The sequence below is a fragment of the Psychrobacillus sp. OK032 genome, assembly GCF_900111345.1.
In the GTDB taxonomy this organism is placed as follows: domain Bacteria; phylum Bacillota; class Bacilli; order Bacillales_A; family Planococcaceae; genus Psychrobacillus.
In genome coordinates this window covers 115,344-172,777 of record NZ_FOGY01000002.1, presented here as the reverse complement: position 1 = coordinate 172,777, position 57,434 = coordinate 115,344, and the positions used below count along the sequence as shown (strand labels likewise).

At 36.2% G+C, this 57,434-nt stretch carries 64 protein-coding genes, 1 pseudogene and 1 riboswitch (1 of these 66 only partly in view); of the genes and pseudogenes, 49 read left to right on the top strand and 16 right to left on the bottom strand.

The features are described from left to right. Positions 1–961 precede the first annotated feature (961 nt). The 8 genes and pseudogenes from BMZ04_RS04455 to BMZ04_RS22230 all read left to right on the top strand — a co-directional run bounded on the left by BMZ04_RS04455 (position 962) and on the right by BMZ04_RS22230 (position 7,197). Positions 962–2,152, top strand: coding sequence for an acyl-CoA dehydrogenase family protein (locus tag BMZ04_RS04455; RefSeq protein WP_093265937.1), 1,191 nt, complete (start codon positions 962–964; stop codon positions 2,150–2,152). Between the two features lie 4 nt (positions 2,153–2,156). Then, positions 2,157–2,930 (top strand): enoyl-CoA hydratase/isomerase family protein, encoded by a 774-nt coding sequence (locus BMZ04_RS04450; protein WP_093265934.1) that lies wholly within the window; start codon positions 2,157–2,159, stop codon positions 2,928–2,930. 62 nt (positions 2,931–2,992) lie between these two features. Further along, positions 2,993–4,183, top strand: a complete 1,191-nt coding sequence (locus BMZ04_RS04445) for a CaiB/BaiF CoA transferase family protein (RefSeq protein WP_093265931.1) — start codon at positions 2,993–2,995, stop codon at positions 4,181–4,183. Between the two features lie 17 nt (positions 4,184–4,200). Further along, positions 4,201–5,337, top strand: a complete 1,137-nt coding sequence (locus tag BMZ04_RS04440; protein WP_093265929.1) for a thiolase family protein — start codon at positions 4,201–4,203, stop codon at positions 5,335–5,337. A 5-nt stretch (positions 5,338–5,342) separates the two neighbouring features. After that, entirely contained in the window at positions 5,343–5,759 is a 417-nt protein-coding gene (locus BMZ04_RS04435) for a Zn-ribbon domain-containing OB-fold protein (RefSeq protein WP_218145515.1), read from the top strand. 633 nt (positions 5,760–6,392) lie between these two features. Continuing rightward, positions 6,393–6,572, top strand: coding sequence for an aspartyl-phosphate phosphatase Spo0E family protein (locus BMZ04_RS04430; RefSeq protein ID WP_093265927.1), 180 nt, complete (start codon positions 6,393–6,395; stop codon positions 6,570–6,572). A gap of 10 nt (positions 6,573–6,582) precedes the next feature. Further along, a pseudogene (locus BMZ04_RS22705) lies at positions 6,583–6,710 on the top strand (PaaI family thioesterase); the annotation flags it as partial. 319 nt (positions 6,711–7,029) lie between these two features. Next, the gene (locus tag BMZ04_RS22230; RefSeq protein WP_177184323.1) at positions 7,030–7,197 is read left to right on the top strand and encodes a hypothetical protein; all 168 of its coding nucleotides are present in this window, start codon (positions 7,030–7,032) and stop codon (positions 7,195–7,197) included. Between the two features lie 259 nt (positions 7,198–7,456). Here the strand turns inward: BMZ04_RS22230 and BMZ04_RS04420 are convergent, their stop codons facing one another. Further along, positions 7,457–8,437 carry a 4-hydroxy-3-methylbut-2-enyl diphosphate reductase gene (locus BMZ04_RS04420; protein ID WP_093265925.1) on the bottom strand — a complete coding sequence of 327 codons (981 nt, stop codon included), beginning with the start codon at positions 8,435–8,437 and terminating at the stop codon, positions 7,457–7,459. A 192-nt stretch (positions 8,438–8,629) separates the two neighbouring features. Continuing rightward, positions 8,630–9,319, bottom strand: a complete 690-nt coding sequence (vrrA, locus tag BMZ04_RS04415) for a VrrA/YqfQ family protein (RefSeq protein WP_093265923.1) — start codon at positions 9,317–9,319, stop codon at positions 8,630–8,632. A gap of 104 nt (positions 9,320–9,423) precedes the next feature. Between vrrA and BMZ04_RS04410 the strand changes: the two genes are divergently transcribed. Beyond that, positions 9,424–10,722, top strand: a complete 1,299-nt coding sequence (locus BMZ04_RS04410; RefSeq protein WP_093265920.1) for a DEAD/DEAH box helicase — start codon at positions 9,424–9,426, stop codon at positions 10,720–10,722. 13 nt (positions 10,723–10,735) lie between these two features. After that, positions 10,736–11,620, top strand: a complete 885-nt coding sequence (locus BMZ04_RS04405; protein WP_093265917.1) for a deoxyribonuclease IV — start codon at positions 10,736–10,738, stop codon at positions 11,618–11,620. 19 nt (positions 11,621–11,639) lie between these two features. Here the strand turns inward: BMZ04_RS04405 and BMZ04_RS04400 are convergent, their stop codons facing one another. Continuing rightward, positions 11,640–11,900 (bottom strand): hypothetical protein, encoded by a 261-nt coding sequence (locus BMZ04_RS04400; protein WP_093265915.1) that lies wholly within the window; start codon positions 11,898–11,900, stop codon positions 11,640–11,642. A 105-nt stretch (positions 11,901–12,005) separates the two neighbouring features. Here BMZ04_RS04400 and BMZ04_RS04395 point away from each other — a divergent pair, with 105 nt between their 5' ends. The 3 genes from BMZ04_RS04395 to BMZ04_RS04385 are packed head-to-tail and all read left to right on the top strand — an operon-like array spanning position 12,006 to position 14,025. After that, positions 12,006–12,773 (top strand): metal ABC transporter ATP-binding protein, encoded by a 768-nt coding sequence (locus BMZ04_RS04395; protein ID WP_093265912.1) that lies wholly within the window; start codon positions 12,006–12,008, stop codon positions 12,771–12,773. Next, positions 12,770–13,618: a metal ABC transporter permease gene (locus BMZ04_RS04390; RefSeq protein ID WP_093265909.1), complete on the top strand. Its 849-nt coding sequence runs from the start codon at positions 12,770–12,772 to the stop codon at positions 13,616–13,618. The genes BMZ04_RS04395 and BMZ04_RS04390 overlap by 4 nt, the downstream gene beginning before the upstream one ends. Next, positions 13,615–14,025: a Fur family transcriptional regulator gene (locus BMZ04_RS04385; RefSeq protein ID WP_093265906.1), complete on the top strand. Its 411-nt coding sequence runs from the start codon at positions 13,615–13,617 to the stop codon at positions 14,023–14,025. The genes BMZ04_RS04390 and BMZ04_RS04385 overlap by 4 nt, the downstream gene beginning before the upstream one ends. A gap of 241 nt (positions 14,026–14,266) precedes the next feature. Here BMZ04_RS04385 and BMZ04_RS04380 read toward each other — a convergent pair whose 3' ends face one another. Continuing rightward, complete coding sequence (locus BMZ04_RS04380; RefSeq protein ID WP_093265904.1) at positions 14,267–14,440, bottom strand: YjcZ family sporulation protein; 174 nt, start codon at positions 14,438–14,440, stop codon at positions 14,267–14,269. A 254-nt stretch (positions 14,441–14,694) separates the two neighbouring features. On the opposite strand from BMZ04_RS04380, the gene BMZ04_RS04375 reads away from it, so the two are divergent. After that, positions 14,695–15,429 carry a polysaccharide deacetylase family protein gene (locus tag BMZ04_RS04375; RefSeq protein ID WP_093265901.1) on the top strand — a complete coding sequence of 245 codons (735 nt, stop codon included), beginning with the start codon at positions 14,695–14,697 and terminating at the stop codon, positions 15,427–15,429. A 278-nt stretch (positions 15,430–15,707) separates the two neighbouring features. Here the strand turns inward: BMZ04_RS04375 and BMZ04_RS04370 are convergent, their stop codons facing one another. The 4 genes from BMZ04_RS04370 to BMZ04_RS04355 all read right to left on the bottom strand — a co-directional run bounded on the left by BMZ04_RS04370 (position 15,708) and on the right by BMZ04_RS04355 (position 18,988). Continuing rightward, positions 15,708–16,283 carry a 5' nucleotidase, NT5C type gene (locus BMZ04_RS04370; RefSeq protein ID WP_093265899.1) on the bottom strand — a complete coding sequence of 192 codons (576 nt, stop codon included), beginning with the start codon at positions 16,281–16,283 and terminating at the stop codon, positions 15,708–15,710. A gap of 12 nt (positions 16,284–16,295) precedes the next feature. After that, the gene (gene ispG, locus BMZ04_RS04365; protein ID WP_177184354.1) at positions 16,296–17,393 is read right to left on the bottom strand and encodes a flavodoxin-dependent (E)-4-hydroxy-3-methylbut-2-enyl-diphosphate synthase; all 1,098 of its coding nucleotides are present in this window, start codon (positions 17,391–17,393) and stop codon (positions 16,296–16,298) included. A gap of 99 nt (positions 17,394–17,492) precedes the next feature. After that, positions 17,493–17,816: a hypothetical protein gene (locus tag BMZ04_RS04360; RefSeq protein ID WP_093265894.1), complete on the bottom strand. Its 324-nt coding sequence runs from the start codon at positions 17,814–17,816 to the stop codon at positions 17,493–17,495. Between the two features lie 656 nt (positions 17,817–18,472). Further along, the gene (locus BMZ04_RS04355) at positions 18,473–18,988 is read right to left on the bottom strand and encodes a DUF1189 family protein (protein WP_093265892.1); all 516 of its coding nucleotides are present in this window, start codon (positions 18,986–18,988) and stop codon (positions 18,473–18,475) included. Positions 18,989–19,167: 179 nt separating this feature from the next. Here BMZ04_RS04355 and BMZ04_RS04350 point away from each other — a divergent pair, with 179 nt between their 5' ends. From BMZ04_RS04350 to phoU, 9 genes are all read left to right on the top strand, one after another. Further along, complete coding sequence (locus tag BMZ04_RS04350; RefSeq protein ID WP_093265889.1) at positions 19,168–20,799, top strand: Na/Pi cotransporter family protein; 1,632 nt, start codon at positions 19,168–19,170, stop codon at positions 20,797–20,799. Next, the gene (locus tag BMZ04_RS04345) at positions 20,799–21,278 is read left to right on the top strand and encodes a DUF456 domain-containing protein (RefSeq protein WP_093267127.1); all 480 of its coding nucleotides are present in this window, start codon (positions 20,799–20,801) and stop codon (positions 21,276–21,278) included. Before BMZ04_RS04350 ends, BMZ04_RS04345 begins: the two co-directional genes overlap by 1 nt. Before the next feature lie 115 nt (positions 21,279–21,393). Further along, positions 21,394–22,002 carry a superoxide dismutase gene (locus BMZ04_RS04340; protein ID WP_093265886.1) on the top strand — a complete coding sequence of 203 codons (609 nt, stop codon included), beginning with the start codon at positions 21,394–21,396 and terminating at the stop codon, positions 22,000–22,002. Positions 22,003–22,098: 96 nt separating this feature from the next. Beyond that, positions 22,099–24,333, top strand: a complete 2,235-nt coding sequence (locus BMZ04_RS04335) for a peptidoglycan D,D-transpeptidase FtsI family protein (protein ID WP_093265883.1) — start codon at positions 22,099–22,101, stop codon at positions 24,331–24,333. A 180-nt stretch (positions 24,334–24,513) separates the two neighbouring features. Continuing rightward, positions 24,514–25,488 (top strand): PstS family phosphate ABC transporter substrate-binding protein, encoded by a 975-nt coding sequence (locus BMZ04_RS04330; RefSeq protein ID WP_093265880.1) that lies wholly within the window; start codon positions 24,514–24,516, stop codon positions 25,486–25,488. An 85-nt stretch (positions 25,489–25,573) separates the two neighbouring features. Further along, a complete protein-coding gene (gene pstC, locus BMZ04_RS04325) occupies positions 25,574–26,521 on the top strand; it encodes a phosphate ABC transporter permease subunit PstC (protein WP_093265877.1) in 948 nt (315 codons plus the stop codon). A 1-nt stretch (position 26,522) separates the two neighbouring features. Further along, positions 26,523–27,401, top strand: coding sequence for a phosphate ABC transporter permease PstA (gene pstA, locus BMZ04_RS04320; protein ID WP_093265874.1), 879 nt, complete (start codon positions 26,523–26,525; stop codon positions 27,399–27,401). 20 nt (positions 27,402–27,421) lie between these two features. After that, positions 27,422–28,222 (top strand): phosphate ABC transporter ATP-binding protein PstB, encoded by an 801-nt coding sequence (pstB, locus tag BMZ04_RS04315; RefSeq protein ID WP_093265872.1) that lies wholly within the window; start codon positions 27,422–27,424, stop codon positions 28,220–28,222. 19 nt (positions 28,223–28,241) lie between these two features. Beyond that, positions 28,242–28,901 (top strand): phosphate signaling complex protein PhoU, encoded by a 660-nt coding sequence (gene phoU / locus BMZ04_RS04310; protein ID WP_093265869.1) that lies wholly within the window; start codon positions 28,242–28,244, stop codon positions 28,899–28,901. Between the two features lie 162 nt (positions 28,902–29,063). Here phoU and BMZ04_RS04305 read toward each other — a convergent pair whose 3' ends face one another. After that, on the bottom strand, positions 29,064–29,525 hold the full coding sequence (locus tag BMZ04_RS04305; RefSeq protein ID WP_093265866.1) for an endolytic transglycosylase MltG: 462 nt from the start codon (positions 29,523–29,525) through the stop codon (positions 29,064–29,066). Then, entirely contained in the window at positions 29,522–29,872 is a 351-nt protein-coding gene (locus BMZ04_RS04300; RefSeq protein ID WP_093265863.1) for a hypothetical protein, read from the bottom strand. Before BMZ04_RS04300 ends, BMZ04_RS04305 begins: the two co-directional genes overlap by 4 nt. 175 nt (positions 29,873–30,047) lie before the next feature. Between BMZ04_RS04300 and rpmG the strand changes: the two genes are divergently transcribed. The 5 genes from rpmG (at position 30,048) to BMZ04_RS04275 (ending at position 34,396) form a co-directional block, all read left to right on the top strand. Further along, positions 30,048–30,197, top strand: coding sequence for a 50S ribosomal protein L33 (gene rpmG / locus BMZ04_RS04295; RefSeq protein ID WP_093265860.1), 150 nt, complete (start codon positions 30,048–30,050; stop codon positions 30,195–30,197). Between the two features lie 59 nt (positions 30,198–30,256). Further along, a complete protein-coding gene (locus BMZ04_RS04290; RefSeq protein WP_255367796.1) occupies positions 30,257–30,859 on the top strand; it encodes a 5-formyltetrahydrofolate cyclo-ligase in 603 nt (200 codons plus the stop codon). Continuing rightward, positions 30,843–31,037 carry a YqgQ family protein gene (locus BMZ04_RS04285; RefSeq protein WP_093265857.1) on the top strand — a complete coding sequence of 65 codons (195 nt, stop codon included), beginning with the start codon at positions 30,843–30,845 and terminating at the stop codon, positions 31,035–31,037. Before BMZ04_RS04290 ends, BMZ04_RS04285 begins: the two co-directional genes overlap by 17 nt. A 225-nt stretch (positions 31,038–31,262) precedes the next feature. After that, complete coding sequence (locus tag BMZ04_RS04280) at positions 31,263–33,167, top strand: LTA synthase family protein (RefSeq protein ID WP_093265855.1); 1,905 nt, start codon at positions 31,263–31,265, stop codon at positions 33,165–33,167. Between the two features lie 116 nt (positions 33,168–33,283). Continuing rightward, positions 33,284–34,396 (top strand): YqgU-like beta propeller domain-containing protein, encoded by a 1,113-nt coding sequence (locus BMZ04_RS04275; RefSeq protein WP_093265852.1) that lies wholly within the window; start codon positions 33,284–33,286, stop codon positions 34,394–34,396. A 47-nt stretch (positions 34,397–34,443) separates the two neighbouring features. Here BMZ04_RS04275 and BMZ04_RS04270 read toward each other — a convergent pair whose 3' ends face one another. Beyond that, positions 34,444–34,623: a DUF2759 domain-containing protein gene (locus BMZ04_RS04270; RefSeq protein WP_093265849.1), complete on the bottom strand. Its 180-nt coding sequence runs from the start codon at positions 34,621–34,623 to the stop codon at positions 34,444–34,446. Positions 34,624–34,776: 153 nt separating this feature from the next. Here BMZ04_RS04270 and BMZ04_RS04265 point away from each other — a divergent pair, with 153 nt between their 5' ends. Beyond that, positions 34,777–35,415 (top strand): MBL fold metallo-hydrolase, encoded by a 639-nt coding sequence (locus tag BMZ04_RS04265; RefSeq protein ID WP_093265846.1) that lies wholly within the window; start codon positions 34,777–34,779, stop codon positions 35,413–35,415. Between the two features lie 383 nt (positions 35,416–35,798). Here the strand turns inward: BMZ04_RS04265 and BMZ04_RS04260 are convergent, their stop codons facing one another. Further along, on the bottom strand, positions 35,799–36,041 hold the full coding sequence (locus tag BMZ04_RS04260; RefSeq protein WP_093265843.1) for a DUF2626 family protein: 243 nt from the start codon (positions 36,039–36,041) through the stop codon (positions 35,799–35,801). Between the two features lie 140 nt (positions 36,042–36,181). Then, positions 36,182–36,862: a helix-turn-helix transcriptional regulator gene (locus tag BMZ04_RS04255; RefSeq protein ID WP_093265840.1), complete on the bottom strand. Its 681-nt coding sequence runs from the start codon at positions 36,860–36,862 to the stop codon at positions 36,182–36,184. Positions 36,863–37,142: 280 nt separating this feature from the next. Between BMZ04_RS04255 and comGA the strand changes: the two genes are divergently transcribed. The 11 genes from comGA to gcvPB all read left to right on the top strand — a co-directional run bounded on the left by comGA (position 37,143) and on the right by gcvPB (position 45,731). Further along, positions 37,143–38,159, top strand: a complete 1,017-nt coding sequence (gene comGA / locus BMZ04_RS04250) for a competence type IV pilus ATPase ComGA (RefSeq protein WP_093265837.1) — start codon at positions 37,143–37,145, stop codon at positions 38,157–38,159. After that, a complete protein-coding gene (gene comGB, locus BMZ04_RS04245) occupies positions 38,140–39,204 on the top strand; it encodes a competence type IV pilus assembly protein ComGB (protein WP_093265834.1) in 1,065 nt (354 codons plus the stop codon). Before comGA ends, comGB begins: the two co-directional genes overlap by 20 nt. 11 nt (positions 39,205–39,215) lie before the next feature. Then, positions 39,216–39,554 carry a competence type IV pilus major pilin ComGC gene (gene comGC, locus BMZ04_RS04240; protein WP_093265831.1) on the top strand — a complete coding sequence of 113 codons (339 nt, stop codon included), beginning with the start codon at positions 39,216–39,218 and terminating at the stop codon, positions 39,552–39,554. Next, on the top strand, positions 39,541–39,993 hold the full coding sequence (gene comGD, locus BMZ04_RS04235) for a competence type IV pilus minor pilin ComGD (protein WP_093265828.1): 453 nt from the start codon (positions 39,541–39,543) through the stop codon (positions 39,991–39,993). The genes comGC and comGD overlap by 14 nt, the downstream gene beginning before the upstream one ends. Continuing rightward, entirely contained in the window at positions 39,983–40,291 is a 309-nt protein-coding gene (gene comGE, locus BMZ04_RS04230; protein ID WP_093265826.1) for a competence type IV pilus minor pilin ComGE, read from the top strand. The genes comGD and comGE overlap by 11 nt, the downstream gene beginning before the upstream one ends. Next, a complete protein-coding gene (gene comGF, locus BMZ04_RS04225) occupies positions 40,270–40,725 on the top strand; it encodes a competence type IV pilus minor pilin ComGF (RefSeq protein ID WP_093265823.1) in 456 nt (151 codons plus the stop codon). The genes comGE and comGF overlap by 22 nt, the downstream gene beginning before the upstream one ends. Further along, positions 40,703–40,909 (top strand): hypothetical protein, encoded by a 207-nt coding sequence (locus BMZ04_RS04220; RefSeq protein ID WP_093265820.1) that lies wholly within the window; start codon positions 40,703–40,705, stop codon positions 40,907–40,909. Before comGF ends, BMZ04_RS04220 begins: the two co-directional genes overlap by 23 nt. Before the next feature lie 14 nt (positions 40,910–40,923). Beyond that, positions 40,924–41,436, top strand: coding sequence for a shikimate kinase (locus tag BMZ04_RS04215; protein WP_093265817.1), 513 nt, complete (start codon positions 40,924–40,926; stop codon positions 41,434–41,436). Positions 41,437–41,553: 117 nt separating this feature from the next. After that, a riboswitch (glycine riboswitch) is annotated at positions 41,554–41,648 on the top strand. Between the two features lie 156 nt (positions 41,649–41,804). Next, positions 41,805–42,908, top strand: a complete 1,104-nt coding sequence (gene gcvT, locus BMZ04_RS04210) for a glycine cleavage system aminomethyltransferase GcvT (protein ID WP_369802623.1) — start codon at positions 41,805–41,807, stop codon at positions 42,906–42,908. A gap of 23 nt (positions 42,909–42,931) precedes the next feature. Continuing rightward, positions 42,932–44,278: an aminomethyl-transferring glycine dehydrogenase subunit GcvPA gene (gene gcvPA, locus BMZ04_RS04205; protein ID WP_093265812.1), complete on the top strand. Its 1,347-nt coding sequence runs from the start codon at positions 42,932–42,934 to the stop codon at positions 44,276–44,278. After that, complete coding sequence (gene gcvPB, locus BMZ04_RS04200) at positions 44,271–45,731, top strand: aminomethyl-transferring glycine dehydrogenase subunit GcvPB (RefSeq protein ID WP_093265809.1); 1,461 nt, start codon at positions 44,271–44,273, stop codon at positions 45,729–45,731. Before gcvPA ends, gcvPB begins: the two co-directional genes overlap by 8 nt. 33 nt (positions 45,732–45,764) lie before the next feature. Here gcvPB and BMZ04_RS04195 read toward each other — a convergent pair whose 3' ends face one another. From BMZ04_RS04195 to BMZ04_RS04185, 3 genes are all read right to left on the bottom strand, one after another. Next, complete coding sequence (locus BMZ04_RS04195) at positions 45,765–46,316, bottom strand: hypothetical protein (RefSeq protein WP_093265806.1); 552 nt, start codon at positions 46,314–46,316, stop codon at positions 45,765–45,767. A 149-nt stretch (positions 46,317–46,465) separates the two neighbouring features. Next, positions 46,466–47,734, bottom strand: coding sequence for an AAA family ATPase (locus tag BMZ04_RS04190; protein WP_093265803.1), 1,269 nt, complete (start codon positions 47,732–47,734; stop codon positions 46,466–46,468). A 115-nt stretch (positions 47,735–47,849) separates the two neighbouring features. After that, positions 47,850–48,209 carry a rhodanese-like domain-containing protein gene (locus BMZ04_RS04185; protein ID WP_369802632.1) on the bottom strand — a complete coding sequence of 120 codons (360 nt, stop codon included), beginning with the start codon at positions 48,207–48,209 and terminating at the stop codon, positions 47,850–47,852. A 126-nt stretch (positions 48,210–48,335) separates the two neighbouring features. On the opposite strand from BMZ04_RS04185, the gene BMZ04_RS04180 reads away from it, so the two are divergent. The 9 genes from BMZ04_RS04180 to BMZ04_RS04140 form a co-directional block, all read left to right on the top strand. Then, positions 48,336–49,172 (top strand): lipoate--protein ligase family protein, encoded by an 837-nt coding sequence (locus BMZ04_RS04180; RefSeq protein ID WP_093265797.1) that lies wholly within the window; start codon positions 48,336–48,338, stop codon positions 49,170–49,172. A gap of 156 nt (positions 49,173–49,328) precedes the next feature. Beyond that, positions 49,329–51,896: a vitamin B12-dependent ribonucleotide reductase gene (locus BMZ04_RS04175; protein ID WP_093265795.1), complete on the top strand. Its 2,568-nt coding sequence runs from the start codon at positions 49,329–49,331 to the stop codon at positions 51,894–51,896. A gap of 824 nt (positions 51,897–52,720) precedes the next feature. Beyond that, positions 52,721–53,143: a hypothetical protein gene (locus tag BMZ04_RS04170; RefSeq protein ID WP_093265792.1), complete on the top strand. Its 423-nt coding sequence runs from the start codon at positions 52,721–52,723 to the stop codon at positions 53,141–53,143. A gap of 70 nt (positions 53,144–53,213) precedes the next feature. Then, entirely contained in the window at positions 53,214–54,278 is a 1,065-nt protein-coding gene (locus BMZ04_RS04165; RefSeq protein ID WP_093265789.1) for a M24 family metallopeptidase, read from the top strand. A 16-nt stretch (positions 54,279–54,294) separates the two neighbouring features. Next, positions 54,295–54,852, top strand: coding sequence for an elongation factor P (gene efp, locus BMZ04_RS04160; RefSeq protein ID WP_093265788.1), 558 nt, complete (start codon positions 54,295–54,297; stop codon positions 54,850–54,852). 572 nt (positions 54,853–55,424) lie between these two features. Next, positions 55,425–55,634 (top strand): SpoIIIAC/SpoIIIAD family protein, encoded by a 210-nt coding sequence (locus BMZ04_RS04155; protein ID WP_093265786.1) that lies wholly within the window; start codon positions 55,425–55,427, stop codon positions 55,632–55,634. 3 nt (positions 55,635–55,637) lie between these two features. After that, the gene (locus tag BMZ04_RS04150) at positions 55,638–56,021 is read left to right on the top strand and encodes a hypothetical protein (protein ID WP_093265784.1); all 384 of its coding nucleotides are present in this window, start codon (positions 55,638–55,640) and stop codon (positions 56,019–56,021) included. 27 nt (positions 56,022–56,048) lie between these two features. Beyond that, positions 56,049–56,951, top strand: coding sequence for a stage III sporulation protein AE (locus tag BMZ04_RS04145; protein WP_218145514.1), 903 nt, complete (start codon positions 56,049–56,051; stop codon positions 56,949–56,951). 291 nt (positions 56,952–57,242) lie between these two features. After that, positions 57,243–57,434, top strand: partial view of a hypothetical protein gene (locus tag BMZ04_RS04140; protein WP_143128269.1) — the 5' portion only. Its footprint extends 153 nt past the window's final position; 192 of the gene's 345 nt are visible here — the first part of the coding sequence; it begins with the start codon at positions 57,243–57,245; its stop codon lies beyond the right edge, outside the window.

Genomic DNA, 57,434 nt, shown 5'->3' with positions numbered 1-57,434 from the left:
ACGGTTATATTCTTCGACGATTTGAATAACCTGCGCGTTTGTTGTGCGTATATTATTGATTTCGGTCGAGATAGAACGTTTTGAGTGGTGGGGAACTATTAGTAGGAGTATCTTTACGGTATATTCCCATGGATAGTTTCTCTTTTTTTATTGCATCTTGGGAAGGCATAGGATGTTTAGATATCGCCTTGCTCATTATGTCTTGATCTAGCTAACTATAGATTTAAAGATATTATGTTACCCCCTTAAATAGCGCCTCTCTATTTATAATTTAACCGTTCTTTTTCACTTCTACTAAATAGCTCACTCTTGTTCCTATAGAAAAACACCTCCACGTTGTTAATTAAGGGTATTCGATTCCTTTTTCAACGAAAGGTGTTTTAATTTTTCTCTTTTTTGATATTTCTAATGGGCAAGATGGTCTTTAGTTTTTTTATTATGACTAAAAACAATTACGATCTTTTCCAGTCGTATAATTTCATAAATTCGAATGCCATATTGCAATGTCCGATTAGGCTATATTATAACTGAAAGTTTTGTTATAAAAAATATATTTTTAGAAAATTTAGAATTGACACATTACTGTGTTTTAGTTATTATAAAAATAGGTACAGTGTTCTGATTTTAATAAAGTGAAAAGGAGAGGGGAATGTAGAGTAAAATTCATTCAATAAATATACTTTATTAGTATTTTTTATTGCTTTCATTAGGAGAATAAAAGAATTAATAATGCTATGTCCGAACAAAATAAATAACTTGAAAGGGGATAATATTACATTTTGAATTACGTTTACAGATTTTAATAAATTTTAATAGAAAGTATTATGCAGAAGTAGATTGTGGATTTATATTCCGTTCAAAAGTGAAAAAGCATTGCTGCATATCTTATGAATTGGAATCAAATTAATATAATACATCTTTTATTAATTTAACATTCAGATATTAAAGAGGAGGAAATGGAATGAAAAATGGATCTGTTTTATCACACGAGAAGAATAGTGGATTTGCTTTGTCAGATGAAATGGTAATGCTTCGTGATAGCGTTAGAAAATTTATAAAAAAGGAGATTATTCCAAGGGAACAATTAATTGAATTGGATGCACCTTATTTTCCGAATGATATGCTGCAAGAAGTACAAAAGCTGGGAAGAGAACTTGGACTTTGGTATGTTGAAGTGCCGGAAGAATACGGTGGTGCTAATCTAAGTGTTTTTGCACAGGCCATTGTCGCTGAAGAAGCATCACAACACAAGATGGGTGCCTATAATGCTGCTGGAGGAGCATTTGGTTATCAATTACCAAATGTCATTTTTAAAGGAACTCATGAACAAATTGAAAAGTATGCAGTTCCTACTATTAAAAAGGGACGCGCTGCTTTTGTTGCTATTACAGAGCCTAGCGGCGGAGCAGATCCTGCCCGGGCGATTCAAACTAGAGCAGTAAAAAAAGGAGATAAATGGATTTTAAATGGGAGTAAAATTTTTATTTCCGCAATTGAACTTTCGGATTGGGGAGTCGTATACGCGAGAACTTCAGAAGGAAGAGGTGGGATTACCGCATTTATTGTAGATATTAATACACCAGGATTTACCTATAACCCTATTCCCGTCATTCGTTCTTGGGCTCCAAAAGAATTAGTTTTTGATAATTGTGAGATTCCTCTTGAAAACCAATTAGGGGAAGAAGGTCAAGGTTTCAAGTTAGCGGAGCATTGGCTTACAACAAATAGAGTGTCTTATTCAGCCGGTTGTATTGGAGTCGCTGTTGCAGCTTTAGAGTTAGCTAAAGAATACGCAAAACAAAGAGTAACTTTTAAAACGGCATTAGCAGATAAACAGGCCATTCAATGGATGATTGCTGATTCCGAAGTGGAGCTTAGAGCAGCCAGATGGTTGACTTGGGACGCAGCCTGGAAAGCCGACAGAGGAGAAAACTTCAAGCATGAAGCTTCAATTGCAAAAGTATATGCAACAGAAGCCGCTAACCGAGTGGTGGATCGATGTGTACAAATATTTGGAGGAATGGGTGTAAGTCAGGAATTTCCATTTGAACGCTGGTTCAGAGAATTAAGGATTAAGAGAATCGGAGAAGGACCTTCAGAGGTTCACCGTATGGTAATTGCAAGAAATCTATTAATGGAAGGTAGGAAATAATATAATGGGTATAATTTTTGAAGTGAAAAATAGAATTGCAACGATCACCATCAACCGTCCAGAAGTAATGAATGCGATGGATCCTGAAACTTATAAAGAACTGTCTGATGCTTGGATTGAAGTTAGAGATAATCCTGACATCTGGGCTGCTATCGTTACTGGTGCAGGTGAGAAAGCGTTTACAGCAGGGGCAGATTTAAAGAAGACCATCACGCAAAGACCTGAAAAATCGGATTTATTTCTTACACAAAAAGAACAGTTGTTAAACCGAGGTCTAGAGGTTTGGAAGCCAATCATCTCAGCAGTTAACGGCTACTGCCTTGGCGGAGGAGTTACCCTTTTATTGGCAACAGATATAAGAATTGCAACCCCAAGCGCTACGTTTGGCCTTTCAGAGGTAAAACGTGGAATACTTCCAGGTAATGGAGGTACTCAAAGAACTTTAAGACAATTACCATATCCAATTGCAATGGACATCTTATTAACTGGAAGAAACTTTTCTGCTGAAGAAGCATTAAAATATGGACTGATCAATGAAATTGTTCCTCAAGAAGAGTTAATGAATCGTGCACTTGAATATGCCGAGCGTATTATTGAAAATGCTCCACTTGCCGTCAGCGCAATTAAAGAGTTGGCGGTAAAATCACAATATCTTTCAATTCAGGATGGCTTAAGAATGGAGCAAATACTTCAAAGTCATTTACTGGGAACGGAGGATGCGATTGAAGGTCCGAAAGCATTCGCAGAAAAGCGTAAACCTCAGTTTACAGGAAAATAGATTTTACTGTTTAAGGGAATTTCAGGTCTAATGAAGATAATAAACACATAGGAGCTGAATTTATGGAAAGGCCATTAGAGGGTGTTAGGATTTTAGATTTGGGACAAATCTATAATGCACCATATTGTACGCTTCTCTTAGGCTATTTAGGGGCTGAAGTGATTAAACTTGAGCCGATAAATGGTGGAGAGCTTCTTAGAAAAAGAGTAGCAAAAGAAGGGGCTCAGTTTCCATTCTTAATGCTAAATAATAATAAAAAATGCATTACTCTTGATCTAAAACATGAAAAAGGGAAAGAGCTATTCTTTGAACTTGTAAAAAATGTAGATGTTGTCATTGAAAACTTTTCTACCGGTGTTATGGATCGTCTCGGGTTTTCCTATGAAAACCTACAGGCTGTGAATCCATCTATAATTCATGCTTCTGGTACGGGATTCGGGTCAAAGGGACCATATAAAGATTTACCTGCAATGGATTTAACCATCCAGGCTCTCTCAGGAGCGATGAGTATTACAGGATTTGAAGATAAGCCGCCTGTCAAAACAGGACCAGCCATAGCTGACTTCTTTGGAGGAATCCATTTATTTGGTGGAGTTATGACTGCTTTATTTAAGAAAGAGAGAACGGGGACGGGAGACCGTGTAGAAGTTTCGATGTTCGATGCAATTTATCCGTCCCTTGCATCAAGTTTAGGATATTACTTTGGGAACAAAGAGCAACCGCCACGAACTGGAAACCGGCATAGCGGTCTTGCAGAAGCTCCCTATAATGTATATCCAACATTAGATGGAAATATTGCGATATTTTGTGTAAATGATAAACACTGGGCAAATTTAATGACTGTCATGGACCGAAATGAACTCATCGATGATCCAGAATACTCCACGATACCGGAAAGAGTAAAGAGAATTGATAAATTAGACCAAATGATTTCAGAGTGGACATCTAATTTTAATAAGAAAGATTTATTCCAGCTTTTATCAAAACATACAGTTCCTTGTGCCTCAGTTCAGGATTTAGATGATATTCACAATGACGAACATTACAGGATTAGCAAGATGATTAATGAAATCGACCACCCTGTTTACGGGAAAATAACAGTCCCTGGAAACCCTATCAAACTAAAAAGTCAAGGAGATTTAGAAATTCAGCCCGCACCTGGGCTAGGAGAGCATAATTGGGAGATCTATCATCAAATGCTCGGAATTTCTGAAAATGAGTTTGATAACCTAAGAGAAATGAAAGTGATTTAAGTTATGGAGGTGTAAGGATGGAAAATTTATCAGAAAAGTATTGCATCATAGGAGTTGGACAAACAAAGTACGGCAAGCATCCTGGACGTACTACGATTGATATGAACGTAGAAGCTATAAAGAATGCGATTGAAGATTGCGGGATAGATAAGTCTAGTATCGATGCAGTTCTTTGTAAGTATCCAACTTCAACTTTTAGTAGTTTTTACAGCTTACAGGTTGCCCAAGCTATAGGAATTGTGCCAAAGGTTTCTGGTGTAATTGATATGGGTGGTGCGTCCAATATCAATTTAATTCAGTATGCGATCACATCAATGGAACTGGGGCAATGTGAAACTGCGGTTATTTCTTTTGCAGACAATCCTTTAACAGGATCACGGAATGCCTATACTAAACCTTGGGGAGATTCAGGTGTACATGGCTGGTTTGGTACGCCTCCTGCATACGGCATGATCGCACAACGGCACATGGATTTGTATGGAACAAAAAGCGAACAACTTGGAGCCATTGCTGTCGCAGCGCATAAACATGCTGCATTAAATCCAAATGCACAAAGTCGGAAAGAGATCACCATTGAGGACCATCAAAATAGTAAATTTATTGCAAGACCTCTTCATTTATATGATTGCTGCCTAGTTTCAGATGGAGGTGCTGCTGTCATTGTGACCAGTGTAGAAAATGCAAAAAAACTAGGAGTTAGTAATCCAGTTACGATCCTTGGGTTAGGACAATCGCACCCATCGTGGGATATTGAACTAAGAAAAGAAATAACGGTTAGTGGTGCCAAAGAGTCCGGGAGAATGGCTTTTGAGATGGCAGGATTGCGTCCACAAGACATGGATTTTGCTCAAATTTATGACTGTTTTTCAATTGTAAACCTTATTACGTTGGAGGATTATGGGTTTTGTGAGAAAGGTGAAGGCGGATCATTTGTTGAAAATGGCCGTATCGAATTAGGGGGGGCCTTGCCTGTAAACACTTCAGGTGGATTGCTATCAGAAACCGGGATGCCAGGCATGCAATTAATTATTGAAGGGGTTCGTCAAATAAGAGGTGAATGTAGTGATAGACAGGTGCCTGATGCGAAGCTGGGGATCATTAGTAATCAAGGCGGTATCATGTCTACACACGCAACTATGATTCTTGGGAGGTAAGTAAAATGAGTGAAGAAACTACTTTAGAAGAATTATTACCGGTCATAACAGATTTTAATAAACACTATTACGATTCGCTTGAAAAGGGAGAATTAGTTGCCAAGAAATGTAATGATTGTGATCATTCATTTTTGCCGGCAGCTAAGTACTGCCCAAACTGTTTATCCGAAAATGTTGATTGGAAGGTTCTTTCTGGCGAGGGAACTGTTTATAGCTGGGTTGAGTATCATCGTCCATATCATGAAGCATTTAAAGACAAAGTTCCTTACGTGGTAGCAATTGTTGAACTAAAAGAAGGACCAAGATTAATTTCCAATATCATTGATTATGATTTAAACACATTGAAGGTAGGTACACAGGTAGAGGCTGTATTTACAAAGGGATTTTCCAATTTCCCGATGGTCAATTTCAGAGAAAAATAAATAGAAATTATTAAAAAAATAAATATATTAAGGGCTGACGCCACAAATCCACAATAAGCCTTTTTAAAAGTTGAACGTTTAATTATAAAAGAAAAAGTAGACTTAATTGCTTGAAGATATGTATGTGAATCAGTTTATCCGGCAAACCAATGGCACTTGTAGGAGTAAATGCAATTGGAGAAGTAGTAGCGCCTCCGCTTGGAAAGTTCGTAGATGAACTTAAAATTGGGTGTAGAAGTAGTCAGAATTCCTTATGCTTCTGCACCTTATTTAGCATCGGTTGTGAATTTATAAACAGTTGTGGACCCTAATACTCGGTGGAAAGTTAGATAGGTAAATGATGGAGTATTGTTACATAAACAAGCAAGTGATTTCGCAAGAGATATCGGTTGGAAACCTCAATACAGAGATAGATCGAGAAAAAGGGAAATTAAAGTTGATGAAAGATTTTTAAAGCTATAAACCATGATTGTAAAGGGATGGTAAAGCGAGGGCAACTTTGTGAGGACTTATAGTATCGTTTAAATGTTATCATTCTGTAGATCCCACCTTTACGAGAAAGACAGGAAGACTATATAGAGTTAACCAATTTTATATGTAACATAACTTAGATCTACAGTTAAGGATGATTGGATGTTGCTTTTAGATAATCATAGAAATAATGATTTGTTACCTATTATTGAGCGATTAAGGAATGAAATGATTAAGTTAGGAATGGAAAAAGGTCTCACCTCAGAAGAAACTATTTTTGTTAGCCGTAAACTGGATAGCGTTTTAAATAAATTACAAAGTTTTGAAAAGCCTTGTAATTAAACTTTAAAAAGATTGTCATGGAACTGGTTCCGCTTCACTTGCCTTGCATAAGAAAGAAGGGTTTGAGGCAGGGAGCGGTAAATGCCACCATGTTTTGTAACAGGATCAATTCATGTAGATTTCTTGATATCAATTCCACTTCGACATTTCTTTAAATATTTCTTGTACATTGCGCCAGACGATTCTGTCATCGATCAAAGTTTGCTCAGAATACTCTGCAGACTCCGTTTAAAAGATGTCAATCTACTCGATATGCTTATTCATAAAAAGGGTGAATTGCATTTAAAGAAGGATAAAAGTAAATCGATTACCCTGGCCCGAACGAGAGAGGAAGTATTTGAGTTTAATATGGATGCAGGTATGTACGTTTGTAAGGTAGGACATATGGTGATTAGAACAGCACTTACAAACAAGAGAATTGTTCGAAAGAATCAAAGACAAACCTATTATTTTCATATTGAAAAATGTAGAGGTTACCTATCGCGACGGTTGTTATGCTGAAGGAGCGAAAAGTAATGCCTATTCTGTGACAAATAAAATGATAGAAAATAAAGATCAAGAAGAAATAGGGAGGAATTTAAATAAAAAGCCAAATCACGCTTTAAAATTAAAGCAAATAAAATAGTAAATTAAAGCACAGGCATGGGTATGATTTGGCATCAATTGCCGGCCTATTTTTGCATGCAATAACAAGGTTCTCTGACCATATTCCCTCAAACGGATTATGACCTTAATGAAGGAAGCAGAGTAAAAACTATTAAAGAAAAAAGCGACATTTCGTTCAAAATCGAACGAAATGTCGCTTTTTTAAATTTAAACACAATTACAGATTTTAAAAACGTATGATTTCAGTGGCTTCCTTCAAGAGAAGCAGCTTCTTTTACTTAGCTATTTATTGGATAAGGTTCAATACGTTCTACTGGTTTTGGTACTTTAATCTTTGGTAATATTTTTTCAAGCGTTACTTTTTTCGTTGTATCGTGTGTAGAAGGATCATTCGGATCAAATTTTTCTAAAAATTGGATAACTTCTTTTACAATTGGTGTAGGAGTGGATGCTCCAGCAGTAACCGCTACATGGTTAACATTTTCTAACCATTCAAGTTTCAGATCTGAAATATCACCTATGCGATACGATACTGTATTTGCAATTTCCTCTGAAACTTGTGTCAATCTATTAGAGTTGTTACTCATCGGATCTCCTACAACGATTAATAGATCCGCTTCCCCAGCTTGTTCTGCAACCGCTTCTTGTCGAACTTGTGTCGCAAGACAAATTTCTTTATGAACATCAATTTGCGGATATTTTTCTGTTAATTTTTCCATTAAATGTACAACATCCCATTGTGACATCGTTGTTTGGTTTGTTACGAGTAATTTATCTGTTTGAAGGGTTAAGTTTTCAACATCTTCTAAAGTTTGAACAAGATGTACTTTATCCGGTGCAACCCCAATCGCACCTTCTGGCTCGGGATGACCTTTTTTCCCAATATAAATAATGTCAAAGCCTTCTGCAGTTTTTTCTTTAATCAGGTCATGAGTGACAGTAACATCCGGACAAGTTGCATCAATCGATACTAATCCTTTTTTACGAGCTAGTTCTTTTACTTCAGGAGATACTCCATGTGCCGTAAAAATAACAGTACCTTCGTCCACTTTGGAGAGAATATCTAAACGATTTTCACCGTCTAACGTAATAATTCCATCTTGTTCAAATGCATCTGTAACATGTTTGTTATGGACAATCATTCCTAATATATATATAGGCCGTGGAAGTGATGTATCTAGTGCAGCATTGCGGGCAATAATCATTGCATCGACTACACCATAACAATATCCTCTTGGCGAAATTTTTTGTACAATCATTTTAGAAACTCCCTTCTGGTGCGAACATATATCTATTATAACGGAGCCATAACATGAATACAAAAGTTTAACTTTTTTCATAAAACAAAGTATTAGCTTTTTTATAATAATCGATCCAGCTTCACCGCCCAGCCCCTCGGGGTCAATGCCCGTACTTAGACTGTATTCTCAAGACTGGGCGCTTCCGCTTTTCTAGAAAGGTGGTTGGAAAATACGTGGCAGCGAGAGGCCATTTGTACTTGCTACGGCAGTTCTTGCTACATTCGAAGCAGCAGCAGAAGCAGCAGTAGCAGCATTCGCTGTAGCATTTGTTGCAGCAGTCGCATTTGGAATACTTTGAAACCCACGGTATAACTTCAATAGTGCTGGTACATTTTGAAACATAGGGGCGTATTGTCTAACCATGGGAGTGAGCTGTTGAGCGGTATTTAAAAATTTATCGGCCGTTTGTAAATAGGTCATTGCTTTACTAGGACCTTGCGCAGCCTGCGCAGCTTGTGCTCCTTGTGCCATCCCTCCGAATAGGTTATTTGATTGCATCCCACCAGCCATACCACCGAATGGGTTATTTGATTGCATCCCACCAGCCATACCGCCTAATGGGTTATTGGATTGCATCCGACCAGCCATATTTCCGATATTGCCTAATAGGTTACCAGTAGGGCTATTTGGTCCCATATTGGAAGCTAAGTTTCCGATGTTACTCAGAAATCCACCACCTCGGCTAGGAGGTGCTGTAGGAGCCGAAAAGTTTCCTTGACCCCCGCCAAAAAATCCTCCGGCAGGTGAAGAAGGTGGAGTTTGAGGAGCCCCTGTAAAATTTAAAAAACCTCTTCCAGTATTTCCTCCTTGAGAAAACGGATAAAAAGATTCATAGCGCATTTTTTCATCTCCTTTCGAACAAATAAAGTCTAATCTATTCTATGCAAATTATACGTTTTATGTACAATCGTGGTACAATAAAGAAATGTGAGGGAGGGACTCAAATGTCCAAATATACAGATTATAATTTTCAGCCTTTTTTACAAAATGCCATTGATAAACTAGGCTTCCAAGAACCAACGCCAATTCAAAAAGAAATAATTCCTTTAGTGTTAAAAGGAAAAAGTGCGATTGGTCAAGCACATACTGGAACAGGAAAAACACATAGTTTTTTGATCCCAATTGTTGAAAAAATAGATGCTAGTAAACAAGAAGTACAAGCAATTATTACATCACCAACAAGAGAGCTTGCAACTCAAATATATAATGAGTTGAACAAACTAGTAGAAGGTACAGAGATCCAAACGAAATTATTTATCGGAGGAACTGATAAAGCCCGTGCGATTGAAAAACTAAAAATACAACCGCAAATAGTAGTAGGTACACCAGGAAGACTTCGTGATTTAACGGTAGAGCAAGCATTACTCGTGCATACTTCGAACATTTTAGTAGTCGACGAAGCTGACTTAGCGTTCGACCTAGGGTTTATTAATGAAATCGATCAGTTTGCATCCCGTATGCCAGAGAAACTAGAAATGTATGTATTCTCCGCAACGATTCCAGAGAAGCTACAACCATTCTTGAAAAAATATATGGATGCACCAGTTCATATAAAAATTGGAGAGAAGCGTCGGGTTGCAGAAGGAATCGATTTCACTGTCGTGCCAGTTCGTAGTAAATCACGTAAAAAACGTTTGCTTGAAGTAATGGAAGGGATCAATCCATATTTAGCGATCATTTTTGCCAATACGAAGCAAAATGCAAACGAAGTAGCGTATTTCTTGCAAGAAAACGGGATTAAAGTTGGTGTAGTGCACGGGGATATCGCTCCACGTGAACGTACACGTGTCATGAAGCAGATTCATGATTTAGAATTCCAGTATATTGTTGCTACAGATTTGGCAGCACGTGGAATAGATATTCCTGGAGTAAGCCATGTAATTAACTATGAAATTCCGGATGATTTAGAATTTTTCATTCACCGTGTCGGAAGAACAGCGCGCGCAGGGCTTACTGGTTTAGCAATCACACTATATGAGCCATCAGATGAAGATGCATTAAATCGCATTGAGAAAATGGGTATTACATTTGAACATAAAGATGTGGTAAATGGAGAGTGGTCTGAGTTAAAAGAAAGACATGCACGTAAAAATCGTCCAAAAATGGAAAATGAAATAGATGCGAAAGCAAAAGCAGCAGTACGTAAGCCGAAAAAAGTAAAGCCAGGCTATAAACGTAATATGAAATGGGAAATGGAGAAAGTGAAGAAAAAAGAACGACGCATTAAAAACCGTAAGAGATAAGGGGGACATACCAATGCTATTAGGGTCACATGTTTCGATGAGTGGAAAAGAAATGCTGCTTGTATCAAGCAAAGAAGCAGCATCCTATGGTGCAAATACATTTATGATATACACAGGTGCACCTCAAAATACTCGTAGAAAACCAATAGAAGAATTGAATATAGAAGCCGGATTGCAACATATGGAAGAAAACGGAATATCTAATATAGTTGTACATGCCCCATATATTATTAACCTTGGAAATACAACAAAACCAGAAACCTTTGCTCTAGGAGTAGATTTTCTTCAAAAAGAGGTAGAACGAACTGCTGCTATTGGTGCAACGCAAATTGTTTTGCATCCAGGAGCGCATGTTGGGGCTGGAATGGAAGCTGGAATTGCTAAAATTGTCGAAGGTTTAAATGAAGTGCTAACACAGGATTTTCCGGTTCAAATTGCATTAGAAACGATGGCTGGAAAAGGTTCTGAATGTGGACGAACATTTGAAGAGCTTGCCCAAATTATCGATGGTGTTACAAATAATCAACGACTCTCTATTTGTTTAGATACTTGCCATATCCATGATGCTGGATATGATGTCGTGAATGATTTTGACGGTGTATTAAACGAGTTCGATAAAACGATTGGGCTTGATCGATTAAAAGTTTTGCATATTAACGATAGTAAAAACATTCGCGGTGCAGCAAAAGACCGACACGAGAATATTGGGTTCGGAGAAATCGGATTTGATGCTTTAGTGAAGGTTGTGCACCATCCACAACTAACGGAAATACCTAAAATTTTAGAAACACCGTTTGTTGGAGTAGATGCGAAAACAAAACAAGCTCCTTATAAAATCGAAATTGAAATGCTTCGTTCCAAATTATTTAGCCCAGAATCCATCGACGCGTTACGATAAAACGAGAAAGTACCCTCTTTTAATTAAAAGAAGAGGGTGCTTTTTCAATTATTTCTTTATATAGTGCAACAGCACGTTTTTCTCCAAGCAATGCGACAAGTTTTTGCTGGATGGCAAGAGGTACTCCAAGCACAAGCCACGATAACGATATCTCTTGGAGTAATGGGTGAACTCCATCTAATTCTTTATCGGATAATTTAATATCAAAACCTTTTAATATTGTTTTAAATTCCTTTTTCGAGCAGTTTTGTAATTGGCCAATAAACTTCGCAATATCCATCAAAACATCCTTTCAAGTTTTATTTATTTACATACAATAATTTATCCTCTATACTTGAATATTGTAAATCGTAATGATTATGAATTAGAATAGAGGAAATTATACATGGCCACACCATTAATACAATTAGACAAAATATCTTATCAATATGAACAAACAAAAGCGTTAACAGACATAAATTTAACGATTGAAGAAGGGGATTTTTTAGCCATTATTGGTCCAAACGGATCTGGAAAGTCAACTTTATTAAAAATTATTCTTGGGTTATTAAAGCCGACAAATGGAAAAATCCTTTTACTAGGGAAGCCGGTTGATCAGTTTAAAGAAAAGGAGCAGATCGGCTATGTTTCCCAAAAGTCAAATTCGTTTAATACTGGTTTTCCTGCAACAGTAGCTGAGGTAGTACGAAGCGGGCTTGTGAAAAAAATCGGTTTATTTCATCGCTTTCCAAAAAATGTTCAACTAGAAGTTCGACAAGCACTAAAATCTGTAGGGATGGAAGAATTTGCACAACGGAATATTGGAGAACTATCTGGTGGGCAGCAGCAACGTGTATTTATCGCTAGAGCATTAATAAGCAATCCAAAAGTATTAATACTCGATGAGCCGACGGTTGGTGTAGATAGTAAAAATGTTCGCTCGTTTTATCTTATGTTATCTCATTTAAATCGGGAACATAAGATTACAATTGTTTTAGTAACGCATGATGTGGATGCTGTATCGAAAAGCATTAGTCATGTAGCCTGTCTTAATCGGACGATTCACTTCCATGGGTTTAAAAATGATATGGATACAATGAGTGATGAGCAACTAGAAGCATGGTACGGGCATGCGGTTCGTAAAGTGGATCATCGAAGTGAGGTGCAAGTATGATAGATTCGATATTTCGTTATGAGTTTTTACAAAACGCATTTGCTTCTGGATTAATCATTGGAGTAATTGCACCTCTTTTAGGCGTGTTTATAGTTGTACGAAGGTTGTCACTGATTGCTGATGCGCTCAGTCATGTGACACTTGCAGGTATTGCAGGGAGCTTGTACTTGAGTCAATCTATTAGTGCATTAGGGTTATTAAATCCATTATATTTAGGCATTACTGCTTCTGTGACAGGATCTTTGTTTATCGAACGTCTTCGAAGATTATATAAGCATTATGAAGAACTGGCAATTCCTATCATTATGTCAGCAGGTCTTGGTTTCGGGGCGATTTTCATCTCTCTTGCGGAAGGATTTAGCTCGGATTTATTTAGCTACTTATTTGGATCTGTTTCAGCGGTAAGTAGACAAGATTTATTGATTGTAGTGATTATTGCAGTGATCGTTGTATTATTTCTGAGTTTCTTTTTTAAAGAACTATTTGTCTTGTCTTTCGACGAAGAGTATGCCAAAGCATCGGGACTTCCTGCTAAATGGATCCATTTACTGTTTATGGTCGTTACCGCATTAGTTATTGCCGGCTCGATGCGCATTGTTGGTATATTGCTTGTGTCTTCTTTAATCACGTTACCGGTCGCGGCAGCGATGCGTATTTCGAAAAGTTTTAAACAAGCTATTTTTTTCTCTATTATTTTTGGTGAATTGGCAGTAATAGTTGGCCTTGCAAGCGCATTTTATTTAGATTTAGCGCCAGGCGGTACGATTGTGGTCGTTTCTATTATTATCCTCCTTCTGACGATATTATCGAAAAAATGGATGAAGAAGGGAGTTCCTGCACAATGAATATTGAAAAAGCATGGGATATTCTTAAAAAAGAAGGGTTTAAAAAAACGGACAAGCGCGAACAAATTTTAGAGATTTTTTCGCAAACGGAAAAATATATTACTGCAAGAGATATTTTGGATGTAATGATGGCGGAGCATCCAGGGATGAGCTATGATACGATTTATCGAAACTTAAGTACATTTGTGGAGTTAGGCATCTTAGAAGAAACCGAGCTTACTGGAGAAAAGCATTTTAGAATGCAATGTGAAGCAGAGCATCATCATCATCACTTTATATGCATGTCTTGTGGAAATATAAAAGAAATTAACTATTGTCCAATGGAGACGCTTCAAAATGCGATTCCAGGATATGAAATTGAAAATCATAAGTTTGAAATTTACGGTAACTGTCCGGAATGTCATTAAAAAGCATCGCCAAATCAACTTTTGGCGGTGCTTCTTTTTATATACTATTAGTATGCCTAAAAAGTGTCTTTGTGAATAGGAATTGATTGAAAGAGATATATACATATTAATTCAGGAGTTGCAATGCCTTGGTGATTGCGAAAAAAGCGGTGATGAAAAATAGACATTCTATGAATGACTAAAAAAGACAGGTTCTTTTGACCTGCCTTAAAAGAAATTAGATTCTAGTTTTAAGCAGATGTCAGCAACCATCTCTGCCGTATCCGTTGAAAAAACTCGCTCCAATAATGATTAAAAGAATAAACAGGACAATAAGTAAAGCGAATCCTAAACCGAATCCAGGGCGACCGCAACCAGGACCTATATTGGCCGGGCCAACATAGCCAGGACCGCAAAAATTACAACCATAACCCATTTTGTGCACCTCCTAATACGAGATAATACATAGTATGAAAATGATGAATGATGAACCAGTTCATTTGTTTAGTTTTTAGGATATATTTTATAATCATTGTAGGCACAATCTGGGCAGTATGAAGTGCTCACCATAACAACCTTATATTAAATTTGAAATTAATGTCATAAATTCGTTCCTAGATTGCATAAATCCGCTTATAAAGTAAAAAGTAATCAAAACTCGCTGATTTTAGTAGATTGGAATGTGATGTTATGAAAAAAATATTTACACCTTTAATTTGCTTAATTTTTGTTGGAATATTGTTAGCACTTGGATTAAATTTAAGGGTTTCTGCTGTTAAAGACAGGTACCATTATGAAACAACTGGAGAAATAATGTGGGAGATTAAGACAGAAGAAAAAGTCGTGGCGCTTACATTTGATGACGGTCCTCATCCGAAACATACAGCAGAGATACTGGATATTTTATCGAATTATGATGCAAAAGCTACCTTCTTTGTAGTAGGTGAAAATGCAGAGAAGAACTCAGATCTTATTCTACGCCAATATAATGAGGGTCATGAAATAGCAAACCATACTTATACTCATCCTCTAAAAACGACACTAGCCAAATTAGAAAAAGAATTAAAACAAACAGATGAAATAATTTTTAGTATTACGGGTACTTATCCAGAACTCTTTCGACCGGTAGAAGGACAATACAGCGATCAAATGATTCAAAGTGTTGTAAAAAAAGGATATCGGGTGATAATGTGGTCGTGGCACCAAGATACAGAGGATTGGAAAAATCCTGGAATCCATCGAATAGAAAAAACAGTTCTAAAAGGTGTCAAGCCAGGCAATATCATTCTTTTCCATGACGGGGGAGGTAATCGAAGACAAACTGTTGAGGCTTTAGAAAAAATTATTCCAGAACTTAAAGAACAAGGTTATGAGTTTGTAACGGTATCAGAACTTATAAAAATGAAACATGTTCAAACAAAATGAGTGTAAGAAATCTTCGAACGTCCACGATTTCTTCTCTGTTTCAAACTAATATCCATAAATGAAGAACCAAAGATATTTTTCCTGCTAACTTTCACAGAACCGGAAAAGTTAGTGTAGAGATGGTTACATATCCATCCAAATAAAACTTTAGTGCATCTATTTGTATATAATAAACTGTTTTGATTGATCAATGACGCAACTCAATTGCCGTTATTTTCCAATTCCATAAAAAAAACCTCGTCAATTATTGATTTGTCGAGGTTTTTTAGTATTTATTCTTACAAGGATAGTGCAAATTCTTTTTCGATCCAATTATTTGCTTCAATCCAATTATTTACACGAATGACTCCGGTTGGAGCAGGTTGTTGATTATATGGTGTGTTAAATAATAACACGGGAATATCTAATTCCTCATTTATTTCAACAGCATTATCGTGCTTGTCTTCAAAGAAGACATGGACACCATGCTTTCTAGCTGATTCAATTTTATTATGTGTACCGATTAATTCGATATGATCGTAAAGCAATTCCTGCTCTTTGAACCAGTTAAGCGTAACATCCATCACATTTTCCCCGCGAGCAGATATGAAGAATAATTCATATTTTTCTTTCCAGGCAGATAAGACTGCATGAGCATCAGGTTGAATAGGGGAAGTTGCATATATAGTTGCTTCCGATTTTTTAAACCACTCGTAGAATTCCCTTTCACTAACTGGGAATGCTTTTGTTAAGTCATATTCTTTAATGTCACTTAACTGTAAGTTACATTTAAATGCTTCATTGATATGAGGAAGCAAAGAGGTAGGGCATGTTACTGTCCCGTCTATATCGATTCCGAATCGAATATTTGTCATATTCTCAACACCCTATGCCTTTTGTTTTTCTAGTTCTTGTTGCGCAAAGTATTCTGCTGCAATTTTATCGATCTCAATTTTCAGTTCGTCGACCATTGTTTCTTCCGGTACTTTACGTACAGTTTTTCCTTTACGGAACAAAAGGCCTTCTCCGCGCGCTCCCGCGATCCCAATATCTGCTTCACGTGCTTCACCAGGGCCGTTCACTGCACAGCCTAGTACCGCAACTTTAATCGGTGCTTTAATATGGGAGATATATTCTTCTACCTCATTTGCAATTGAAATTAAGTCAATTTCAATACGTCCACATGTAGGGCAAGAGATTAACGTAGCTGCATTGGAAGATAAGCCAAATACTTTTAACAATTCACGTGCAACTTTTATTTCTTCCACTGGATCTGCACTTAGTGAAACACGAAGTGTATTCCCAATGCCCATAGATAGTAATGTACCAAGTCCAGCGGCACTCTTAATCGAACCAGCAAAAAGTGTTCCGGATTCTGTGATACCTAAGTGTAACGGATAGTCAAATGCTTGTGAAGCCTTTTTGTATGCTTCAACTGCTAAGTTAACGTCTGAAGCTTTCATTGACACGATAATATCATGGAAATCTAAGTCTTCTAGTATTTTAATATGGTGCAATGCGCTTTCTACCATACCATCTGCAGTAGGGTAACCATATTTCTCTAAAATTTTCTTCTCTAAAGACCCGGCATTTACACCGATACGAATTGGAATACCTTTTGCTTTAGCAGCATTAACTACCGCTTCTACTTTTTCTTTACGGCCGATGTTACCTGGGTTAATACGAATTTTATCTGCACCTTGCTCAATTGCAATAAGCGCAAGTTTATAGTCAAAATGGATATCCACTACTAATGGTATATTAATTCGTTTTTTAATTTCTCCGATCGAATTTGCAGCGCGTTCATCTGGACAAGCGACACGAACGATTTGACAACCAGCTTCCTCTAAGCGCAAGATTTCTGCAACTGTTGCTTCCACATCATGTGTTTTAGTTGTCGTCATACTTTGGATAAATAGTTCGTCACTACCACCTATTGTTAAGTTTCCAACTCGAACGGGACGAGTTTTGGAACGATGAATTATTTCACTCATGTAATTCTCTCCTTCTCGAGGCTTTATGCCATCACTACGATCATTTTATCAGTCTTTAGAAGGTATTGACAAGGAAGAAACCTCTATTTGTTAATTTTTACATTGTCCAGATGCAATATATACCGGCAAAAGTACATGCTCACCTGCTAAAAAGCTTTGGTTGCTAAGATGTGGATTCAATGTATAAAAATCATTTAATCGCTCTGTAAAAGTAATGGATTGTGCAGCGGGATACATGGAGAATAACGAATAAATAGTATCTCCACCAACAATTTCTACTGTAATATAATCGAGTGTCTCTATACATTCTTCTTCCGCCGGGTAATATGCAAGTGGGATTGTACCTTCGAATAAATCTACTTTCACTATATAGAACGAGATTAAGAGTAAGATAGTTGCTAAGAATATTTTCATCATAAAACCCCCTTGTCCTACACTATGCATGAAAAAGAGGGGGTATGACTATTTTTGAAAAATAGGAAAGTATATAATTTTCCGTTCTGTAAATCCAGTGTTTCAGCTATTTTGGAGAAAAAGATCGATTCAATACTATTGTTGATTTCCGTTGCAGGTGGACGCTTTCCGCGGGGGGAGCGATAAGCCGCCACCTAAAAAGTGCGAAATGTGATATCCCCACAAGAGTATTTACATAGGAACGAAGGCTAATAGCGCCAGCCGCGTCCTACGGCAACGATTGCATGATCCACCTCCTGTAGGCCTCCGCTAGAGTCGTCGTCTTTCACTACAATCAAGTAAATGTTTTCAATTCAATCATAAAAGAAAATCCAAAAGATAAGTAAGTATATACTTTTTGAGTGCATAAAGTCTCTGGTACTTTGAACGATAGGAAAATACAGTGGATTGTACATAAGATAAGGAGAGTAATTCTGCTAATTTTCTTTTACTTTCTGTTGAAGAGGGTAGATGCACAGACAAACGCCAAAAGGTTACCAAGAAAAGAGAGGGTAGTTGTGAAATCAATCACAACCAGCCTCTCTAAAAAATACCGGTACTGATATAGCTTTAAGTCTGTCCAAAGCCCTTCGAAGACGATTTTACAGGTTTTGTACTTAGAAGGTACTTGCACTTTTGTTAATCGGATAATATTTAGTGGAGAGTACTAAATAAACAAAAGTGATTACGTAAATGGCTAACTGTACATAGCTACTCGTCCATTGTAGTAGTACCGCCAAAACAGATAATAGCATAGGAACTGTACTAGCAAATAGAGTTGTCCGCCAGATATGCCGGTATTCTCCTTTTCGTTTTCTTGAATAGAGAATAATCATACCGATATAAGCAAATATACTAATTTGTACAAAGATTATTAGTGTATTAAATACAAACAAGAAAATAAATGCAAAAGGATAGAGTAGCCACTGGATTTCTGAAAAGTACTCAAGCAATCCCTCCATACTTGTTTGCTGATCCGATATTCCATTCATAAAAAAGATAAATGAAATAACGGTCATGATGAAAATATAACTAAATATGTATTGCATTACTTTTCCTATTGGAATAAGTCTAAAAGCCGCAATCTTTTTAGGACTATGTATGCTTGCTTTGAAAATTTGAAATAAATTCACGAATGTCACCCTTTCCTACTTAATATTAGCATTTTACGACAAAAATGGACAAAAAGAGCCACGAAAATTATAAAGAAATTATTATTATGTATACTTTAGCTTTACATTTCCTTTATACTTTATCCATAATACCTTATTTACTTATGTGAAATTTGTCGAAATAGGAGTTGAATTAGTACGTGGAGCTGAATTGGCAAGAGATGCTCTTTGAGTTTTTTGGTGGATTAGGGATTTTCTTATTCTCCATTAAGTTTATGGGTGATGGCTTACAAAAAGCTGCTGGAAATAAGTTGCGAGATATACTTGATCGTTATACAACGAACCCACTAATGGGAGTTGTCGCAGGACTGCTTTTTACTGTATTGATACAGTCTAGTGCTGGGACGATTGTTATCGTCATTGGACTTGTCAGTGCTGGTTTTATGACTCTCCGCCAATCTATTGGTATAATCATGGGAGCTAATATAGGGACAACATTGAAAGCATTTATATTTGGCTTCGAAATCGGAGACTTTGCATTACCGATAATGGCAATAGGTGCATTTATTATATTTTTATTTAAAAAGAAAATGGTTCAACATTTAGGAGAAGTGGCTTTTGGTTTTGGTGGCTTATTTTTAGGATTAGAATTGATGATGAGTGGAATGAGTCCGCTACAAAGATTATCTTCCTTTACTGATTTTACATTACATATGAGTGATCATCCATTATTAGGTGTAATAGCAGGGACAACTATGACCATACTCATTCAAAGTTCTAGTGCTTCTGTAGCAATCTTACAAGGATTTTATGCAGAAGGTTTAATTTCTTTACGAGGTGCTTTACCTATTTTATTTGGTGATAATATTGGTACTACTATTACAGCTGTTCTTGCTTCTATAGGGGCTTCCGTCAGTGCAAGGAGGGCTGCAGTGGCGCATGTCCTGTTTAATGTTGTAGGTACAATTGTGTTTCTTATTTTCTTAACTCCTTTCACTTTATATATGGAATGGATAGCCGGTGTGCTTTCATTAGAAAATAAAATGCAAATTGCTTTTGCGCACGGGAGTTTCAATGTAGTGAATGTCATTTTACAGTTTCCTTTAATTAGTGCATGGGTTTATTTATTAGTGAAGTTTTTACCTGGTGAAGATGTGAATATTAAATATAAACCGAAACATCTAGAAGAAGATTTGATAGAAGAATTTCCATCGATAGCTATTGGACAAGCAAAAGAAGAGATATTGCGAATGGGCAATTTTAGTATTCAAGGATTAGAAAAAACATTTGTATATTTAAAGACAGGAAATAAGCAAGATGCAGAAGATGCATATTATTTAGAAGATGCTATTAATCATCTCGATACAAAAATAACAAATTATTTAGTGAAAATATCATCCCAACCTCTTTCAAGCCAAGATTCTACTAGGCACTTTATGTTGTTGGATACAACACGGGACTTTGAACGGATAGGAGATCATTTTGAAAATATATTAGAATTAATTGATTATCAGGATGAACAACACTTCCATTTAACGCCAGATGCATTAGAAGATATTTCGAAAATGTTTGAACTAACTATTAATACAGTAAAGAAAGCAGTAGAAGCATTGGATTTAAATGATGATTACTTAGCACAAGAAGTTGCCGAACAAGAAAATGTCATTGATCGAATGGAACGTCAATTTAGAAAAAATCATATTATTCGCTTGAATGAAGGCCTATGTACAGGTCATGCAGGAGTTATGTTTGTGGATATATTAAGTAATCTTGAAAGGATAGGTGACCACTCTGTGAATATTGCGGATGCGATTTTAGGTAAACGTATATGATTGAGATTCTTGGATGGATTTTAATAATTATTAGTTTTATTGTCGCGTTTGTAGGTACATTTTATCCAATTATACCATCGGTTGTTTTCATGCTACTTGGTTATGTTTTATATGGACTGTTTTTCTCTTTTGTTGAGTTGAACTGGTTGTTTTGGGTTATTCAAGCGCTATTTGTTGTATTGTTATTTAGTGCGGATATGGCTGCCAACGCTTTTGGGGTAAAGAGGTTTGGCGGTACGAAAGCTGGAGTATGGGGAAGTACAATCGGGTTACTCTTTGGGCCATTCGTTATCCCGGTTGCAGGTATTTTAATCGGACCATTTCTTGGAGCGATACTTGCAGAACTAATTGTAACGAGAGAAGGCTTTAAACAGGCAGTGAGATCTGGAGTTGGTTCATTGATCGGTTTTCTTACATCTTCCGTTGTAAAAATTATTATTTTAAGTGCGATGCTTGTTATTTTTATTTTTTTTATCTAACTTCAGTCAAAAGTATGAGAATATATTAGGTTCTTTTCGTTGAAGGTTTCCTTTTATTTTGATACGCTAGTATACGGAAAGAATTTTCTAAAATATTCTTTAGGAGGAAACAAACATGGCATACGAATTACCACAATTACCTTACGCGTACGACGCACTAGAACCACATATCGATAAAGAGACGATGAATATTCATCACACGAAACATCATAACACGTATGTAACGAACTTAAATAATGCAGTAGCAGGTAAAGCAGACTTAGAAAGCAAGTCTGTAGAAGAGTTAATCGCTAACTTAGACGCTCTTCCAGAAGATATTAAAACAGCAGTTCGCAACAATGGTGGCGGACATGCTAACCACTCATTATTCTGGGAAATCCTTTCACCAAACGGTAGCGGAAATCCAACTGGCGAACTAGCTTCAGCAATAGATGCTAAATTCGGTAGCTTTGATGTTTTTAAAGAAGAGTTCGCTAAAGCAGCGACAACTCGTTTTGGTTCAGGCTGGGCTTGGTTATCCGTTTCTAATGGAGAATTAGAAGTTTCATCTACAGCTAACCAAGATTCACCGATCATGGAAGGTAAAACTCCATTATTAGGATTAGATGTTTGGGAGCATGCTTACTACTTAAACTACCAAAACCGTCGTCCTGACTACATCGGTTCATTCTGGAATGTAGTAAATTGGGATGAAGTATCAAAACGTTACGAGGCTTCTAAATAATTACTTATAAAAAAAGAAACTTAGCACACACTTTTACGTCTAAAAGTGTGTGCTTTTTATGTTACAATATAAGTTATTAATAAAGTAGGTGGTCTCATGCGAAAAATTCCAAACAAACGTGCACAAAGTGTAAAAGCGAAACAACGAGCTAATATTACTTTTCGTATGAATATACTTTTCTTTTCTATATTCATTCTTTTTACGATGTTAATATTACGTCTAGGTTATTTACAAATAGTAAAAGGCGAAGACTATACAAGAGCTATAGAAAGAACAGAAGAAGTCCCTGTCAATACAAGTGTGCCTCGAGGACGTATTTTTGATAGCGAAGGTCGAATTTTAGTAGACAATAAACCGCAAAAAGCAATTACCTATACGAAAATGCAGACGACAACATCCGAGGAAATGTTTGAAATAGCGGAAAAGCTAAGTCTATTAATTGAAAAAGATATAAACGCTATTACAAAAAGTGACTTACAAGATTTTTGGTTACGCAAATACAAAGAAGAAGCAAATGATTTAATAACGGACAAAGAAAGAAATGAAGTCGAAAAAGAGGAAGACTTAACGAAAAAGGAAAAAAATGCTGCGATTAATCGATTAATAAGAAGTAAAATTACGGAAGAACAATTAAATTCATTCACACCAGAAGAGCTAGAAGTAATTGCGATTTACCGAGAGATGGCTTCTGGATATGCGTTATCTCCACAAATAATTAAAGGTGGAGACGTTGCGAATAAAGCACTTAAGCCTGGAGAAATTTCAGAAGAAGTGACAGTAGAAGAATTTGCACGAGTATCGGAACGATTAGGAGAATTAAAAGGTGTCAATACAACAACTGACTGGAGAAGAGTTAAAAACTCCACCCTTGCTATTTTAGGAACAACTACTTTACCAAAAGAAGGGATACCTAAAAATCGTTTAGATTATTTCTTATCGAGAGACTATTCTCGAAATGATCGTGTTGGAAAAAGTTATATTGAGCAACAGTACGAAGAAGTGCTACAAGGACAAAAAACGGTAGTCAAAAATATTACTGATGGAAAAGGTCGGGTCGTTGATATTCAAACCGTCTATGAAGGAGAACCCGGGAAAGACCTCGTATTAACAATTGACAGTGAACTACAAACCGAAATGGAAAGAATTTTAGAAAAAAAACTATTAGAGATAAAAAATAATAATGCAGGTACAAAATATTTAGATAGAGCATTTTTGGTCATGTTAGATCCATACACAGGAGAAGTTTTATCGTTAGTAGGAAAGCAAATTGTAAAAGACTCAGAAACAGGGAAACAATCGGTTCGAGATTATGCATTTGCATCCTTTACAACGGCATACGAAGTCGGTTCTACAATTAAGCCAGGGACAATGCTAACCGGTTACAGAGAAGGGATAGTATCTATTGGAGATGTTCTAATTGATGAACCGATTCTTATTAAAGGATCCCAAAAGAAAAGTTCTGTTTTTAACAGAAACTCCCGTGTTGCGGTAAGTGATTTAGAAGCATTAGAGCGATCTTCGAACGTGTACATGTTTAAAATTGCATATGGAGCAGCCAATTCAACCTATCGTCCAAATCAATCGATTAGTTTTGGCGTCGAAGCATTTAGAAAAATGAGGACTGGATATGCACAGTTAGGATTAGGTGTTCCAACTGGAATAGATTTACCAGGCGAAGTCTTCGGTGTTACTGGAGGATTTGAGGCTGGTAAATTACTAGATTTAAGTATAGGTCAGTATGATACGTACACACCTTTACAACTAGCACAATTTGTTGCGACGATTGCAAATGGAGGAAAGCGAATTCAACCACATGTTGTCAAAGAAATTAGAGAACCGTCTGCTGATGGTGTACAACTTGGAAAATTAGTGAAAGAAATGACTCCGAACATTTTAAATACAGTAGATAATACGAGAGCAGAAATAGAACGAGTGCGTCAAGGTATGCAACGAGTATATTCTGGAAATAGAGGAACCGCACGTTCCGCTTTTGCAAACGCACCATATACCGGTGGAGGTAAAACGGGTACAGCACAGTCGTTCTTTTGGGATGCAGAAAAACAGCAAAATATTCGAACTGTCAATTTAACACATGTTGGATTTGCTCCGTATGATAATCCAGAAATTGCGTATGCAGTTGTCGTCCCACATGCATCAACTGAGGCTAGTTACAAAACTAACGTTACAACCCCACTTACTCGAGACTTAGTCGACAAATATTTTAATATTAAACAAAAAAATAATGCACTAAAAGAAAATGAGTCTACAGCAACGCCACTCATTAAAGCTCCATACACTAATGATTCGATTGATGAAGAACAAGCGGAATAAAATCAAAAAAACCGGACATCCTATTAAAAGAATAGGTTGACCGGTTTTTTCAAGTTCTAATCTATTCGTCGGACAGTTTACAAAAGCTTTACATTACATTCATACCGACTCAACATGAAACCTTTAAAGTAGTTTTTGTAACAAAGAAAAGAAAAACATAATTTTAGGGGGATTTACCTGATGAAAAACTGGAAATACTTATTAATGACTACAATGGTTGGCTCAGCGCTTGCGCTTGCAGCATGTGGAAATACTGCTAATGAAACACCAACTGACACAACACCGACTGACACTTCAACTGAAAAACCTGTTGAAGAAGTAGCAGCAATTGAAGGAAAAGTATCTGGAGACGGATCAAGTACAGTAGCACCAATTACAGAAGCTCTTGTAGAAGAATATGGAAACGTACAACCTAAAGTTCAAGTAACAGCTGGTGTATCAGGAACTGGTGGCGGTTTTGAAAAATTCATCGCTGGCGAAACTGATTTCTCTAACGCATCACGTCCTATTAAAGAAGAAGAAAAAACAGCACTTGCAGATGCAGGTATTGATTTCACTGAATTCCAACTTGCGAATGACGGTTTAACAGTAGTTGTTAGCCAAGAAAACGACTGGGTAGAAGATATTACAGTGGAAGATCTAAAAAAATTATGGATTGAAGATGGAACTACAAAAAAATGGTCTGATATTAATCCAGATTGGCCAGCAGAAGAAGTAGTATTCTATTCACCAGGTACAGATTCAGGAACTTACGATTACTTTGATGAAGTAATTCTTGATGGAGAAGATCTTGTTAAATCTGCAACTCTTTCTGAAGATGACAACGTATTAGTACAAGGTGTACAAGCTGATAAAAATGCAATTGCATTCTTTGGATATGCATACTACTTAGCTAACCAAGATACATTAAAAGCTGTAAAAATTGGTGGGGTAGAACCTAACAATGAAACAATTGAATCTGGAGAATATTCTCCACTATCTCGTCCATTATTCGTTTATGCAAAAAATAGTGCACTTTCTGAAAACCCAGCATTTTATGATTTCATGAAATATTCACTTGAAAATGCTGGTGAAATGGCTGAAGCAGTTGGATATGTAAGTCTTCCTGCTGAAAAGTATGAAGAAGGTCTATCTACTTTAGAAGGTTTAAAATAAGGTTGAAAAAGGTAAACCGAGTGTAAGTGAATGAGTAGCATAACTGCTACTCTTTTCTTACGTTTTGGTAAAAGGGGGATTCACCATGGCTCAAAAACAAGTATCTGATCAACCATCAGTACAAGAGCTAATTGCAAAATCAAACAGCAAGAAGCAAAAACAAATGGTAGAAAAGTTAATACCAACTATTTTGTTTTTGATTGCTTCTATCTCTGTATTAACGACAATTGGAATTGTTTTAACTTTGATTGTCGAAACAATTATTTTCTTCAAGGAAGTTCCTGTGTTTAGCTTTTTATTTGGGACCGAGTGGTATCCATTTGCTAATAAAGAACCTGCATTTGGAATTCTTCCTTTGATCGCCGGAACATTAAAAGTAACAGTAATAGCGGTAATTGTGGCAGTACCTTTTGGTATTGGCTCTGCTATATTCCTAAGTGAATATGCTTCTGATACTACGAGAAGAATTATTAAACCAATTTTAGAAGTATTAGCTGGAATTCCGACAATTGTTTATGGTTTTTTTGCTTTAACATTTGTAACGCCATTATTGCAACAATTTATTCCAGATCTAAAAATATTCAATGCATTAAGTCCAGGTATTGTTGTTGGAATAATGATTTTACCAATGATTGCATCTTTATCTGAAGATGCGATGTCATCTGTACCAAGTTCAATTCGTGAAGGTGCACTTGCAATGGGGTCTACTAAATTAGAAGTAGCACTTAAAGTTGTAGTACCAGCAGCGCTATCTGGAATTATTGCTTCTATTGTGCTTGCAATTTCACGAGCAATTGGAGAAACAATGATCGTTTCACTTGCCGGAGGGTCAACGCCGAAATTTGACTTTGATGTGACAGGATCTATTCAAACAATGACGGCCTATATTGTACAAGTTTCATCTGGTGACGCGGGCTATGGAACAACTATTTACTATTCTATTTACTCAGTTGGTTTCACATTGTTCTTATTTACACTGGTAATGAACTTAATTGCTCACGCTATTTCGAAAAAATATCGGGAGGAATATTAAAATGAAATATGTAAATCATGAATCAGTTGTTAAAAGAATGGTGAATCGCCTCACGATTAATAAGGTTTTTAAAGCGGTTTTCTTTTTTGCGACATTATTCGCATTACTTGCGTTAGCTATTTTGTTTTATCGAATCATTTCACAAGGTATTGGTTATTTAACTCCAGAATTTTTCCAAAACTTCAGCTCTCGTTTTCCTGCAAAAGCAGGCATTAAAGCGGCGCTCGTTGGTTCTATTTGGTTAATGTTTGTAGTTGCACCAGTCTCCATTATATTAGGTGTTGGAACTGCGATTTACTTGGAAGAATATGCAAAGAAAAATAAATTGAGTGATTTTATTCGCATGAATATCTCGAACCTTGCTGGAGTACCTTCTGTTGTATTCGGGTTACTCGGATTAACTATTTTTGTTCGTGCATTATCACTAGGAAATAGTGTTTTAGCGGCAGGATTTACAATGAGTTTGTTAATACTTCCTGTCATTATCGTTGCTTCCCAAGAAGCAATTCGAGCTGTGCCAAACGATGTTAGAGAAGCATCTTATGGAATGGGTGCTACAAAGTGGCAAACAGTTGTGAAAATTGTATTGCCATCTGCAATTCCAGGTATATTGACAGGTGCGATCTTGGCATTATCAAGAGCGGTTGGAGAAACAGCACCACTGATCGTAATAGGGATTCCTGTAATAATTCAGTTCCTTCCGACAGGCTTACTAAGCCAATTTACCGCATTACCTATGCAAATTTACGATTGGGCAAAACGTCCACAGCAGGATTTTCAATTTGTAGCGGCTGCTGGAATTCTTGTTTTAATGATTTTTTTATTGATCATGAACTCAATCGCTATATTTATTCGTAACAAATTCTCAAAAAGGTATTAAGAAGACTAGGGGGAAGTATAATGGTACAATCGTTAGAAAACGGGTCAAATACATTAAATGATACATCAGGTATTGTGTATAATACGCAACAATTAAATTTATGGTATGGGAATCATCATGCACTGAAAGATATTAATTTGCAAATCAAAGAAAATGAAGTAACTGCGATCATCGGACCTTCAGGTTGTGGGAAATCAACCTATATTAAAACATTAAATCGTATGGTAGAATTAGTACCAACTGTGAAAACATCTGGAAAAATCTTATATCGTGAACGTAATATTTTCGATAATGATTATGGTGTGGAAGAGCTGCGTACAAAAGTAGGGATGGTATTCCAAAAGCCAAATCCTTTCCCAAAATCTATTTACGATAACATCGCATATGGTCCAAGAATTCATGGGATTAAAAACAAAAAGATTTTAGATCAAATTGTGGAAAAGAGTCTACGTGGAGCTGCCATTTGGGATGAAGTAAAGGATCGCCTAAATACAAATGCATACAGTTTATCAGGTGGACAACAACAACGTATTTGTATCGCGCGTTGTTTGGCAATTGAACCTGATGTTATCCTAATGGATGAACCTACATCTGCGCTTGATCCTATTTCTACTTTAAAAGTAGAAGAACTAATTCAAGAATTAAAAGCAGACTATTCTATCATTATCGTTACGCATAATATGCAACAAGCAGCTCGAATTTCAGACAAAACAGCTTTTTTCTTGTCTGGTGAAGTGGTAGAATTTGATCAAACAGATGTTATCTTCTCGACACCTGAAGATAAACGCACGGAAGACTATATTTCAGGTAGATTCGGATAAAGAAAGGGGTTAATAGAAAATGGTGGGTAGAGAAAAGTTCGATGAAGAATTACAAAAGGTGCAAGAGTTATTAATAGAATTAAGTAATACGGCAATTGATACTTTAAACACATCTATGGATTATTTATTAGCTAGTAATATTGAAGGTGCACTTTCAGTGATTAATCATGATATCCATATTAATCGCTTAGAGGAAGAGATTAATGATAGAGTCATTTTACTAATAGCAAAACAGCAACCAGTGGCTACTGATTTAAGAAGATTAATGGTACTTGTAAAAATTGCTTCTGATATGGAACGTATTGGTGATTATGCAGTTAATATAGCCAAAGAAACAATTCGTATTGGAAAAGAAGAACATGTTGCACCTATTCTGTTATTAGATGAAATGCGTGTGAAAACAATCTCGATGCTAAAACAAATTTTAGATGCTTTTATTCATGAAAATGCAGACGAAGCGAAGAAAATTGCAAAACAAGATGATGAAGTGGACGAGATGTATGGTCAGACGATTCGAGCTTTACTAAATGTAGGGGTAGAAAAACCTGAACAACTTAGCCAAGTGACGCAGTTATCATTTGTTTGCCGTTACTTAGAAAGATCCGCCGATCATGCAACGAATTTAGCAGAGCGTTTGTTATATTTACTAAAAGGAAAACATTACGAGCTAAATAATTAAAAGAAAAGCACAAGGCCCTATTGAAACGAGGGGATCTTGTGCTTTTTTGTATTAATCGCAATTTAGTATGGGTCTTAAGGGAGTTACCGCTGGTAGCGAAAATCATAGCGGTAACCTATTGGAGACTCTTTAATGCGCAAAATCCTTAATACAACTAGTTTTTTATTTAGTAATGATTTCTGCTATTTGTTTGAGTGACATCGTGGAGTTAAGTTCATATTGACCAATTTGAATTTTGCCAGAAAGGTCTTGGGCAGATAAATAATCTGCGAAATCCTGTTTATTTTGAATAATGCCAGCTTGCTCTAAGAAAACGCTAATATCTCTTGATGTCATACCTGTTTGAATATGCAGTACGGTATTTCTAGCTCCACTAGAAGAACTCTCAGAAGGCTCTTCTACCTTATCGATTGCTGTTGGTCCTGTTTGAGTGTTATCTAGGTCGAGTTGAAGCTGTGCTAGTTGATCTTTAACACTTATTAACTCTTTTTGGGCTTGTTCATATGCTTCCTGCGTAATTTCATCCTTCGCTGGGGCATCATCCCCTAGCATGAGTTGAATTTGAAATGCAGCACCAGCAAAAAATAATCCAATCCCAAGAAACCGGATCGTAGTTTTATTCATCTATTGCCACCACCTATCACTGACTGTACTTCTTCTACAGTAAGAGAGGAGCGGGTACTAATTTCTATTAATGAATATCCTTGCTTATGTAATTCAAGAACTTGGCTTCTAATGATTTCATGAACAACGACTGGTTTTTTTATACTTTTTTTAGGACTTTTCATTGACTCGATCAATAATTCTTCTTCAATCACTTTTAATCTGCGTTTTAAGACACTTGTTTCTTGATACAAGGAGAAAGCAAGTTCCTCCACTTCAGTTTCTACTTTTTTGCTGGAATCCCTTAATAAAAAGGAAAGGCCGATTAATAATATACCAATAATCATAATGATGACGGAAAAATCCATTGCATTCACCTCTTTACTATATGTTCTTTACTTAATACTACCATATCCAAAAAAACTTTGAATAATTTATAAGGTTATTTGTAGATTTTCTTCGATAATATGCTATAATTGATTAGTCGTATAAATCATGCTCAAGTTTTATATTTAATCCTGGCAAAGAGTGGGAGGGACAACCATGCGCGTTAATATTACATTAGCTTGTACAGATTGCGGAGAGCGCAACTATATTTCTAAGAAAAACAAGCGTAACAATCCAGAACGTCTTGAACTTAAAAAATATTGCTCACGTGAAAAGAAATCAACTCTTCATAGAGAAACGAAATAATAACCTAAACCAAAACCAAATGCGGTTTTGGTTTTTTTCTATTGTCTGGAGGGAATAACTTGTCAAAGTCAATGTTAAGAAATGATATGAAAATGCGATTATCATCTTTAAATCAGGACTCCTATTTACCCTACTCAACAAAAATTGAAAATCGACTATTAATAGAAGAAAGTGTGAAAAATTCTTCTGTTATTGGACTAACTATTTCTTCTTTTCCTGAAGTAAATACGGAAGGAGTTATAAAGCGTTTATGGGAATTAGGTAAAACTGTTGTAGTCCCAAAGTGCACCCCTATAGATCGTTCCATGACTTTTTACAAAATAGACAGCTACGACCAACTAGAAACTGTTTATTTGCAGCTTATGGAGCCTAATCCACGTTTAACAGTTGCAGTTACACCAGCAGACATTGATTTGCTCATTGTTCCGGGAATAGTGTATAGTAAAACAGGTTACCGGATTGGTTATGGTGGTGGATACTATGACCGTTTTATGACAAATTATGCGGGACAAACACTTTCCATAGCATTTGATTTTCAAGTAGTCGATAAAGTGATAACAGAGGTGTTTGATATCCCAGTTGATAAAATTATAACGAATAAGGAAATAATTCTTTGTAAACAGAATCGCGAAAAGGAAGAAAAAGATGAATTCAGTATATGACGTTACACAATTATTAAAACGTTTTGGTATTTATGTGTACACAAAAGATCGATTAGCTGATCTAGAAATGATGGAAGAGGAAATAAAAGAGCTTTATCGCATGCAAATGATTGAAGTGAAAGAATTTCAGCTGGCTGTACTTTTATTAAGGCAAGAACAAAGTAAATACAAGCAATAACAACGGCAGATACACAGGACATCTGTCGTTTTTTATTTTTTTGTAAATAAAATGAAACTTTTTAAATGTATAACCGTCTACTAAGAGGTATGGAAATAAGAGACAAGTTACATTATATCATCAATCCTATTCATTTTTGTTGATTTATTGTGAAGAAAGTATTAAGATATACTCTGTGACTTTTACTTATACTATATAGAGTAAAATAAAGGGGAGGATGTAGGCATGAGAAAGAAGAACTGGCCAACACATTCTATTCTTGTTCTAGCTATTGTGGCCACATGGATAAAAACCTATATTGTTTACCACACAAGCTTTGATATGAAAATCGAGAATATAATGCAACAAGTAATATTATTTATAAATCCGCTCAGTTTTGTATTGTTTATTTATGGTATTTCTTTATTTTTCAAAAGTACTAAAAAGAGAAATAGATATATTGTGGTTACAAGTATAATACTTTCTGTAGTTTTATATGCAAATGCTGTGTTTTATCGTTTCTTCACGGATTTCATTACACTACCGGTATTATTCCAAACAAGTAATTTTGGAGATCTCGGTTCGTCGGCAGCAGAAAGCATTTTTTGGTCGGATATTTTATACTTCACAGATGTTGCAATTATTATCATTGCGTTAAAATGGTTGAAAATTGGAGAAACCACGTCTGTTATTAAACCTGCTGTTAGAAGAGCATACTTTGTGTTAACGGCAGCAATCTTATTTTTGAACTTAGGGTTATCAGAAATAGAAAGACCGCAATTGTTGACAAGAAGTTTCGACCGTGAAATGTTAGTGAAAAATATAGGCTCATACAATTATCATCTATATGATTTGTATATTCAATCTAAATCGCATGCACAGCGTGCGCTTGCAGATGGAAGTGAGCTTGTTGAAGTAAATAACTATGTCCGTTCGAACCAAGCGGAACCAAACGCTGAAATGTTCGGTATTGCAAAAGATCGCAATTTAATCGTCATTTCTATGGAATCATTACAAAATTTCGTGATTAATAATGATATGAATGGACATGAAGTGACACCATTTTTAAATTCATTAACACAAGATAAAGATACATTTTATTTCTCAAATTTCTACCATCAGACTGGGTTAGGAAAAACATCTGATTCTGAATTTCTAGTAGAAAATTCCCTTTATCCTTTAGGTGGAGGAGCTGTATTCTTTACACATAGTGGGAATAAATTCCATTCTTTGTCAGAGAGTTTAAATGAGCAAGGTTATTATACGAATGTAATGCACCCTAATAATAAAAGTTTCTGGAATCGTGATATGATGTATCAAGCACTTTCCATACAAGATTATTATGATGTGAATAGTTATGTAGTAAACGATGGAGATGCAGTAAACTGGGGAATGAAAGATATTCCGTTCTTTGAGCAATCAGTTTCGCTAATGAAAGAAATGCCTCAACCTTTTTATTCACGTTTAATTACATTAACAAACCATTATCCATTTGATTTAGATGTAGAGGATCAATTGATTCCACAATATGATTCTAATTCTCGAACGCTAAATAAATACTTCCAATCCGTGCGATATATGGACGAAGCGTTGAAATTATTATTTGACGATTTAAAAGAACAAGGTTTATATGATAATTCCATTATCGTGATGTATGGAGACCATTATGGTATCTCTGAAAATCATAATAAAGCGATGTCCCAATATTTAGGGAAAGAAATTACGCCATATGAATCTGCGAAATTACAACGTGTCCCATTCTTTGTTCATATCCCAGATAGTGGAAAAGGTGGAGAAATTACAGAGACTGCTGGTCAAATAGATATTCGACCTACTATTTTGCATTTGCTTGGTGTAGAAACTGCTAAAGATATGCAATTAGGCGCAGATGTATTTTCTGATGAACATGAAGAGTTCGTTATTTTCAGAAATGGTGGATTTGTTACGGATAAGTTAGTATTTGCAAATAACGCTTGTTATGACAATGAAACTGGCGAAGAAATCGCAATTGAAAGTTGCCAGCCTTATATAGATCGGTCATTACAAGAGCTCGGTTACTCCGATCAAATTATTAATGGGGATTTACTAAGATTCTACGATTTAAAAACAGGAAATCTGTTATTAGATCAGGCAGAACAGAAAAATCCGTAATTAGTAGAAAAGCACAGACAATTATCGTCTGTGCTTTTTTGTGAAACAAATAGCAAACTTAAGCGTCTAATTGTATTAGAGTCATCTTAAAACTGAAATAAGAAGGGGGGAGTCGATTGAAGAAGGTTTCCATACTGATTTTATGCCTGTTTTTTCTCCAAGCGTGTAAAGAAAAAAATATACAAATTGAAATTCCAGACTCTACAATTAATGTAGAAGTCCCACAATCTTTTCCAGCCGATGTTGAAATTGCTCCCTCTAAAAAGATGCCGACTCTACAGTTAGATCGTTCTGTTTTTCATAGTGTCATCGGATGGATGTCAGACGATGAAATCCTTTTCATTTTAATGGAAAACGGGGAATGGACGGTTCAATCATATACATTGTCAACAGAAACATGGAAAAGTATATATGCAACGAAGACCCCTATTATCCAAGGTGAAATTCATCCCAACAAAGAAATGATACTTTTACATGCATCAAGTAATTCCTCCTCTGCAGAAGTTCTTTTATTACATAAGGATGGTTACGTATCGGAAAACTTATTTTTTGAATCTGCCGAAATATATATGAATTGGAACCCAGAAAATTCGAATCTAATCGCATTCACGACATTTTACGAGGATTGGACATATGATACGTTTGTTTACGATGGAAATACCCAAAATTTGAAGGCGATTGAAGTAGCCAACCCATTTATCAAATGGTATGATGACAATCGTTTAATGATGTTTAATTGGGGTGAAAGTAGTTTAGATGGAAGTGAACTATTCCTTTATTCCGTAAAAGATGAGGCATTAGAAGAAACTAGTTTGAATTATGTTTTGGATGTTCAAAATTTAGGAGCTAGCTTACTTTATATTACTATAAACGAACAACAGCACTTATTTGAGTATAGATTGGAAGAGAAGGAGACAAATCGTGTTTATGAATGGACTTCTCCTGCTGTTAGTAATTATTCAGAATGGATTATTCCGAATATGTCTTTCATTCAGCCTAATCAGCTAATAATCCTTCAATCAAAGAAGTCTGGAAATATGGATGATTTTACAGATAAAAGTGTGCTCTCCAGTGTTTCATTGGAGGGGGCAAAACGACACGGAGAAGTTGTTGCAGGACCAATTGATTGTTCTCCAAATGGAGCAGTTTGCCTTGGTGGATATGAAAAAGAAAATTGGATTCAATTAGATCCATTCCAAGAACAAATTTGGTTAGAGTTGAAGGAATAGAAAAAAGCTGCATACTTTTATAGTATGCAGCTTTTTTCTTGTACGTTTTAGTGTAAACTTGGTGGATAGCCTTGGTTCAAAATAGTCATGACTGTAAAGAAGCCAAAAACTGCAAAAGTACCAAAGTTAAATAGAACTCCTAGCACATTCTTTTCTTTGAAAGCTTGGAAAGTGCCGATTACAGCTAAAACTGTAACTAGTCCAAAAATAACCATTAATAAGTTCATGAAAGACACTCCTTTCGACATCAGAAAATGAATGTCGCATTACATATTCCTCTTCTATTGTAATTGTATTCTTCAACTTTGTCGAGTGAAAAAAGTGGCGAAACATTGAACAACAGGTGCACTATCGTTTAAACTAAGAAAGAGGTGAGTTAAATGTTAAATGCACGTACATATCCATTAGGCTATATTCAAACGAATTGTTATATTATTTCGAATGCAGAAAAAGAATGTTTAATCTTTGATCCAGGTGGAGAAGGAGAGAAAATAATAAGTGAACTTCGCAAGTTGAATTTGAAACCACTTGCAATACTTTTAACACATGCACATTTTGACCATATCGGAGCAGTGGATGATGTAAGAGATACTTTTCGGATACCTGTATACATTCATACTTCGGAAAAGAAATGGTTGCTCGATCCATCAAAAAATGGTTCCGCAAAATATGCGGAAATTCCTTCTATTGTTTGCAAAGAAGCTGATATTATATTAGAAAATGATTCGAATCTAAAAATTGGCAGCTTTGCAATGCAATTATTGCATACGCCAGGACATTCCCCAGGAAGTATCACTTATTATTTTGCAGAAGCTGGATTTGCGATAGTCGGAGATACTTTGTTTCAAAATAGTATCGGTCGAACGGATTTACCAAGCGGTAATCAGGCAGAATTGATGAAATCAATTCATACAAAGCTCTTAACATTACCGGAGTCCACAATCATTTATCCTGGTCATGGATCAGCGACAACGATTGAAGATGAAATGGAATCCAATCCATTTTTAAATGGATTTTAATAAGGAAAGTGCAAGTGCCTAAGTGTCTGCCTCGACAGGCAAATGGGATGTGGTAGGTCTGCAAAGTACGCCACATCCTGTGGCAAAAAGCAGACATGACCCACTTCGTGCGTGCCTAGGAGGCAGCTCCTCAGTCACCACAAGCGATTTTGTTTGCGACAAGCTGCGCGCAGGAGCAAGGTGCCGGAGCTAGATCGAGACTGCGTAAAAAGTATATACTTTCTTATCTTTTAAGATAGCGCAGGCGTCTATTACAGTGGACTACATTCTAATATGGGTGCTACGCTGTAGCTGAATTGCTACTTTGTAATAGGTATTTACTTTCATTTCTTTTAAGAATAGAAAAAAGCAGCTCATGTTGAGCTGCTTTTTCACATGGACGATCAATGTCCTGCGCCTGGTACGTGTAAAAAAGTAGTGTAGTATGTAAAACCTGCGAAGAAGAACATTAAGTAAGCTCCGAAGATATACATATACATACGTTCAGAAAGGTTTAAAAACCCTAAAAGAAGGAATAATCCCGTATTTGCTAAAAATAGTAAGGAAGCTTCTGACATACCACCTAAATAAAAGAAAACTGCAAAAATCCCTGTCCAGAAAGCCATTACTTTATACATATTGCCCATTTGTAGTCCCTCCTTTTGCAACGACACAAATATTCTCTTATTCATTATAGATGATTATGTCGACAACTGTAAACTGATTATTGCATATCATTTTTGAATATACATTGGTTTGTCACAATTATGATTCATCTATAGCTTCATTATAGAACTTCTATTTGATATACGCAATTGTTACAATGATTTTGCATACTCTCTATTTGTAAAAATTTATTCGTAGGAAACAGTGCATCAAATTGCCCTTTTAAAAAAGATTCATGAAGGGAACAAACAAGTGCAGGGTATTTATGTAACTGGTCTTTATAAGGACAATTGTAAATGGAAAAAGTAATGACTTTTTTGTCTTCATTTTCTGTAATATGAGGTATATACCCAATCGCATTTGCTGCTTCTTTAAAAAGTTCCATTTTACTTTCAAAGGTCTGTGTAGAAGATGGGACATGTTTAATAATTGTTCTTCCATGTTGATAACTAATTTCTTTTGCTTTTCTTAGCGCTTCTTCTCCCATTGAATCGACTAACTTAAGTAGCCATTGCAACAATAAATGATTTTCTTGTTTTGGAAAACTTAAATAGATTGGATCTTCTGCTGGAAAATATACTCTAGCAGGACGACCACCTTTTTTGTTGTTTGCTAATTGTGACGAAACTAATTTGGAGTCGTTTAATTTTGTTAAATGTAGTCTAGCAACATTTGGATGTATGCCAAATTGATCTGCAATTTCTAGCACACTTACTTGTTTCTTTTCTTTCACTATATATTGATAAATGGAGTATCTAGTTTCATCGGCCAGTGTATTTGTAATCTTTAAAGTATCCGGCATACTATTTTCTCCTCTCGTATCTTTTCTATTATTATAAAGTAGAAAATTAAAATGACAAATCACACGTTTGATTTTATCCAACGCAAACCGAAAACTTACAATGGGATCTCTGTGTTAGAGTTTTGATAAAGCTAATTGGAAAAACAACAATAGACATAATGAATAAGAGAGTAATTAGAAAATTTGAAGAAATCTCTTTATTTATTTTTAAATTGGAAGTATACTAAATTTGTACAAGTTGTCTGCGGTCACAACTTATACCTGGAGAAAGGAACGATGCATGCAACAAATAGAAAATACGATTGAGCAAAAATGTACGCAATTATTAAGAAAAGCGCATAGATTTGGTGCTTCTGATTTGCATATGATCCCAAACGAAGAAAACTATTTTTATTATTTTAAGAGACAATCCCAAATGTTTGAAGCAGGGAAGCTTCCCCTCCCTTTGGGTGAACGTATTATATCATTCTTCAAGTTTTTATCCTCTCTTGATATCAGCGAAAAAAGAAAGCCACAAAGTGGCTCATTCCAACAAACATTCAATTCACAAAAATTCTCATTTCGAGTATCAACATTACCATCGGTTTACGGAAAAGAAAGCCTCGTTATTCGTTTGCAGCAACATGATAACGCAAAAATAATCCATGCTTTGTCATTATTCCGTGATGCCTCCGAAAAAATAGTAGAGCTTGCGAACAATCGACAAGGACTAATTCTTTTTGTTGGCCCAACTGGTTCTGGAAAATCCACAACCATGTACTCACTCACTAAATATTGTGCTGAAAACTTAAATCGACATGTCATTTCACTGGAAGACCCTGTAGAAAATAGTCAATCACATTTATTGCAAATCCAAGTAAATGAACGATCAGGCGTAACTTATTCAACGGGATTAAAAGCCATCTTAAGGCATTCTCCAGACGTGATCATGATAGGTGAAATCCGGGACGAAGCCACTGCTAAAGCTGCAATCCAAGCATCTTTAACGGGTCATTTAGTCGTGTCCACAATCCATGCAAAAGATGGCGTTGGGGCTCTTTATCGATTAATGGACTTAGGTATATCCGCGGAAGAATTAAAACAAACGATAATTGGTATTGTAACGCAAAGACTAGTAACAATATCGAATTTGAAACAACCTGAGCTCTCCGCTATATTCGAAATAATTTCAGATGAATTTTTAGTAGAGGCAATAAGCTCACTTTTTACTGGTAAGGATTTTCTTATACCGCATTCCATTACTCTTTCCTATCAAATTGAGAGAGGGGTAAGAGAAGGTGTTATACAAAGAAATTAAAGCGTACTTCAATAGAAAAGATGAAACAATCCCTGCGCATCTGCAGTCACAATTTCTAAGTAGATTAAGTGACTTGTTGAAGGAAGGTTATACATTTCATGAGGCTATTTCTATGCTACTGCCATTCCATGTAAAAAACGCGAATAAAGTAATCATTCAAGTGACTGAGATCCAAAAAAACGGTTTAAATGTGACCGAAGTGTTTAAGTTTTTAGGTTTTCCAGGTCGATTACTTCTTCCCATTAATTTAGCGATGATTCATGGGCAATTACAAGAAACTGTTGCGACGCTTGGCGTGAATGTCGCTGTGTATGAACGAGCGAAAAAACGATTAAATAATCTATTAATGTACCCACTCTTTTTGTTTGTCGCTATTTTTATGTTGTTTACGATTTTCAGGATATATTTTCTTCCAAATATGGAGACCTTACTCGGTACGAGAGAGTCTAGAAAATCCGACAACTCTATAGCTTGGACAAGTGTACTATTGCAAATGCCAAATACTTTTTTAATTGTAATGATTGTAGTAATGGTGCTTATAAGCATACTTCTGTTCATTATCAATAAGCGAACAGTGGAACAACAGCTTAGTTTCTATCGGAAGATACCAGTTGTAAATAGTTGGTATAGACTACTGCTGACTAGAGTGTTCTCCAGGGAAATAGGTGGGTTAATCGAAAGCGGTATGCCGCTGCAACAGTCGTTCGATGCATTAATCAATCAACAAGAACATAAATCACTTCAGTTTATGGCAATACAAATGAAAAACAAAATTGTACACGGGGAATCTTTTTCTAAATCAGTTTTACTATTAGATTATTTTACGGAAGATTTTCATCAGTTTGTTGTGCACGGAGAAAATAGTGGATTTCTTGGAAGGGAATTAACATTATATAGTGAGTTTTTATCGGATCGGATTGAAACAAAGCTATCTCGGTATTTAAGCATCATTCAACCAACATTGTTTTTCATATTAGCTATTTTCATTATCGGTGCGTATTTAGCGATATTATTACCAATTTACGAAATGATAAATATTGTGTAAAGGAGATTATTATGAAGAAAATATGGAAAGATCAACGAGGCTTCACTTTAGTAGAAATGATGATTGTTTTGCTTATTATTTCGGTATTAATACTCATCTCTATCCCGAATGTAACGAAGCATTCTGCGAATATCGATAAAAAAGGATGCGAAGCTTTTGTAAAAATGGTAGAAGGCCAAGTGGAAGCATACAAGATAGAGCATAAAAAATTTCCTACAATAGCAGAGTTAATGGACGAAGGATATTTAAAAGGGATAGATACTTGTCCTAATGGCGATGAAGTTGAAATAGGAGGAGATGGCATAGTAGTGGTAAAAGGAAAAGCAGGTACTGGTAATGGGGAGGGTTAAACGAAACGAAAAAGGATTTACGCTTGTTGAAACCATTCTTATGTTATCTATCGTAACGGTTCTTACATCATCCATCGTTTATGTGACAACTTCTAAAATAGAAGCTGCAGAGGAAAAACGTTTTTTCAGACAGTTTCATTTAGATATGCAAAAAATCCAGTCGATTGCTATTGGGGAAACTAAATATACGCATATTTATTTCGATGAAAATGGCTCTAAATATGTAGGGGAATGGGCAAATACTCGTCTGTTTGAATTCAAAGTGCCGAAGCATATGCGACTTTCTATTGATAGTAATTTAAAGAGGGTCTCTTTTCATCCAAATGGAATGGTTACTCAATTTGGTACATTTTTATTTGAGATTAAAAAAGGTACTAAAACAGTTACTAAGTCAGTTACGGTTTATATTGGTACTGGCAGGTTAAAGTATGAGGAATAGTGATGGATTTTCATGGCCAGAAACCATATTGGCACTTAGCATAATATTTATCATTGCTTCCACTTTACTTCCATTATTAAATAATATGCAAGTACAACTAGAAGAAAAGAAAAGAAAATATCATGCTTCTGTTGTCATGCATGAAGCTACCAAAAAATATATAACAGAAAATAGTTGGAATGGATCAATGGATATCGAAAGGGTTACGTATACGTATGAAATTAATAATCATGAAATTTGCGTGTATTTTGAAGGAATGCGAGAGGAGAAGTCGAATTGCGTAACTTTCTCAAATTGAGCGTTAGGAACGAGGAAGGGTATACACTAGTGGATGGAATTATACAGTTATCTGTATTAATGCTTTTTTCACAAGTATTTGCCGTGACGGTGGGCTGGACAAATAAAATAGAAGAAAGTATTACGAACCCCATAGATACGGAGTGGGCTTTATTTGTCCAAAACGTAGAAACCTATTTAAATGATATAGACACGCTCATTATACAACAGGAGCAACAGGGAATACGATTCAAAAAAGGTGGAGAAGAGTTTGACATCGAATTATACCAAGACTTAATAAGGAAACAAAAGAATCGATTGGGACATGAGCAGATGTTATTACATGTAAAATCAATGTCGATAGCTATAGAAGGTCAAACTGTACGCTTCTTTGTCAAATTTTTGAACGGGATGGAAAAGGAGCATACTTTTTATGTTACGATTCGTTCAGAATGAAAAAGGAGTGTTGTTTCCAGCTGCAATGTTACTCTTATTAGTTGTTTGTTTGTCGCTTTTTACAACAACCGCTGCATATCAATCCAAATATCGAACATATGATTCGTTGGAATTGAGCAATATTAATGCTACTATCAATAAAATAGATAATTTTAAAGAGCGAGAAAACAATCTTGATATGTAGCGAGTTGGTGAAACATGTACAAAGTATATTTAGTTGGTTTTATGGGAAGTGGGAAAAGTGCAGTCGGAAGAAGACTGAGCTATTTGTTAAAAATGCCTTATTACGACATGGATAAAGAAATCGTAAATAAGCAGAAAAGGACGATACCCGAAATTTTTGAACAGGAAGGGGAAGCATACTTTCGACAATTAGAAACTGATTTCTTGCAAAATTTCCGTAAAGAGTCATGTATTATCTCTACGGGTGGTGGGGTTGCGATGAATGAAGAAAATATTCGAATTATGCGAAAAACGGGGTTAGTTTTGTATTTAGATGCAACATTCCATGATATTTGGATGCGTATTAAAAATGACAAAAATAGACCGATTGTTCAAAATAGTACAAGAGAAGAGTTAGAGCAACTGTATAATAAGAGAAGAAGAGCTTATAAGAAAGCAACACATATTACAATCCTTACCGAAAATCGTCCATTACGGCAAGTCACAGAATATGCCGGATATCAAGTGAAACGTCTAAAAGGCGAATGAGCATGGCGAAAAATAAATTATCGTTCGTATTTGAAGTATTTTTATAAAAGGTATTGCGTCTTTTTATGTTCAATGTTAGGATATAGACAAAGCAAGCCATTTATACAGATAACGCGGATGAGTATACGGGGAGAGAACGCATTTGGTGCGTCGCCGAAGGAGCAAGTAATAACAATTATGAATCTCTCAGGCAAAAGAACTCGTATAGGACGCAACTCTGGAGAGTGCTTTCGTTTAGTATCACGCAAAGCCACCAAAGAGGAAAGCCGTTTCGGTAAACTTTCAGGTGCCAGGACAGAGAACCCTTGTTAATATAAAGGGGTTACTCTGTCCTTTTTATGTGTGAAAAACTTAAGGAGGAGATTTTATTGTCAGAACAGTTAAAGCGTACACCTCTATTTGATGATTATGCTACATATGGAGGAAAAACAATTGATTTTGGTGGCTGGGAATTACCTGTACAATTTTCTAGTATTAAAGAAGAACACGAAGCTGTAAGAACGAAAGCGGGATTGTTTGATGTCTCTCATATGGGAGAATTTTTCGTCACAGGATCATCAAGTGAGGCGTTTTTACAAAAAATCATGACAAATGATATTTCCAAATTAGTGAATGGTCAAGCGCAATATACAGCAATGTGTTACGAAGATGGTGGCATTGTAGATGATTTATTAGTCTACAAAGTAAAAGATAACCATTATTTATTAGTAGTAAACGCAGGAAATATTGAAAAAGATTTTGAGTGGATGGAACAATTCGTGACTGAAGGTGTGGAACTCGTAAATAAATCGGATGAATACGGTTTACTTGCACTACAAGGACCACTTGCGCAAGAGATTTTACAAAAGCTTACTTCCAAAGATCTAAACGAAATCGGTTTCTTCCGTTTCGCAGATAATGTCGAAGTAGCTGGAAAATCAGTTCTTATATCTCGAACTGGTTATACAGGTGAAGATGGATTTGAAATCTATGCAGCTAGCAATGATGTTAGCGATCTGTGGAGAGACATTTTAGATGCAGGCAAGGAAGATGGACTTCTACCATGTGGACTGGGGGCACGTGATACATTACGCTTTGAAGCATGCTTACCATTATACGGTCAAGAGCTTTCAAAAGATATCTCCCCACTGGAAGCTGGTTTAGGCTTTGTTGTAAAGCTTAAAAAAGAACAAGATTTCAATGGTAAAGCTGTTTTAGCGGATCAAAAAGAAAATGGTGTCCCAAGAAAAAATATTGGAATTGAAATGATTGATAAAGGGATTCCTCGTACTGGCTATCCAGTGTATGCAGATGATAAGCAAATTGGTTTTGTCACTACAGGAACACAATCCCCAACGCTCAAAAAAAATATCGGTTTAGTATTAATTGACACAACATTTGCGGAAATCGGAAAAGAGTTAGAAGTTGAAATTAGAAATAAACGGTTAAAAGCAGTGACCGTTGCTACCCCATTTTATAAAAGAGAAAAATAAGACAAGAAAGAGGTTGTCCATTGATGAAGCATCGTTATTTACCAATGACTGAGCAAGATCAAAAAGAAATGTTAGATGTAATCGGCATTTCTTCTATTGATGAATTGTTTGCAGACATTCCGGAAAAAGTACGTTTTAAAGGCGAGTACAATATTAAACCTGCGAAAGCAGAATCCGCATTACTGAAAGAATTAGCAAATCTTGCTGAAAAAAATGCTGACAGCAAAAAATACGCTTCTTTCCTTGGTGCTGGAGTGTATGATCATTTCAAGCCAATTATTGTAGATCATGTTATCTCTCGCTCTGAATTTTATACAGCATATACTCCGTATCAACCAGAAATTTCACAAGGGGAATTACAAGCTATTTTTGAATTCCAAACAATGATTTGTGAATTAACTGGAATGGATATTGCAAACTCTTCTATGTATGACGGCGGTACTGCGCTTGCTGAAGCCGGTAACTTAGCTGCGGGGCATACTCGTCGAAAAAAATTAGTTGTTTCTGAAGCGGTTCATCCTGAATATATTGATGTTGTGAAAATGTATGCAAAAGGACAAAATGTTCAAGTTGTAACTGTACCAACAAAAGATGGCTTAACTGATTTATCGAAATTAGAAGAATTAGTTGATGAAGAAACAGCAGCTGTTTTAGTTCAGTATCCAAATTTCTTCGGACAAATTGAGGATTTAGCAAAAGTGGAACAACTAACACATACACAAAAAGCATTATTCGTTGTCTCTGCAAACCCACTTGCACTTGGAGCATTAACGCCACCAGGTAAATTTGGAGCGGATATTACAGTTGGTGATGCACAACCATTTGGTATCGCGGAAGCATTCGGTGGACCTCACTGTGGTTTCTTTGCAGTAAATTCTAAGCTGATGCGTAAAGTTCCTGGTCGTTTGGTTGGAGAGACAACGGATGAAGATGGTCGTCGTGGATTTGTGTTAACATTACAAGCTCGCGAGCAACATATCCGTCGTGATAAAGCAACTTCTAACATCTGTTCGAACCAAGCGTTAAATGCTCTTGCAGCTTCTGTTGCAATGACGGCACTTGGGAAAAAAGGTGTAAAAGAAATAGCGATTCAAAATATCTCGAAAACACATTACGCAAAACACGCTTTTGAAAAAGCTGGCTTTGAAGTACCTTTCCAAGGTGCACATTTCAACGAAATTGTTGTTAAAGTAAACGGTTCTGTTGCTGATGGAAACAAAGTACTTCTAGAAAAAGGGATTATCGGAGGATTTGATCTAGGTAGAGTGAACTCCGACCTTAAAAATCACGTATTAATTGCTGTAACTGAGCAACGTACAAAAGAAGAAATAGATGCACTCGTGCAAGAAATGGGGGCTCTTCATGCATAAGGATAACCAACCACTAATTTTTGAATTGACGAGAGAAGGTCGTGTAGGGTATAACCTACCTGAACTCGATGTTCCTGAAGTAGATGTAGCATCATTATTACCACAAGGAATGCTTCGCGTTGAAGAGGCAGAATTACCAGAAGTGTCAGAGCTAGATATTATGCGTCATTATACAGCGCTATCAAACCGTAACCATGGTGTTGACACAGGATTTTATCCACTTGGATCATGTACGATGAAGTACAATCCAAAAGTAAATGAGTCGGTTGCACGTTTCCCAGGGTTCGCAAACATTCATCCATTACAAGATGAATCTTCTGTTCAAGGTGCGATGGAGCTAATGTATGATCTCCAAGAACATCTGATTGAAATCACGGGTATGGACGAAGTGACACTTCAACCCGCAGCTGGGGCACACGGCGAATGGACTGCTCTAATGATGATTCGTGCATTCCATGAAGCAAATGGTGATTCGCATCGAACAAAAGTAATTGTTCCTGACTCTGCTCATGGAACAAACCCTGCATCTGCAACAGTAGCAGGCTTTGAAACAATCACTGTAAAATCGGATGAGAATGGATTAGTAGATTTAGAAGACTTACGTCGGGTTGCTGGTCCTGATACAGCTGCTCTAATGCTAACTAACCCAAATACATTAGGTTTATTCGAAGAAAGCATTTTAGAATTAGCAGAAATCATCCATGGTGTTGGTGGTAAACTATACTATGATGGAGCTAACTTAAACGCTGTTATGTCAAAAGCACGTCCTGGAGACATGGGCTTTGACTGTGTTCACTTAAACTTGCATAAAACATTTACAGGTCCTCACGGCGGCGGTGGTCCAGGTTCAGGTCCAGTAGGAGTAAAAGCTGACCTAATTCCATTTTTACCAAGCCCGGTACTTGTTAAAGAAGACGATAAATATACATTTGACTATAACCGTCCGCAAGCGATTGGTCGTGTAAAACCTTTCTACGGAAACTTTGGTATTAATGTTCGTGCATACACATATATCCGCTCTATGGGTCCAGATGGTCTAAAGGCTGTAACTGAGTATGCTGTGTTAAATGCAAACTATATGATGAGACGTTTAGAAGAGCATTTTGATCTTCCATACAACCGTCATTGTAAGCATGAATTCGTATTGAGTGGTCGCCGTCAAAAGAAACTAGGCGTACGTACTTTAGATATGGCAAAACGTCTTCTTGACTTTGGATATCATCCACCAACAATCTACTTCCCACTAAATGTAGAAGAAGGCATGATGATCGAACCAACAGAGACAGAGTCAAAAGAAACATTAGACGCATTCTGTGATGCATTAATTCAAATTGCAAAAGAAGTACAAGACAATCCAGAAATCGTTCAAAATGCACCACATACTACAGTTATTAATCGTTTAGACGAAACAAAAGCTGCTCGTAAACCAGTGCTACGTTATACAAAAGCATAATAAAAAAGTGCGGTCCTAATTGGGACCGCACTTTTAATATTCTTCAAATTGTATTTCGTAGGTCCTTGTTTTTTGATAAATTACACTTTTCACTGATCCATTAACAACACCGGATACAGGAAATTCAAATGCATACCCATCTGTAAATTCAAAAATATATTTTTCGTCTTGTTTCTTTTTTGGTTCCTCTAATTCATGGACCACTTTTGCAAGGTCTCTCCATTCATGTTCTACTTTATTTCCAAATAGTGGATTAAAAACTATTTTGTCTTCATGTAGATAGACATAATTTTGAACACCAAACGTAAAAATGATTATAAATCCAATTGCTGCGATAACAACCGTTATGACTTTTAAACGAATGGATTTTGAAAAATAGGACGCACAAAGTAGTCCAATAGCAAAAGCAAATGCGAAGAAAAGCATCCAAAAAGTCGTGCTTAGTGGGATAAAAACAATCGATCCAGGACCGCTATAAAATGTAACTGACGTAATTAGCGGGGTAAATATGCAAACAAATGGTGCAATTATTAATAGAAGAAGTGCAAAAATCCAAAACAAATCCTTACGATCTCTTAGTACCAAAATGATCCCCCTCATTGAAATGGTTTCACGATCAAACATTATGTTAATCGTTATACGAAAAGAGGAGTGGGAAGTTTCAGGAAATAATAATCTATATAATTAAAAAGGATCCAAATTGCGGATCCTTTTTAGATTTGTAAATGATATGTTTAAAATCCAATCGATGATTCGTCTTTTTCCCAATCGTTTTTCATTGATCGTTTGTTTTGCTTAATAAGTTCCTCGATTCTCTTTTCGTAAGCGAGCTCTCCGTCGTAATGCCAATTCAGAGCAACAGACATATAAAGCTCGTTCAATTGAGACATAGACAATCCTTTCGAACGTTTCGCCATGTCTGCAAATTGTTCATCTGTGAAAATATGCTTAATATCCAGTTTGCGCAAATAGTTTTCCCGTACTTTTTCGGAAGGAGAAGGGATTTCGTAAGCTCGATCAAAACGACCAGCACGATTAATAAGCGCAGGATCGATTTTTTGCGGGTAGTTTGTTGTCCCGATGATAAATAACCCTTCTCTTGATTGGGCGCCGTCTAATGTGTTTAAAAAGACGGAACGAGTGTATTCTGGCATAGAATCAATATCCTCAATTACTAATATTGCCGGAGCTAACCGAGTGACAATACCGAATACTTCTTGCACAGAATGACTACCAGTGAATTCTGTAATTTGCCAATAGACAACAGGTGCCTTGGTAGAACCAGTAATCGATTTAACTAAAGTCGTTTTACCATTACCAGGTGATCCGTATAGTAATATTCCGCGCTTATATGGTAGACCATAATCTTTGAAAAAGTGACCATCCTCTCTAAAGAACTCATCAATTGACCGAAAAATATCTTGTTTAATACTTTCAGATAATAATACATCATCACGACTTACCGCAGCTTGCTCGCCATATTTTCTGCGTTGCACTCCATGCTCAGTATCTACCAAATAGGTAACGGACTGCATAAGCAGTTGACGCATTTTTTCATTGATTTCTTGCAAGAATACTAGCGCTGTTTCAGCCGAAGTTGAAAAGAAAAAGTATTCAGGCCAAGTGTTACCACCAGAATAGTTAAAAGAAAATGTCATTGCAACGTCATGTTCAGGGAAAAAGATTAAGTTATTTTCAAAAGTATCGGCAATCTCTAGCTTACTTTCGACCGATAATTGTGATCTACTTGTAATTTTACTTTGTGCCCTTGTTTCGAATATAGATGCTAAAACTTCATATGAAACTAGATTATTTTCCATCATTTCTAATAAGTTTCCGTCCAACTGTAAAATAGATTCCCCTATGTCGATCGTTTGCCAATTAGCGTACTTACGCTCTTTTAACATATGAATAATTCGTTTGGACACGATGGCAAAATCCTCGTAATTAGGATGTGTTTGTCTGAAATCTTCATTGTGTGAAAATAAAACATGTTTTTGCATCTAATACCTCCATTATCGAAATGATTATAGAAAAAGGTTCCTCTTAAAAAAGAAGAACCTTTATGTATATCTAGACTCAAGATCTTAGTCCATTTTACAAAGAGCACTTGTAAAATTATTTCGTTTTAATCTTACCAGTCCAAGTTTTGAAGCCACCTTGAAGTTGATTTAAATCCGTGTAGCCTTTTTTCTTTAAGAACATTGCTGCACGAGCACTTCTTGCACTGCTTTGGCAATATAAATAAACAGGCTTATCTGGACGAATTTCTTTATAACGTTGTCGAAGTTGTGACGAAGGAATATTTCTTGCTCCTAGAATATGCCCAGCATCAAACTCTTTTGGTTCTCTCACGTCAATAAGTTGGGCTTTACGATAACCCGTTATAAATTGTTCTTGCGTAAGGTTTGTAACTGCTTTTTTTAATCGGAGTGCTTGAACAATAGCATAAACTATTAACACGACAATTACTGCGATTAAAAAGTATAAAGTATTAGACACGGTCTTTCCCCTTTCTATGTTCCTTATCTATTATAAAAGATTCACTAGATACAATTCAATCTATTTGATAAAATGAATATCGTTGTGAAGGGGGAGACTTGAGTGGAGAAGACAAAATGGTATTTTATTAATTCTGGACCCTGTAGTCCATCTTATAATATGGCACTCGATGAAGCACTGCTAGATTGGCATAGCGAGGGGCTTATCCCACCGATCGTTCGATTTTATGAGTGGAATCCTGCTACTTTATCGATTGGCTATTTCCAATCTGTCGAGAAAGAAATTGACATGGATGCTATAGAAAAATTAGGCTTAGGATTTGTTCGAAGACCTACCGGTGGAAGAGGCGTACTCCATGAACATGAACTTACATATAGCGTGATTGTGACAGAAAGTTATCCTAATATGCCTGCTACTGTAACGGAAGCTTACCGAGTTATAAGTGAAGGTTTGTTACTTGGCTTTCAAAATCTTGGTTTAGATGCTTATTTTTCAGTTCCAGACACGGAACAAAAAAGACAGGATTTAAAAAAGCCAAAATCTGCGGTTTGTTTCGATGCTCCAAGTTGGTACGAGCTTGTAGTAGAGGGAAGAAAAGTGGCTGGTAGTGCACAAACAAGGCAAAAAGGTGTCATTTTGCAACACGGAGCTATTTTACTGGATTTAGATGAAGATAAGTTAATTCAAACATTTAAGTTTTCTTCCAATGAATTGAGGGAAAGAGTAAAAGCGAGTTTATCGAAAAAAGCAGTTTCCATCAACAAAATTAGCCAAAAACCGATAACAATCGACGAATGTAAGGTAGCATTTAAAAAAGGTTTTGAAGAAGCTTTACAAATTGAATTGGTTGAATTTTCGTTAACGGAAGAGCAAGAAAGGTATGTAAAAGAGCTAGAAATGAAGAGATATGCTAATGATGCATGGAATTTTAAAAAATAATTTATTTTTTTTAGTCATTAAGTCCATTGACTACTGATATGAGTGCATTTGAAATAAAAAGGTTCATTTGCAAAATAACACAACATATAGTATTGTTTTATAAACAACGACACACTATATGGTGTGTTTTATTTTTTGGAAAAGGGAGGCAATATGATGGTATTAGCATCTCAGAATAAAAATGCAACCATTAACATTGAACAGTTAAACAAGGATATTGAACTATTTCCACAAGTACACCCAATTACTGACGACATGAAATTGACACATAAAGGTGTATCCAGACTAGTTATGATTGACCGTTACTCTTTTAAAGATACGGAGAAAAAAACACTTAAAGTAGGGGATTTTGTCGTTTTAACGGTAAAGGATGATCCGAAATTTCCTGCGCGAGGATTAGGGCATATTGTGTCGATTAATCAAGAAACTAAAACAGCAGAAGTATTGATAGAAGAAGATTACCGAAGTGCTATTGACGATAGCAATCAAGTTGCAGCTGGTACCGTAAGCAGACCTCTTAACGTAATCGAAAAACCTTTAGAAGTTTTCTACGAGCAAATTGCAAAGCGAAATGCAACGGGACTTGCCTCTGTTGAAAAAACAGAAGAAAAAAAAGCAGAGTGGTTCGAAAAGTTCTATCAACAATTAGTTTCATTAAAATTCATCCCTGCTGGACGAGTATTATACGGAGCAGGTACGGGCACTGATGTAACATATTTTAACTGTTACGTAATGCCTTTTGTAGCTGATTCCCGTGAAGGAATTAGCGATCATCGTAAACAAGTAATGGAGATTATGAGCCGTGGCGGTGGAGTTGGTACAAACGGATCGACACTTCGCCCTCGTAACACTCTTGCACGCGGTGTAAATGGAAAATCTTCCGGTTCAGTTTCTTGGTTAGATGATATTGCAAAACTGACTCATCTTGTTGAACAAGGTGGTTCCAGACGTGGAGCACAAATGATAATGCTAGCAGACTGGCATCCGGATATTGCAGAATTTATTATTTCAAAAATGCAAAACCCACGAATTTTACGTTTTTTAATTGAAAATACAAACGACGAAACGATTAAACAACTTGCGAAGGACAAGCTTAAATTCAAACCTTTAACATTACAAGAAGAAGCAATGTATCAAGGAATTATCAATTATAAAGCAATTCCAGGTCTTGGAGGATTCAGCAACGAAATTATTCGTGATGCGGATACAAAACTTCGTGACGGTGGAACATACACTGTCCATAATCCTGAATTTTTAACAGGTGCGAATATTTCTGTTACGCTAACAGATGACTTCATGAAAGCGGTAGAAAATGACGAAGATTTTGACCTTCGATTCCCTGCGACTGAATCATATACAGAAGTGGAAATGGCATTCTACAACGAAAATTGGCATACAATTGGCGATGTTCGTGAGTGGGAGAAAATGGGCTATGAAGTAAGGACATATCGTACAGTAAAAGCAAAAGAGCTTTGGAACCTTATTAATATTTGTGCGACGTACTCAGCAGAGCCTGGTGTTTTCTTTATCGATAATGCGAATGAACAAACAAATGCAAAAGCATATGGACAAAAAGTTGTTGCAACTAATCCATGTGGTGAGCAACCATTAGCGCCGTATTCAGTATGTAATTTGGCAGCAGTGAACTTAGCTGAATTTGCAAACAAAGAAACCAAAACAGTAAATTATGAAGCATTAAAAGAAACAGTGCGTGTCGGAGTACGTATGCAAGATAATGTTATTGATGCAACTCCTTATTTCTTAGAAGAAAATAAAGTACAAGCTTTAGGTGAGCGACGTGTAGGTCTAGGTGTCATGGGATTAGCAGATCTTCTTATTTATTGCGAAAAAGAATATGGTTCTGAAGAAGGAAACATTTTAGTAGATGAGATTTTTAAAACAATCGCTATCGCAGCATATGAAACTTCTGCAGAGCTAGCAAAAGAACGAGGTAGCTTCCCATTCTTGACTGGGGAAAATGAAGAAGAAACAAATCGTTTGCGAAAAGCATTTACAGAAACAGGATTTATGCAATCCATGCCAAAAGAAATCAGAAATACTATTCTAGAAACCGGCATCCGTAACTCACACTTATTAACAGTAGCGCCTACTGGATCTACTGGAACAATGGTTGGTGTTTCAACAGGTCTCGAGCCTTATTATTCTTTCACTTATTATAGAAGTGGGAGACTAGGTAAATTCATAGAAGTAAAAGCAGATATTGTACAAGAATATTTGGCTAACAATGATGCAGTCGAAGAAGAAAATCTTCCTAATTGGTTTGTGACAGCAATGGAATTACCTCCTGAAGCGCATGCAGACGTTCAATGCATAATCCAACGTTGGATCGATAGCTCGATTTCAAAAACGGTAAATGCTCCTCGCGGCTACACAGTAGAGCAAGTAGAAGCTGTTTATGAACGGTTATACAATGGTGGTGCAAAAGGTGGTACTGTATACGTTGACGGAAGTCGAGATGCTCAAGTATTAACGCTAAAAGCAGAGGAAAATACATTAGATGACCATGAGCAACAGGAAGAAAAAGTATTCGAAAAACGTCCAATCGTCTTAATCGATACAATCCAAGATTTACGTTCGACGAATGTAACAATCGGATCTGAGGTAGGGAATACATGCCCGGTTTGCCGAAAAGGAACAGTAGAAGAGATGGGTGGCTGTAACACATGTACAAACTGTAATGCACAGTTAAAATGTGGTTTATAATAGAATAATAAATAAAAGCACAAACAGATGAATCCAATTCGTCCGTTTGTGTTTTTTTATGCATTTCACTCAACTGAATAAGGAATGCCTCTATTTAGGAATAATGCCTAATAAAGAGGCTCTATTAAGTGACCACTAGTATCTCCGCTCCAGGCGGACGCTTTCCGCGGGTATGGCTTCTGCCGCTTTCCTCTTGCTCCTGCGCAAAGCTGTCGAAAAATTAATTTCGCTGCGCTCAGTCGAGGGTCTTCAGCTCATGCACCTGCGCTTCGCTTTCGGTGCAGAAAACATCTGCTATTCCCGCTGGAGTCGCCTCCTTGCGCTTTAACCAAAGGAAATTGCCTACTTATCGGTAACGATCGCTAAAACCAACTAATAAATAGTTGATTGAAACGAGCTTTATCCTAATAAATGCTCCATTTATTTGGAGACAGCATTTTCTAATTAGGATTAATAAATATTGCAAAGTTGAACTGATAAATTTAATTCTCTGATAACTGCAGACGCTAAATTAGCATTATATTCTCGTTGATTGGAGCGGAAGGGCGGCGACTCCAGCGGGATAAGTGAGACAGATGAGACATCACAACGATCGCGATAGCGACGGTGATGGCTCATCGCTCCCCCCGCGGAAAGCGTCCGCCCTGCAGCGGAAATCCTAGCGGAAGCTAATTGTTACTCATTATCCCTAAATTGCACAGGCTATCCTTTGGGGTAGCTCCTAGATAAATCCAACATACATACACTTAAAATACACTTTAATTATGTTGTTTAAATAATACTTTCAAAGCCTACACTAGAGTAAAAAAAGTAAGGAGATTTACATGAAAAGTTTAGTAATAAGTACTAGTATAGCAGCAACAGTGGTTATATTAATCATGTTAAAGATATTAGATTTTTTTCATTTTATAAAATGGGATCCAGTTGGGTTTGCCGATAATTTTCAATCTTTAAAGGATAGCAATGTATTTATTAAATGGGGTATATTATTCATCATCGTATGGGCTGCCAGCATCGTTTTATACTATATCAGTTTGCTGTTTATGAAAATCCCTGTAGCTATTACGAGTCTAGCAATAGGGCTGTTAATAGCATTTGCTCTTGAATGGATTATTCTAGATGCTAGTTCAATCGAAAAAACAATCAAAAAAATGTCCATTCCATTTATTTGTATTATTATCCTGGCTACCCGTTTTTTGATGGAATCAGCCATTTTCCAAGCGCAAGATAAACCATTAAGTAAATGAAAATTTACCATCCTTATTTCGTATGATAAAATAAAAAGCAGTAGTTATTTAGAAAATGAGATGAGGGCTAATAATGAAACTTGCGAAATTGCGTACAGCGTTAGAAGAAAAAGGGATTGACGCTTTATTAATTACAAATGGATTCAATAGACGATATATGACAGGATTTACTGGAACGGCTGGTGTTGCCATTGTTTCCAAAAACGATGCAGTTTTTATCACTGATTTTCGTTACACCGAACAAGCGGCAAGCCAGATTAAAGATTTCCGCATTGTTAAACATGAGAAGACATTAATCGAAGAAGTCGCAAACCAAGTCACTGGGATGGGCATTCAATCGCTTGGATTTGAAAAAGAGGATTTGACATACAGTAGCTTTGAATTGTATAAAAAAGCCGTCAAAGCTGATTTAGTGCCTCTAACTGGATTAGTGGAAAAAATTCGCTTGATAAAGACGGACGAAGAGATTAGTATAATAAAGGCAGCTTGTCGCATTGCGGATGAGGCTTATGAACATATCGTTACATACATAAAACCAGGAATGACGGAGCTAGAAGTCTCCAATGAGTTGGAGTTTTTCATGCGTAAGCGCGGAGCTACTTCATCTTCTTTTGATACAATCGTTGCTTCGGGAGTTCGTTCTGCACTGCCGCACGGTGTTGCATCGGATAAAGTGATCGAAGTAGGCGAATTTGTGACATTAGATTTTGGCGCAATATATAATGGCTATATTTCCGATACCACTCGAACAGTTGCAGTCGGAGAGCCTAGCGAACAATTGAAAGAAATTTACCAAGTTGTCCTCGACTCACAATTACTTGCTTTAGAAAAGGTTAAACCGGGTATGACAGGTAAAGAAGCAGATGCAATTGCACGTGATTATATTGCTTCTAAAGGATACGGAGAAGCATTTGGGCATTCATTAGGTCATGGGATTGGACTAGAGGTGCATGAAGGTCCTGGATTATCATTCCGTTCGGATATTGTATTAGAACCAGGTATGGTTATTACGATTGAACCAGGTATTTACTTACCAAATATCGGTGGTGTACGAATCGAAGATGATGCACTTGTAACGGAAAATGGTTTAGAGAAGCTCACGCACTCGACAAAAGAACTATTAATACTAACTTAATTTTGGAGGGAAATAGATGATTTCAGTAAATGATTTTAAAACAGGCTTAACAATTGTAGTAGATGGGGTACTATACCGAGTATTGGATTTCCAACATGTAAAACCAGGAAAAGGTGCAGCATTTGTACGTTCAAAATTAAGAAATCTACGTAACGGATCAGTGAATGAAAAAACTTTCCGTGCTGGTGAAAAAGTAGAAAAAGCACAAATTGACAATAAAAAAATGCAATACTTATATGCAAGTGGAGATCAACATGTATTCATGGACACAGATTCTTACGAGCAATTAGAGCTAAACGAAAACCAAATCGAGTACGAATTAAAATTCTTGCGCGAAAATATGGAAATTCATGTAATTCAATATCAAGGAGAAACACTTGGTGTAGAACTACCAAAATCAGTTGAACTTGAAGTAACAGAAACAGAACCAGGTATTAAAGGAGACACTTCTGGTGGTGGTTCTAAGACAGCAACACTAGAAACTGGCCTAGTAGTAACAGTTCCACTTTTCATCAACGTTGGTGATAAATTAGTCATTAACACAGATGAAGGTTCATACGTTTCAAGAGCTTAAAATAAAAGCATAATTAGCTTTCATGTATATAAAAAAGTAGCGAGTTTTTCCTCGGTTTTTTCGAGAAAAGGCTCGCTATTTTGTTGTTTCGGCAAATAATAAGCCTTGAATCGAGGTTTTTTTAGTGTTAATACTGTTTATTTGGAAAGAAGACCACTTTAGCTGGAAAACGGAGTTAACGGAGGAATTTATGCTTCAGTATTGGTGAGAATTTCAACACTTTGAATGAGATAGCCAAAAAGAATTAACAGTAACTCTAAATGAAGAAGCGAAGCGCTTCCGAAATTATATCTTCAGATGCCGCCTTGCGAAATGAAAGTATCTTTTCCTTTATTAACCTAAAGAAAAAGCCTGCTTGTCACTTCCCATTTCTCATAATAATTACCCTCAAATGATATGGCTGATGATTTAATCAATCCAGGCTTGAAAAATGAAGAAAAGATGCACTCAAAAGACAATTTCGCATTCTTGTATTCTTAAAGGTTATTGTGGGAATCTCACAATTTACGGTAATCTTTTTCATATTCCTAGATGTTTGTTCATATGTTATTCGTATGGAAGGGGGAGGCATTGTGGAACTTCACGATGTACTTCGAGTTGCGGGTATAGGATTATTGATTGCGATTCTTCACTTGTTTTTTGAATCTACTGGTAAAAAAGAATTTGCTTTTTTCTTGTTTTTTGTTGGATATATTTATATGACAATCGAATTGTTACGTTTATTAAGATTATTTTTTTACGAGATTTCCACATTTTTAGAATGGCTTCTTATGACGAGTTAACCAATGATTGTATATGTGACGATTATCCTAGCATTTTGCTTGCTGGAATTAGTGAAAGAAACATATCCACGTTTACATTCGATTATCTATACGATTTATATCTTTCTTTTTTTAACATATTTAGTGTTCTCCCTTATTATACCGTTTGTAACGAACTATTTCTCCATCGTTCCAGTTGCCCTAATGCCTGTATTTAAATTACTCCTTTTTTCTGTACTATTACTTTTTATTTCTCAAATTGTGGAAGAACTTCTTTCGGAATATGAATATACAAGCCTAGCAACGATGTTTACATTTACTACAAAAGCAATCATACTTCTCGCTTGGATGCAACATATGAAGCAGTTTTTCGAAAAGTTTTTTTCCGTACTCGGATTACTTTCTTGAAGGAATGAACAATGAATGATGGATGAAATGTTACAGACATTATTGCAACCGGTCAAAGAAGTTATCCAAACATTTACGTATATTTTACTGTTTGGTTTGGTATTTGTTTGTTTAGAATGGTTAATTCCAGCTAGTAAACGGCTATTAAAATTTTTGTTTATCATGATTATTTGTTTTTATTGTTTAGAACCTGCAATTCGAACGTTAGATATGATCCAAGCACTCTCCAATCAATTAGTAACGTTATTTTTAGGTATGTATCCATTATTAACAGCAGGAATTGCATTATCTGGTGGCGCGTTTCTAATCACTTTGTGGAATCCGATGGTTATGGTATTTGCATCTTTTACGACGGTATTAGCTGAAAAAGTATTAATTCCCTCCATTATGGCTGCGTTCATATTTGATGTGATTACTAGGATACATCCAGCAACTTCGTTTTCTAAAATGTCAGATCTCATTCGAATGACTCTAGTTGGGACTACCTCTATCATTTTAGTTTTGTATAGTTTTTTTATGACACTCAACGGGGTCTTTACATGGTCTGTCAGTGGTGCGGTTAACGAATCGGCAAAAAGACTAATTTCCAATAATATTCCATTTGTTGGATCACTATTAACGGAAAGTATTAGTACGATGAAAAGTTATTCAGCTTCGGCTTCGGTTGTTACGGGCAATGCAGTGCTGTTTTCTGTATTAGTCTTAGTATCGATACCGACGATTCAAACGATCTTAATCGCTTTTTTATACCGGTTATTAGGAGCAATTCTCGATCCTTTTATCGATGGAAATATTAGTGGTTTACTAGATGATATTGGACGGACATTGTTCGTGTTGTCCGTTATTTCCGTATTAATCGCATTTGCTTTCTTTTTTACTATTATTTTAACGATGCTTTTTGCGAAATTACTCATAAGTGTGAAAGGATAAGTAAAATCGTTTCCAATTTTTTGTTTGGTTTATTACTGATTGTCGTAGTTGGGGAACTTCTTTCGATATTACTGGAAGGTTCGGGCAGTGAACGGATAGACTTTCTCGTGAAAATTGCGATAATATTCTGGATCTTGTCCTTTCTCTTCATATAAATAGTTTGTCTTGCATAAAGTATTGTATCCATCATGAAAAGAAGGGTGAAACATTATATCATTTAAGCAAAAGCCCACTTTTCGTTTTGTTGTCATTAGCATTGTTGTTCTTATTATCAGTCTACTTTTTTCGGAAATGTTCCTTTGGAATGATGGAAGTAACTCTCAAGATACAAAACTAGCTCCCAAAACAACAGAAGATTTAGGCTACATATTGGAGAAAATCAGTGGGGTTGGTCGAGTGGAAGTTTATTTTCATTACAAAGAGAACACTGAAAAAACAACGGAAAGTGATATGTCATTTTTCCAGTGGACAAGTGACAGTAGG

Bases quoted from the DNA above. Each gene is read 5' to 3' on its own strand.
- BMZ04_RS04455 (WP_093265937.1), top strand. From the start codon at position 962: ATGAAAAATGGATCTGTTTTATCACACGAGAAGAATAGTGGATTTGCT.
- BMZ04_RS04450 (WP_093265934.1), top strand. From the start codon at position 2,157: ATGGGTATAATTTTTGAAGTGAAAAATAGAATTGCAACGATCACCATC.
- BMZ04_RS04445 (WP_093265931.1), top strand. From the start codon at position 2,993: ATGGAAAGGCCATTAGAGGGTGTTAGGATTTTAGATTTGGGACAAATC.
- BMZ04_RS04440 (WP_093265929.1), top strand. From the start codon at position 4,201: ATGGAAAATTTATCAGAAAAGTATTGCATCATAGGAGTTGGACAAACA.
- BMZ04_RS04435 (WP_218145515.1), top strand. From the start codon at position 5,343: ATGAGTGAAGAAACTACTTTAGAAGAATTATTACCGGTCATAACAGAT.
- BMZ04_RS04430 (WP_093265927.1), top strand. From the start codon at position 6,393: ATGTTGCTTTTAGATAATCATAGAAATAATGATTTGTTACCTATTATT.
- BMZ04_RS04420 (WP_093265925.1), bottom strand. From the start codon at position 8,437: ATGATTGTACAAAAAATTTCGCCAAGAGGATATTGTTATGGTGTAGTC.
- vrrA (WP_093265923.1), bottom strand. From the start codon at position 9,319: ATGCGCTATGAATCTTTTTATCCGTTTTCTCAAGGAGGAAATACTGGA.
- BMZ04_RS04410 (WP_093265920.1), top strand. From the start codon at position 9,424: ATGTCCAAATATACAGATTATAATTTTCAGCCTTTTTTACAAAATGCC.
- BMZ04_RS04405 (WP_093265917.1), top strand. From the start codon at position 10,736: ATGCTATTAGGGTCACATGTTTCGATGAGTGGAAAAGAAATGCTGCTT.
- BMZ04_RS04400 (WP_093265915.1), bottom strand. From the start codon at position 11,900: ATGGATATTGCGAAGTTTATTGGCCAATTACAAAACTGCTCGAAAAAG.
- BMZ04_RS04395 (WP_093265912.1), top strand. From the start codon at position 12,006: ATGGCCACACCATTAATACAATTAGACAAAATATCTTATCAATATGAA.
- BMZ04_RS04390 (WP_093265909.1), top strand. From the start codon at position 12,770: ATGATAGATTCGATATTTCGTTATGAGTTTTTACAAAACGCATTTGCT.
- BMZ04_RS04385 (WP_093265906.1), top strand. From the start codon at position 13,615: ATGAATATTGAAAAAGCATGGGATATTCTTAAAAAAGAAGGGTTTAAA.
- BMZ04_RS04380 (WP_093265904.1), bottom strand. From the start codon at position 14,440: ATGGGTTATGGTTGTAATTTTTGCGGTCCTGGCTATGTTGGCCCGGCC.
- BMZ04_RS04375 (WP_093265901.1), top strand. From the start codon at position 14,695: ATGAAAAAAATATTTACACCTTTAATTTGCTTAATTTTTGTTGGAATA.
- BMZ04_RS04370 (WP_093265899.1), bottom strand. From the start codon at position 16,283: ATGACAAATATTCGATTCGGAATCGATATAGACGGGACAGTAACATGC.
- BMZ04_RS04360 (WP_093265894.1), bottom strand. From the start codon at position 17,816: ATGAAAATATTCTTAGCAACTATCTTACTCTTAATCTCGTTCTATATA.
- BMZ04_RS04340 (WP_093265886.1), top strand. From the start codon at position 21,394: ATGGCATACGAATTACCACAATTACCTTACGCGTACGACGCACTAGAA.
- BMZ04_RS04335 (WP_093265883.1), top strand. From the start codon at position 22,099: ATGCGAAAAATTCCAAACAAACGTGCACAAAGTGTAAAAGCGAAACAA.
- BMZ04_RS04330 (WP_093265880.1), top strand. From the start codon at position 24,514: ATGAAAAACTGGAAATACTTATTAATGACTACAATGGTTGGCTCAGCG.
- pstC (WP_093265877.1), top strand. From the start codon at position 25,574: ATGGCTCAAAAACAAGTATCTGATCAACCATCAGTACAAGAGCTAATT.
- pstA (WP_093265874.1), top strand. From the start codon at position 26,523: ATGAAATATGTAAATCATGAATCAGTTGTTAAAAGAATGGTGAATCGC.
- pstB (WP_093265872.1), top strand. From the start codon at position 27,422: ATGGTACAATCGTTAGAAAACGGGTCAAATACATTAAATGATACATCA.
- phoU (WP_093265869.1), top strand. From the start codon at position 28,242: ATGGTGGGTAGAGAAAAGTTCGATGAAGAATTACAAAAGGTGCAAGAG.
- BMZ04_RS04305 (WP_093265866.1), bottom strand. From the start codon at position 29,525: ATGAATAAAACTACGATCCGGTTTCTTGGGATTGGATTATTTTTTGCT.
- BMZ04_RS04300 (WP_093265863.1), bottom strand. From the start codon at position 29,872: ATGGATTTTTCCGTCATCATTATGATTATTGGTATATTATTAATCGGC.
- rpmG (WP_093265860.1), top strand. From the start codon at position 30,048: ATGCGCGTTAATATTACATTAGCTTGTACAGATTGCGGAGAGCGCAAC.
- BMZ04_RS04285 (WP_093265857.1), top strand. From the start codon at position 30,843: ATGAATTCAGTATATGACGTTACACAATTATTAAAACGTTTTGGTATT.
- BMZ04_RS04280 (WP_093265855.1), top strand. From the start codon at position 31,263: ATGAGAAAGAAGAACTGGCCAACACATTCTATTCTTGTTCTAGCTATT.
- BMZ04_RS04270 (WP_093265849.1), bottom strand. From the start codon at position 34,623: ATGAACTTATTAATGGTTATTTTTGGACTAGTTACAGTTTTAGCTGTA.
- BMZ04_RS04265 (WP_093265846.1), top strand. From the start codon at position 34,777: ATGTTAAATGCACGTACATATCCATTAGGCTATATTCAAACGAATTGT.
- BMZ04_RS04260 (WP_093265843.1), bottom strand. From the start codon at position 36,041: ATGGGCAATATGTATAAAGTAATGGCTTTCTGGACAGGGATTTTTGCA.
- BMZ04_RS04255 (WP_093265840.1), bottom strand. From the start codon at position 36,862: ATGCCGGATACTTTAAAGATTACAAATACACTGGCCGATGAAACTAGA.
- comGA (WP_093265837.1), top strand. From the start codon at position 37,143: ATGCAACAAATAGAAAATACGATTGAGCAAAAATGTACGCAATTATTA.
- comGC (WP_093265831.1), top strand. From the start codon at position 39,216: ATGAAGAAAATATGGAAAGATCAACGAGGCTTCACTTTAGTAGAAATG.
- comGD (WP_093265828.1), top strand. From the start codon at position 39,541: ATGGGGAGGGTTAAACGAAACGAAAAAGGATTTACGCTTGTTGAAACC.
- comGE (WP_093265826.1), top strand. From the start codon at position 39,983: ATGAGGAATAGTGATGGATTTTCATGGCCAGAAACCATATTGGCACTT.
- BMZ04_RS04220 (WP_093265820.1), top strand. From the start codon at position 40,703: ATGTTACGATTCGTTCAGAATGAAAAAGGAGTGTTGTTTCCAGCTGCA.
- BMZ04_RS04215 (WP_093265817.1), top strand. From the start codon at position 40,924: ATGTACAAAGTATATTTAGTTGGTTTTATGGGAAGTGGGAAAAGTGCA.
- gcvPA (WP_093265812.1), top strand. From the start codon at position 42,932: ATGAAGCATCGTTATTTACCAATGACTGAGCAAGATCAAAAAGAAATG.
- gcvPB (WP_093265809.1), top strand. From the start codon at position 44,271: ATGCATAAGGATAACCAACCACTAATTTTTGAATTGACGAGAGAAGGT.
- BMZ04_RS04190 (WP_093265803.1), bottom strand. From the start codon at position 47,734: ATGCAAAAACATGTTTTATTTTCACACAATGAAGATTTCAGACAAACA.
- BMZ04_RS04175 (WP_093265795.1), top strand. From the start codon at position 49,329: ATGGTATTAGCATCTCAGAATAAAAATGCAACCATTAACATTGAACAG.
- BMZ04_RS04170 (WP_093265792.1), top strand. From the start codon at position 52,721: ATGAAAAGTTTAGTAATAAGTACTAGTATAGCAGCAACAGTGGTTATA.
- efp (WP_093265788.1), top strand. From the start codon at position 54,295: ATGATTTCAGTAAATGATTTTAAAACAGGCTTAACAATTGTAGTAGAT.
- BMZ04_RS04150 (WP_093265784.1), top strand. From the start codon at position 55,638: ATGATTGTATATGTGACGATTATCCTAGCATTTTGCTTGCTGGAATTA.
- BMZ04_RS04145 (WP_218145514.1), top strand. From the start codon at position 56,049: ATGTTACAGACATTATTGCAACCGGTCAAAGAAGTTATCCAAACATTT.